A 57,501-nucleotide genomic window follows, 5' to 3' on the forward strand; every position below is an offset into this window, starting at 1 on the left:
AGTCGATGGCGGTCGGCGGTCGGGCCATGGTCGACGTGCTCCGTGGCGACCTCGCGACCGCGTCGACCCGGCTCGACGCGTGGGACGGGACGGGCCTGCCCAATCAGTTCGGATTCCCGGTGCCCGCCCACGCCCGGGCCCTGCTGCACGAGGCGAACCGGAAGCTGCGCGCGGCCGCGACGACGGCCGGTGCCGCCTGGGATGACGGCCGCCGTCTGAACCTCTGTTCCTGGCTGCCCACCGTCGCGCTGGGAACCGCGCGGATCGGCGTCCGCGCCGGCGACACCGCGCTGCTCGGGAGTGTTCTCGACGGTCTCGACGACATCCCGATCCCACCCGCGTGGCCGATGTCCGGCCCCGTCGCGGTGGCCCGCGCGATGTGCGCCGTGGCGCTCCACGACGAGAACCCGCTGACGATCGTGGCCGCCGCCGACGAGCATGCCGACATCCTGCAGACCGTCGGAGACCGGCAATCCGAAGCATGCGTGTGGGAGGAGGCCGCCTGTGCGGCGGCGATGGCGGGAGATCGGGACCGCGGCCGCGACCTCGCCCGACGTGCGATGCGCCTGACGCGCGCGATGGGCGCCGCCACCAGCTCGACGCGCGTGGCATCCCGGTTGCGGCCGTTGGGGATTCGGCTCGACCCCGCCGCACGGGACCGGCCGACGCACGGCTGGGAGAGTCTCACCAAGACCGAGACGACCGTTGCCGAGCTGGTCGCGACCGGTATGAGCGGAGGCGAGATCGCCGACCGTCTGTTCATCTCGACCCGCACGGTGCAGACCCACGTCTCGCACGCCCTGGCCAAGCTCGGCCTGCGCACCCGCGTCGAACTCGCCGCGTTCGTCGTGGGTCGGCAGCAGAACTGATCGAACTCCGCACGGTTGGCGGCGATTTCTCCGTCATGACGCAGATGTACGCGTCATCGGCGCGGCGGACAGTAGGTGTACCCCAACGAGGACCCACCTCGGCCGTACCGAAGGAGAACACACCGTGAACGCCAAGTCGATGATCCTGGGACTCGCCCCGTGGTTCGTATTCGCCTGGTCGGCCGAACGCCTGGGCGCCGACCACGTCACGCTCGCCGCGCTCGCCGCGTGCGCACTGGCCCTGGCCGTCACCATCTACGAGGCGGTCCGCACGGGTGGTGGATGGAAGATCATCGACGTCGCCGGGGTCGTCCTGTTCGGTGTCATCGCGCTCATCGGCGTCTTCGGCGACCACGGGGTCGACGAGGCACTCGTGTTCTTCGGGCGTGGCGGTTCGGCGTTCGTCCTCGCCGCGGTCATGGCGGTGTCCGCGTTCACGGTCCCGTTCACCGAGCAATATGCCCGGGAGTCCGTCGACCCCGCGCTGTGGCACTCGCCCGTGTTCCGTGCCAAGAACCGCCAGATCAGCCTCCTGTGGGCCGGTGCGATCGCACTCATGGGTTGCTCGCACATCGTCGCCGGGTTCCTGGCGTCGTCGGCGTCGGTATCAGGCAGCCACCCCGGCAACATCCTGCTCAACTGGGTCGTCCCGATCGCGCTGATCGTGTTCGCGGTCAAGCGGACCCGGGCCATCGCCGACGCAGCGCCCAGCGCGCCCGCCGACTCCACCGCACCGGCCGCCGGCTGAACCGCCGCGACGCAACCAATTTCGACCAGCCCAGAGGAACTCCGATGACCATCGCAACGCCCCCCACCCCCGCTCCCGTCGACATGGCCCACCACGCCCACCTCACCGGTGTCTTCGCGCCGCAGCGCGACGAGGTCGATGTCGCCGATCTGCCCGTCTCCGGCGAGATCCCGGCGGGCCTACACGGCAGCTACCTACGCAACGGGCCCAACCCTCGCTTCGATCCGATCGGCTCGTTCGTCTATCCCCTCGACGGCGACGGCATGGTGCATCGGATCAGCATCTCCGACGGTCGCGTCGGGTACACCAACCGGTTCGTCCGGACCCCGATGGTGATCGCGGAAGAGGCTGCCGGACATGCTCTCTGGTCGGGACTCACCGACGGATACACGCCGCCGGCAAGCGTGGTGGGTGACGAACTGGCCGGCACATACCGCGAACTGCCCGACATCAATATCGTCCGGCACGGCGGACGACTGATGGCGATGGCCGAATCCGACCAGCCCTACCTGCTCGAGCCGTCGTCGCTGGCCACCCTGGCCAAGACCGACTGCTCCGGGGCGATGCGGGTGGGTAGTACCGCCCACCCGAAGATCGACCCGGCGACCGGCGAGATGGTCTTGTTCAACTACGGCCTCGAGGCGCCATACCTGACGTGGTCGGTGGTGTCCGCGGACGGGACGACGACCACCGGCCCCACCCCGGTCGACGGACTCGACAAGCCGGTGATGATCCACGACATGGCCTTGACATCCCGATACCTCGTTCTCTTCGTGTGCCCGTTGATCTTCGACCTCGAAGGCGTGATGACCGGCGGGTCGCTGCTGTCCTGGCAACCCGACGACGGCACGCGCATCGCGCTCATCCCGCGCGACGGCGGTCCGGTGCGCTGGGTGCACACCGACCCGTTCTGGGTGTGGCACTTCGCCAACGCCTTCGACGGCCCGGGACCAGACGACGGCGTCATCGTCGACTACGTCGAATGGAGCTACCCGGGAGGGTTCGCCGACGAACCGCGGCCGGCGACGTCGGCACTCACCCGGGCGATCATCCGCCCGGACGGCTCGATCACGCGGAACACGATCAGCGACAACGCCTTCAACATGGAGTTCCCGCGGGTCGACGACCGACTGCTCACCCGGGATCACCATCGGGTCGCGACGGTGGCCAAGGGGCCGAGGGACAGTGGCGCCACCGACAGCCTCTGGTTCCACGACCTCGCCGCCGGAACAGAGACCTACTGGAGTCCCGGGACCGCCATCGGCGAGCCGATCTACATCCCGGGCGCAGACGGCGATCACTGGGGCGCGATCGGCACCGACCCCGCCGACATGCGTTCGTATTTCTACCTTCTCGCCGCCGACGAGCCGACGGCCGGACCGGTCGCCACCGTCGAACTCCCGATCCGCGTCCCGGCCGGACTCCATGGAGCCTGGCTCGCGGACCCGGCCTGACGACAAACCCACCCTGTTTCCGTGAACTCACCCCGTCCGCGCGTGGTGGGTTTGCGGAAAAGGGGTGGGTGTGCGGGTGCGGGGCTACTGACGGTCCGGGGCCGTCACCTCGATGAACCGGGCCGCGATGTCGATGGCCGAACGCGCTTCGGCCGACAAGCGGGGGATCAGTTGGAAGACGTGGCCCTGATCCGGCCATGCCTGGATCACCGAAACCCCGCCGGCGCCGGTGATCTCGTCGTGCGTGGCGCGGGCGTCGGCGCCCATCACCTCGCGTGCGCCGTACTGGATGAGCGTGTTGGGCAGGGCCATGTCCGGGGTGAGCCGAACCCGCATCCGGGGATGATCGGGCGCCGCGGTCCGGGTGTAGAGCCGCAGGATCTTCCGGGCGGGCACCGCGTCGATGATCGGATCGCGGACTCCGGTCCGTTGATTGCGCACGGCCAGTTCGAAAGTGGGGTCGTAGAGCGGTGAGAACAGCACCATCGAACCCGGCTGCGGGGTGCCCGTCGCGTGGTTGACGGCGAGCAGGTCGAGCGCGAGGTGGCCACCGGCGGAGTCGCCCGCGATCACGATGTCCTCGGCGCGATACCCCTGAGACAGCAGCCAGCGATAGCCGCGGATGGTGTCGTTGCCCGCGCACGGCCAGGCGTGTTCCGGGGCGAGTCGGTAGTCCAGGCTGAACGCCGGCAGGCCGGTCCGGTTGCCGAGCCGTCCGACGAGGCCCCGGTGCGTCCGCGGCGAACACACGACATACCCGCTTCCGTGCAGGTAGTAGATGATCCGAGAGCCGGGAGACGGGGCGCTCGCGTGCCGGCCGGTCACCCATTCGCCGCGGACCTGGCCGCCGCGGAAGCCCTCGCGCACGATCTCCACCCGGGTGTTGGCCGGAGGCGGGTTGAGGCGCTCGATCGTCCGATTGAGGGCCGGGCGGGTCCGCTGGATCATCTGCGCCGTCACCCGTGGATGACTGACCCCGGCCGCCGCCATCATCGGCCAGGTGACGCGGGCCAGGTAGGCGTTGACCGCGCGGGAGCGCCGCGAACCATGTGGATCGACGCCGAGGCGGCCGAACGGATGCTCGACGAGGACCGGGTCTGCGACGGGTTCGCCCGCGGGCACAGCGACACTCATCACCTGACGGTAGATGCCCGACGCCATCCGGGTGGGTGATCGTCCAGGGTGAGATCGGGCCGCAATCCGACCGCGACCGACGACGGCGTCGCAACCGACATCGACGGCTTCGCGGAGAGTCATGCGGAGGAGTCCTCGAAACGCCCGATTCCCGTCTGACGTGCACCTGCGGTGCCATTGTGGTAGCCGGATTTCTTGACTCGGCCCTTCGCGTGGAAAAATGGCTCACAATGCTCATACGGCTGCCCGGGGGCGCTCTGGCGTGCTGCGCGCGGTAGCTGCGATGAGCAGGGTGGTTCGGGCCCCGACGATGCGGCCCGAAGGGACCGTCAGCAACGGCGCTGACCGGGACTCACCGCCGCTGTGATCGTCGGCTCTGCCCAGGTCAGCCCCGATGCGGGTGGATGACGACGACGCCGGGGACATCGTGGTCCGCGGTCCGACACGGCCGGGTGTGGCCCCAGACATTGACGACGGGTAGTGCGTGCACCCCTCGTGCGCAAAGTGAGGCGAACTATGAAGCAGGCTCCGGGACCGGTGGGTCTCTACGACCCACGCAACGAGCACGACTCGTGCGGCGTGGCGTTCGTCGTGGACATGCATGGGCGGCGCAGTCGCAACATCGTCGACAAGGCGATCATGGCGTTGGTGAATCTCGAGCACCGCGGCGCCGCGGGCGCCGAGCCGAACACCGGTGACGGTGCCGGGATCATGATCCAGGTCCCGGACCGCTTCCTGCGGGAGACCGTGGACTTCGAGCTGCCCGCCGAGGGCAGCTACGCGACCGGTATCGCCTTCCTGCCCCAGGGCTCGGAGGACGCGCGCCTCGCCTGTGAGGGCGTGGAGAAGGTCATCGAGGCCGAGGGCCTGACCCTGCTCGGATGGCGCGAGGTGCCCACCAACGAGAGCTCGCTCGGAGCGCTCGCCCGCGACGCCATGCCGACCTTCCGCCAGGTGTTCGTCGGCGGGGCAGAGGGCATGGAGCTCGAGCGTCGCGCCTACGTCGTGCGCAAGCGCGTGCAGTACGAGCTCGGCAACAAGGGTGCAGGCGCCGACGGCCCGGGCCGCGAGACCGTGTACTTCCCCAGCCTGTCCGGACGCACCTTCGTCTACAAGGGCATGCTGACGACCCCGCAGCTGCGGGAGTTCTACGTCGACCTGCAGGACTCGCGCGTCGAGAGCTCGCTCGGTCTGGTGCATTCGCGCTTCTCCACCAACACCTTCCCGTCGTGGCCGCTGGCGCATCCGTTCCGCCGCGTCGCCCACAACGGCGAGATCAACACCGTCACCGGCAACGAGAACTGGATGCGGGCCCGCGAGGCGCTCATCGACACCGAGGCCTTCGGGGCCGACGCGGCGTCGAAGATCTTCCCGATCTGCACCCCCGGTGCGTCGGACACCGCGCGCTTCGACGAGGTGCTCGAGCTGCTCCACCTCGGCGGACGCAGCCTCCCGCACGCCGTTCTCATGATGATTCCCGAGGCATGGGAGCGTCACGAGTCGATGAAGCCCGAGCATCGGGCGTTCTACCGCTACCACTCCGCGCTGATGGAGCCGTGGGACGGGCCGGCGTCGGTCTGCTTCACCGACGGCACCGTCGTGGGCGCCGTGCTCGACCGGAACGGCTTGCGCCCCAGCCGTATCTGGGTCACCAAGGACGGACTGGTCGTCATGGCCTCCGAGGTCGGCGTGCTCGACATCGACCACTCCGACGTCGTGCAGAAGATGCGTCTGCAGCCGGGCCGCATGTTCCTCGTGGACACCGCGGCCGGCCGCATCGTCGACGACGAGGAGATCAAGGACGAGCTCGCCGCCGAGCATCCCTACGGGGAGTGGCTCGAGCAGGGACTGGTCCCGGTCGACGACATCGAGGCACCGCCGCACCAGCACATGCCGCATGACCGAGTCGCGCTGCGGCAGCAGGTCTTCGGTTACACCCGTGAAGAACTCGACCTCCTGGTCGCGCCGATGGCCAAGACCGGTGCCGAGGCACTCGGCTCGATGGGCACCGACACCCCGATCGCGGTGCTCTCCAAGCGCCCGCGCATGCTGTTCGACTACTTCCAGCAGCTGTTCGCCCAGGTGACCAACCCGCCGCTCGACGCGATCCGCGAGGAGATCGTCACCAGCGTCGGCGGCACCATCGGCACCGAGGCCGACCTGCTGAATCCCGGCCCCGAGTCGTGCCGGCAGATCGAGCTGACGTCGCCGGTTCTCGACAACGACACTCTCGCCAAGCTGGTGGAGATCAACACCAACGACGCGCTGCCCGGTTTCCGCAGCGTCCACATCCACGGCCTCTACCCGGTGGCCGAGGGCGGTGCCGGACTGCGCACGGCGCTCGACGAGGTGCGTGCCAAGGTCAGTGCCGCGATCGACGACGGCGCGAACCTGGTGATCCTGTCCGACCGCGAGTCCGACGAGACCTACGCACCCGATCCCGTCGCTGCTCCTCACCGCCGCGGTGCACCACCATCTCGTGCGCGAGCGCAAGCGGACCCAGGCCGGCCTGATCGTCGAGTCCGGCGACTGCCGCGAGGTCCACCATGTCGCCGCGCTCGTCGGCTTCGGTGCCGCAGCGGTCAACCCGTACATGGCCTTCGAGTCGATCGAGGACATGATCGAGCGCGGTGTGCTCGGCAACCTCGACCTGGCCACGGCGCAGAAGAACTACATCAAGGCCGCCGGCAAGGGTGTGCTCAAGGTGATGAGCAAGATGGGCATCTCGACCCTCGCCTCCTACACCGGCGCACAGCTCTTCCAGGTGATCGGTCTGTCGCAGGAGACGGTCGACGAGTTCTTCACCGGCCTCAACAGCCAGCTCGACGGCATCGGCCTCGACGAGATCGCCGCCGACGTCGCGGTGCGGCACGCGCTGGCGTTCTCCGACCGTCCCTCCGAGCGGGCGCACCGCGAGCTCGAGGTGGGCGGCGAGTACCAGTGGCGTCGTGAGGGCGAATACCACCTGTTCAACCCGGACACGGTGTTCAAGCTCCAGCACTCCACGCGCACCGGCCAGTACAAGGTGTTCAAGGAGTACACCAAGCTGGTCGACGACCAGTCCCGCCAGATGGCCTCGCTGCGTGGCCTGTTCGACTTCAACTTCGGTGATCGCGACCCGATCCCGATCGAGAAGGTCGAGCCGGCGAGCGAGATCGTCAAGCGCTTCTCGACCGGCGCGATGAGCTTCGGCTCGATCTCCGCCGAGGCCCACGAGACCCTGGCCATCGCCATGAACCGTCTCGGCGGCCGGTCCAATTCGGGTGAGGGCGGCGAGGATCCGCGTCGCTTCCACCACGACGAGAACGGCGACTGGCGGCGCAGCGCGATCAAGCAGGTCGCGTCGGGACGCTTCGGCGTCACCTCGCACTATCTGTCGAACTGCACCGACATCCAGATCAAGATGGCGCAGGGCGCCAAGCCCGGTGAGGGCGGCCAGCTCCCGCCGCACAAGGTGTACCCGTGGGTCGCCGAGGTCCGCGGTTCGACGCCCGGCGTCGGGCTGATCTCGCCGCCGCCGCACCACGACATCTACTCGATCGAGGATCTCGCTCAGCTGATCCACGACCTGAAGAACGCCAACCCCAAGGCGCGCATCCACGTGAAGCTCGTCAGCGAGGTCGGCGTGGGCACCGTCGCGGCGGGCGTGTCGAAGGCGCACGCGGACGTGGTCCTCATCTCCGGTCACGACGGTGGCACCGGTGCCACCCCGCTGACCTCGATGAAGCACGCCGGGGCGCCCTGGGAGATCGGCCTCGCCGAGACCCAGCAGACCCTGCTGCTCAACGGATTGCGCGACCGCATCGTGGTGCAGGTCGACGGCCAGCTCAAGACCGGCCGGGACGTCGTCGTCGCCGCCCTCCTCGGTGGCGAGGAATTCGGCTTCGCGACCGCACCGCTGGTGGTCTCCGGCTGCATCATGATGCGCGTCTGCCACCTGGACACCTGCCCCGTGGGCGTGGCGACCCAGAACCCGCTCCTGCGTGAGCGTTTCGCGGGCAAGCCGGAGTTCGTCGAGAACTTCTTCCTGTTCATCGCCGAAGAGGTCCGGGAACTCCTGGCGCGCCTCGGCTTCCGCACCCTGCAGGAAGCCGTCGGTCACGTCGAGGCCCTGGACACCACCAAGGCGCTGGCGCACTGGAAGTCCGAGAAGGCCGGCAAGCTCGACCTGTCGTCGATCCTGACGATGCCGGAATCGCCCTTCATGAACCAGGATCTGTACTGCTCGGGCGTGCAGGACCATGCACTGGACAAGGCGCTCGATCAGCAGCTGATCGCACAGAGTCGTGAGGCGATCGACCACGGGACCCGGGTGTCCTTCACCTCGAAGATCACCAACGTGAACCGCACCGTCGGCACGATGCTGGGCCACGAGGTCACCAAGGCCTATGGTGCACAGGGTCTCCCCGACGGGACGATCATCGTCGACTTCACCGGTTCGGCGGGCAACAGCTTCGGCGCCTTCGTGCCGAAGGGTGTCACGCTGCGCCTCGAGGGTGACGCCAACGACTTCGTCGGCAAGGGATTGTCGGGCGGTCGTCTGGTGGTCCGTCCGGCACGCAATGCGCCGGCCGACTTCGTCGCCGAGCACAACATCATCGCCGGCAACGTGATCGGGTTCGGTGCCACCGCGGGCAAGATCTTCCTGCGCGGCATCGTGGGCGAACGCTTCTGCGTCCGCAACTCGGGTGTCACGGCGGTCGTCGAGGGCGTGGGTGACCACGGTTGCGAGTACATGACCGGCGGGCGCGTCGTCGTCCTCGGTGAGACCGGCCGCAACTTCGCGGCGGGCATGTCCGGCGGTATGGCCTTCGTCTACGACCCCGAGGGCAAGCTGGCCGACAATCTCAACACCGAGCTCGTCGACCTCGAGCCGCTCGTCGACGAGGACATCGAGTTCCTCGCCGCGATCATCGACGAACACCGTGCCGAGACCGATTCCCCGGTTGCCGCCGCACTTCTCGGCGACTGGGACACCGCCCAGACCAAGTTCGCCAAGGTCATGCCGCGCGATTTCAAGCGTGTGTTGCTGGCCATCTCCGACGCGGAGAAGTCCGGGCGAGACGTGAACGAAGCGATCATGGAGGCCGCACGTGGCTGACCCCAGAGGATTCCTCAAGCACCCCGAGCGGGAGCTGCCCGACCGCCGTCCGGTGGAACTGCGTCTGCTGGACTGGAAAGAGGTCTACACCGACTTCGACAAGGGCCACCTGAAGACGCAGGCGAGCCGCTGCATGGACTGCGGTATCCCGTTCTGCCACAACGGCTGCCCGCTGGGGAACCTCATCCCCGAGTGGAACGACCTGGTCTACAAGGACCAGTGGCGCGACGGTATCGAGCGTCTGCACGCGACGAACAACTTCCCGGAGTTCACCGGCCGTCTGTGCCCGGCTCCGTGCGAGGCGTCGTGCGTGTTGGGGATCAACCAGCCGCCGGTCACCATCAAGCAGGTCGAGGTCGAGATCATCGACAACGCCTTCGACAACGGCTGGGTCACCCCGGTCCTGCCGTCGGAGAAGACCGGCAAGTCGGTGGCCGTCGTGGGCTCCGGCCCCGCGGGACTGGCTGCGGCGCAGCAGCTCACGCGTGCCGGGCACGACGTGACCCTGTTCGAGCGGGCCGATCGCATCGGCGGTCTGCTCCGCTACGGAATCCCCGAGTTCAAGATGGAGAAGCGCCACATCGACCGCCGTCTGGCGCAGATGGAGGCCGAGGGCACCGTCTTCCGCACCGGCGTCAACGTGGGCGTCGACGTCACGGTCGAGCAGCTCCGCGCCGACTTCGACGCGGTGATCCTCGCCAACGGTTCGACCATCGGCCGTGACCTGCCGATCCCCGGGCGTGAGCTCGACGGCATCCATCAGGCGATGGAGTTCCTGCCGCAGGCCAACCGGGTGCAGCTCGGCGACGACGTCGAGGGCCAGATCTCGGCGAAGGGCAAGAAGGTCATCATCATCGGTGGTGGCGACACCGGTGCCGACTGCCTGGGCACCTCGCTGCGCCAGGGCGCCGAGATCGTCCACCAGTTCGAGATCATGCCGAAGCCGCCGATCGAGCGTGCCGAGTCGACCCCGTGGCCGACCTACCCGCTGATGTACCGCGTGTCGTCGGCTCACGAAGAGGGCGGCGAGCGCGTCTTCTCGGTCAACACCGAGCAGTTCACCGGCGAGGACGGCAAGGTCACCGGGCTCAAGGCGCACGAGGTTCAGATGCGCGACGGTCGCTTCGAGAAGGTCGAGGGTTCGGACTTCGAACTCGAGGCCGATCTGGTGCTGCTCGCCATGGGCTTCGTCGGTCCCGAGCGCGAGGATCTCCTCGACAAGATGGGCGTCGAATACGATCCCCGCGGGAACGTGAAGCGCGACAACAGCTTCGCTGCTGTCGGACAGCCGGGTGTCTTCGTTGCCGGCGACGCCGGCCGCGGGCAGTCGCTCATCGTGTGGGCAATCGCCGAGGGCCGGTCGGCCGCCGCGGCCGCCGACAAGTTCCTCACCGGGGCGTCGGACCTGCCGGCACCGATCGTGCCCACGCAGGTCGCGCAGCGCTGATCGCGCGGTCGCACAGAACCCCACCGAACTCCCGCTCACCCGCTTGAGGGTGGGCGGGAGTTCTGCGTGTAGGGGACAGGCGTGTCGGGTAGGTGTCTCCCGGCCCTGCGACCGGGGCGGGGTCAGCGTTCCTCGGGTGTTCCGCGGGCCGCAACGCATCGGCGGGTCGCCGGTCCTACACTCGCCTCATCGCTGTCGGCCGGCCCTCACCGGCCAGTACGAAGGGAACGGACCATGCGTCGGATCGTCGCGACCGTGTGCGCGCTGCTGTGCGCCGTCTTGGCCGGAGGTGGCCTCGCCCTTCCGAAAGCCGACGCCGCGCCGCGCGGGTGCCCGGAGATCTATGTGCTCGCCGTGCCCGGCACCTGGTCCAACGGTGCCAATCCGGGCCTTCTCGCCGAGGTCACCGCGGGGCTCGGACCGGAGACCCGTGTGCAGTACGTCGGATACGACGCCACGGCGTTCCCCTGGGAGAAGGCGATCTACGGGAAGTCGAAGGCACAGGCCGTGGCGAACACCACCGGACTGGCCCTGCAGATGCTGCGCCGATGCCCTGGCACCCGGATCGCGCTGGTGGGTTACAGCCAGGGCGCCGACGCCGCCGGCGACCTCGCCTCCGAGATCGGCACCGGACGCGCAGCCATCAAGCCGGGTCAGGTGGCCGGCGTCGTGCTGATCGCCGACCCGCGCCGGTCCAAGCGCGACAACCTGGTCGGCCCGCCGCTACGCGGCGAAGGCAGCGGCGGACCGCGCCTCGACAGCATGGGTTGGGTACTGCCGAGGGCGTTCACGATCTGCGAACCCACCGACGTCTACTGCAACGTGCCCCGCGACTACTACGTGACTCGGATCGTCGGTTACCTCGCGGAGACCAGTGACCCGACGCCGAGCCAGATCGGCCAGTACCAGGCGGAGGCGGGGGCGATCCTCGCCGAACTGCTCACCCTCGGTGGTCCCGGGGAGATCGTGCAGGAACTCGGCGACGAGCGGGCCCGCGAACAGATCAGGTCGTTCAACCGCTTCCTGCAGTCCGGATCCCACGGCACCTATCGCGACTTCGAGGTCCGTCCCGGGGTGACGGCGGTGCAGTGGGCCAATCGCTTCCTCGCCGGCCTCGCGTGAGGGATGCCGGTCGGCTGACCTGTGCCGAAACCGGATGAATCGGACGCCCGGCTAGAGTGGCGGCCGAGGCGGTCACCGATGCCGGAGACCAGCCACCCGCCCGCCCTCGGACAGACGGACTCAATCCTTGTCAACGCAGCTCGCCGCCGTACTCGCCCAGACCGACCCGTCCCAGGGTCACAGCGGTTTCATCGGCTGGATCCTCGACCTGATGGACACGCTCGGGGAGCTGGGCGTCGGGGTGGCGATCCTGCTCGAGACCTTCCTGCCGCCCATCCCGTCCGAAGCGGTCCTTCCCGGCGCCGGGTTCCTCGCCTACGAGGGCCGCATGAACGTCTGGCTCGCCTGGGCGGCCGCGACCGTCGGTTCGCTCGTCGGCGCCTGGCTCTGGTACTGGATCGGTGCCGCTCTGGGGCGCGATCGCACCCGACGTCTCGTCGGACGGCTCCCGCTGTTGGACTACGACGACTTCGACAAGGCGGAGGAGTACTTCGTCCGCTGGGGCGGGCTGGCGGTTCTGCTCGGGCGGTGCGTACCGCTCGTGCGATCGTTCGTCTCGATACCCGCCGGCATCGAGAAGATGCCGTTCTGGCGCTTCACCGCCTATACGACGCTGGGTTCGGGGGTGTGGAACGCGCTGTGGATCGGGATCGGTTTCGGGTTCGGCCCGGCCATCGCTCCGGCGCTGGAACGCTGGAGCGGCGTGCTGTCGAACATCGTGATCGTCGTACTGGTCCTCATGATCGCCTGGTTCGTCGTGAAGCGGATCCGCCGCCGACGGGTGAGCTCCGCGGGATGAGAAGGGCGTCGGGAACGCCTCCCGGTGCCGGCCCCGATGAGGCCACGGACGACGCCTGGGTCATTCATGCAGGTGAGGGGCGCGTCGCTCCCCGCGCGGTAACGCTTCGCGTGCGACGATCGATCTAGCCGTCGTGTGCGGCACTCGCCACTCCGAGACCCGGACGAGCGAGATCCACACGTGTCGGTGGTCGGGGGGACGTGGCGAAAGCCACGCGAAAGTCCGGCGACATGATCCGGATCAGCCGCTACAGTAGAACAAAGTTTGAGTCCGTTGTAACGAATGTGAAGTATCAGGAAGTGATTGGTCATGAAGTTGGCTGACACCTTTCATGCACCCCGCCGGGGCTCCCTGCTGAACTCGCTCACCGGTGGGCGACTCGGGGGCCGCCCCTCCACGCCGGTGTTCCCCGCTGAAGCGGAACGCCTCATCACCCCCGCCGAACTCAGACGGTTCGGCGTTCGGACCTAGTCAGGGGGCGGGCTGCTCGTCGCTCTCCGAGGCGACTCGTACGCTCATCCCGCCGACGGACACCACGTCGCCGATCGCCAGCTGCCGGCCCCGCCGGGTCTCCACCTCGTCGTTGACGGTGACCAGGCCGTCGGCGATCACCTCCTTGGCCTCGGCCCCGGACTCGATCAGGTTCGCGAGCTTGAGGAACTGGCCGAGGCGGATGGACTCGTCGCGGATCGTCACGTCGTACACGGCTTCGATCATGCCGGTACCGGGCGTGCGCGGCCACCCCGGTCGGAGCTGCGACGACATGCGCCGAGGCGAGACGATCTGAGCCGGACATGGCCGAACCGCGTGGAGTGCCGGGACAGATCCCCGTTCCCGACTACCGTTTACGCATGGCCACCGACACCCCCCTCGCGCCGGTCGACCCCGAGAACCCCGACGAGCACCACATCGGTACCTCGCGCGCACCCACCGCGGCCGATCGTCGTTCCCTGGCGCTCCTCGACAAGATCAGGCGCCCCACGGGGTTCGGGACCCGCGCACCGCACGTCGCGGGCACCGTCGTCGGTGTCCTCGCCGCTATCGCGTTGTTGTCCAGTCTCTTTCCCGCGATCCGGCATCTGATACACGACCCGCGACGCTACGTCGACGACTACATCATCACCCTGCCCGACACCAGTTTCGCCTGGGCGTTCGTCCTCGCGCTCCTCGCGGTCGCCCTGTCGGCGCGCAAGCGGATCGCCTGGTGGATCAGCGTCGTCTATCTCGTGCTGTTCATGACGGCCAACGTCCTGTATCTGATACCGGCGCTCGAGGACGACCTCGGAGTCACGGCATGGGACCGCACCAACATCTACCTCGGCCTGTTCATCGACGCCCTCGCGTTGATGTTCCTGCTCTCCACCTATCGCCAGTTCTACACGCGGGTCCGCAAGGGGGCGATCCCCGCGGCGTTCGGCACCCTCATCGCCGGACTGGTCATCGCGACGCTGCTGGGCTGGGCGCTGGTATGGGCGTTCCCGCACACGCTGACCCGGGGCGACCGGTTGCCCTACGCGTTCAACCGGGTTGTCGCCTTCGGTGCCATCGACCAGGACGCGTCGTTCGACGGCCGGCACACGCACCTCTTCGTCAACGGGTTGCTCGGGTTGTTCGGTGCGCTGGCGCTGATCGCGGCGGCGATCGTGCTGTTCCGGTCGCAGCGGCTGCGCTGGCTCATCACCGCCGAGGACGAAGCACTCATCCGCGCACTGATCGCGCGGTTCAACGACGACGACTCGCTGGCGTACTTCTCGACCCGGCGCGACAAGGCCGTGGTGTTCTCACCCGACGGCCGCGCGGCCATCACCTACCGCGTGGAGGTCGGCGTCGGACTCGCGGGCGGTGACCCGATCGGCGACCCGGAGTCGTGGCCCGACGCCATCGCCGAATTCCTCACGCTCTGCGAGAAGTACGGGTGGCACCCGGCGTCGATGGGGTCGAGCCCGCGCGGGGCGGCCGCCTTCGACGCCGCCGGCTTCGTCTCGCTCAACATCGGCGACGAGGCCATCCTGCACACGCGCGAGTTCAGCCTCAGCGGGTCGGCGATGAAGGCGGTGCGCCAGGCCGTGACCCGCACCCGCCGTGCCGGGGTCGGCGTCCGCATCCGACGGCACAACGAGATCGGCGACACCGAGATGGCGCAGATCGTCGCGCGCGCCGACGACTGGCGCGACACCGACGAGGAACGCGGCTTCGCGATGGCGCTCTCGCGCATCGGTGACCCCGCGGACGGCGACTGCCTGCTGGTCGAGGCCGTGCTGGACGAAGGCGAACCCGGCGAACGGGTCGTCGGCATGCTGTCGTTCGTTCCGTGGGGGCGTCGTGGCGTCTCACTCGACCTGATGCGTCGTGACCGGCACGGACCGAATGGTGTCGTGGAGACGATGGTCGCCGAATTGTGCCGTGACTCAGAGCAGTTGGGCATCACCGAGGTGTCGCTCAACTTCGCCGCGTTCCGCGCGTTCTTCGAACAGGGACCCCAGATCGGTGCCGGACCGGTGATGCGGATGGGCTATTCGGTGCTGATGTTCGGCTCGCGGTTCTTCCAGATGGAGTCGCTGTACAAGTCGAACGCGAAATACCTGCCGGACTGGCAGTCGCGCTACCTGTGCTTCGAGGACAGTCGGATTCTGCCCCGGGTGGGCCTGGCCGCCATCGTGACCGAGGGTTTCATCACGTTGCCCCGGTTCGGCCGGGCCAAGCACTACACGCAGGGGCCGCCGTCGATCCCGCCCGGTGTCGACGCCCCCGCCCTCATCGCCGAGCTCGAAGCCGAGACGGCCACCCCCGAGGGTGCGGTCGTCCATCGACCGGAACAGGTCCGTGTCCGGCTCGAGAAGATGGACCGGCTCGTCGAGCGGGGTTTCGATCCGTACCCGCCGGCAGATCAGCCCACCCACACGATCGCGCAGGCCAAGGCCGAGCCCGAGGGAACGGTCGTCACCGTCGCCGGCCGCGTGACGCGGCTCCGCGACTTCGGCAAGGTCGTGTTCGCCGACGTCCACGACTGGTCCGGCGAGGTCCAGGTGCTGGTCGAGGACTCTCGGGTGATCCCGGGAACCCCCGATTTCGGCACAGACGTCGACCTCGGCGACCTCATCCAGGCGCGTGGCGTCGTGGGCACCAGCCGCAAGGGTGAACTGTCGATCCTGATCGACGCCTGGCGGATCAACGGCAAGTGCCTGCGTCCGCTACCCGACAAATGGGCCGGCCTCACCGATCCGGAAGCGCGTGTCCGCCAGCGCTATGTCGACCTGGCGATCAACGAGCAGACGCGAGCATCGCTCGCCACCCGCAGCCTCGTCGTGAAGTCGCTGCGCGACTTCCTCTCCGCGCGTGGCTACCTGGAGGTGGAGACGCCGATCCTGCAACAGATCCACGGCGGCGCCAACGCGACCCCGTTCCAGACGCACATCAACGCCTACAACCTCGACCTGTATCTGCGCATCGCTCCCGAGCTCTACCTCAAGAGACTCTGCGTCGGTGGCGTCGAGAAGGTCTTCGAGATCGGTCGCAACTTCCGCAACGAGGGCGTGGACTTCAGTCACAACCCGGAGTTCACGAGCCTGGAAGCGTATGAGGCGCACAGTGATTACCTCAAGATGCTCGACCTCACCCGCGAGATGATCCAGCACGCGGCGACGGCGGCCTACGGGGAGCCGGTGATCGTGCGCACCGACGCCGACGGAAACGAAGAGCGTGTGGACATCTCGGGGGAGTGGCCGGTCAAGACCGTCCACCAGGTGGTGTCGGAAGGTGCGGAGCAGGAGATCACGCCGGAGACCTCCGTCGAGGAGTTGCGCGCGGTGTGCGATCGCCTCGAGATCAACCACCGGCCGGATTGGGATGCGGGGCAGATCGTGCTGGAGCTCTACGAGCATCTCGGCGAGGACCGGACCACGTTCCCGACCTTCTACACCGACTTCCCGACGTCGACATCGCCGCTCACGCGCGCACACCGGACCAAGCCGGGCGTCGCGGAGCGATGGGACCTCGTCGCCTGGGGCGTCGAACTCGGCACGGCCTACACCGAACTCACCGACCCGGTCGAACAGCGCAAACGTCTCACCGAACAGTCGATCCTGGCGGCCGACGGGGACCCCGAGGCCATGGAGCTCGACGAGGACTTCCTGCAGGCGCTCGAATACGCGATGCCGCCCACCGGTGGTCTCGGCGTCGGCGTCGACCGGGTGGTCATGCTCATCACCGGGCAATCCATCCGAGAGTCGCTGGCGTTCCCGCTCGCGAAGCCGCAGGACGCCTGAGTCGAGGACCCCGACGCTTTCCGGGGTGTGCCCGGCGAGGTCGACGATCGTCACCGAGCCGTCGCCGAACAGGTCGTGGCTCGACGTGAACGTCGACACCGGTGGGCCGTCGAGGTCGGGGGTCCGGCGCAACGGCCGCAGCTCGAGACCCTCGGCCGTGCTGATCGTCGAGCGGGGCGGGGTGATCAACGGGCGCAGAACCGTCGGGAGCTCGGGTAGCGCCCGGAGATGAGCGTCCCGGCAGAAGCCCGGATCGACCAGAAACGTCGCCTCGGGGTGTTCGACCACGAAGGTCGTCATCGCGGAGGGCGGGCGACGTACCCCGACGGCCAGGTGTGCGCGCCGATTCCGGGCATGTGGATGTCACATGCAGTTCACCGGGGGGAGGTTTTGGGTAGCACTCCGCCGTCGTTGAATGGTCCTGGCTCTCCGAAGGGCTGCTGTCGTCACAACGGGCTACAACAGATCACAATGTGTAACGACGGGCTAGGGTCGAACGACCTACTTCACGACCCCCGCCGTCTGACGAGAGGTGCCCCGGATGATCCTCCAAGAGCCCGTACAGCAGGACCCTCGGGCGGGCCGTCGTTGACATGCACCCGGGTCAAATTCCGTTCACGGCGACGGTTCTCGCGGAGCCTCTGAGTCGGCACGTGCCTCGACCTCGAGCCGGCAGCCGCTGAACCCGTGGCGCCGAGGGAGAGCGACGCGACCGCGGATGCGGATCATGGGGGCGGGGGCGAATCGCAGGTGCTCAGCGACCTGCTGGCTCTGGTGGCCGACGGGGATCGCGCGGCGTTCACACGCCTCTACGATCTGACCAGTTCCCGGATCTACGGCCTGGCCGTCCGGGTGGTCCGTGACCGGCACTACGCCGAAGAGGTGGTCCAGGAGGCCTACCTGCAGTACTGGCAACAGGCCGTCGACTACGAACCCGCACGTGGGTCGGTGATCACCTGGATGATGACCATCGCGCACCGTCGCGCCGTCGACCGGGTCCGCACCGAGAACATGCAGACCGAGAGAATGTCGGAGTACGGGGTCAGGAGCGTGGAACCCGAAGCGACGCAGAATCTTCCGTTGGAGGCCGTGGTCCGCACGGCGGAGGTGAACGCGGTGCGCACCTGCCTCGGACACCTCACCGATCTGCAGCGCGGAAGCCTCGAGATGTCGTACTTCGGGGGACTCTCGTACCCGGAGGTGGCCGCACGCATGGACACGCCCCTGCCCACCACGAAGTCGCGGATCAGGGACGGCCTGCGAAAGCTGCGCACCTGCCTGGACTCTCATGAGGACGGCTGATCACTCACCGCACTGAGCCCGGTCGCGTCGTCCGACGACGCCGTCCGCCTCACCCGGGCACACTGAACGCGTGCACGAGACGACACGCGACAACGATCTGAGGTCACCCGGTGAGTTCGTGACGGTCGGGGAGCATCGTCTCCACGTGCTCGACGAGGGTTCGGGTCCGCCGCTGCTGCTCATGGCGGCGCTCGGGAGCAACTGGTTCGATCTCGATCCGCTGGTCGCGCGACTCTCCTCGTCGTGGCGGGTCCTGCGGTACGACCGTCCGGGCTACGGATTGTCCGATCCCATCGGCCGGGGCCACCATCCGTCGCTGCTCGGCGAGGTGGAGCGGATGGCCGCCGTGCTCGACGCGCGTGGCGTCGACGAACCGGTTGTCGTCGTGGGTCATTCGCTGGCGTCGTTGTACGTGGAGGCGTTCGCTCGGCGGTATCCGGAGCGGACCGCTGGCGTGGTCGTGCTCGACGGGTCGTTCGTGTTGTTGCCGTGGCGGATCGTCCCGCTGTCGTTCCGTGTCGGCAACGCGCATCGGCTGGTCGGCGCGGCGCGCGCGGTGACCAGTCGCGTCGGCATTCGCCGCTGGCCGAGTTTCCAGGTGTGGAGCCGTGTGGTGCCGGCTCCCCCCGAGGGTCGCGGAGAGCAGCAGCAGCGGTGGAGCACCCACGTCTTCGGGCAGCCGCCCTATCTGCTCGCCCTGCTCGTCGAGAACGCCGCGTTCGGGTCGATGAACCAGACGTTGCGCAGTCTGCGCCGGTCCGCGCCGATGCCCGGTGTCCCCACGATCGTCGTCGTGGCGTCGTCGAGGCTGCCCGGATGGCGTCACTTCTGGGAGTGGAAGCAGCGGCGATACGCCGAGGTGCTCGACGCCGGTGGGATCGCCGTTCTGCCGCGGGCGAGACACTTCCTCGTCTCCGAACGGCCCGACGACGTCGCCGAGATCATCGATGGCGTCCGATCGCTCCCTACCCGCGAGTAACCAGCTACTTGCGGTTACACCTAAACTGTTCGGCATGAGCGAGCTCACCTTCACCCCGACGGCCGATCTCGTCGACGAGATCGGTGCCGATGTCCGCAGCTGTGACACCCAGTTCACCCAGTTCGGCGGCACCCGGGAGTTCGTCGGACGGGTGTCGACGGTCCGATGCTTCCAGGACAACGCCCTGCTGAAGTCGGTCCTCGGTGAGTCCAACCCCGGCGGGGTGCTCGTCGTCGACGGCGACGCATCGGTCCACACCGCGCTGGTGGGAGACCTGATCGCCGAACTCGGCCGGTCCAACGGCTGGGTCGGGATCATCGTCAACGGCGCCATCCGCGACGCCAAGACCATCGGTGGGATGGAGATCGGGGTCAAGGCCCTGGGCACCAACCCGCGCAAGTCGACCAAGACCGGCGCCGGTGAGCGCGACGTCCCGCTGACCATCGGCGGCGAGACGTTCACCCCCGGCGACGTCGTCTACTCCGACGACGACGGCATCGTGCTCGTCGCGGCGGAGCCACGGTAGAGGCCGACCCCAGCAAGCCCCCGGTCGCCGAGACCGACGATCGTCATCGAACAGAACACCGGATATCCGACAGCGCTGAGGAGCACCGCCATGCCGAAGCCCACCGCCGACCATTTCGCTCGCCTGGGTGCGCTCGTCGCCATCGACGACGCCGCGAGTCGTCCGACGCGCCCCGTTCTGGAGGCGTTCAGCGGGACCGAGATGGCCACCATCCCGGTCGCCACCGCGGACGATCTCGAGGTGGCGGTCGCCCGTGCCCGCCAGGCGCAGCAGGGGTGGGCGGCTCGCACGCCGGCCGACCGCGCCGCGATCATCGACCGTTTCTCCGAGCTTGTCCACCGCAACGCGGCATCGCTGATGGACATCGCCCAGGCCGAGACCGGCAAGGCGCGCATCTACGCGCAAGAAGAGGTCATCGACGTCTCGATCACCGCGCGGCACTACGCGACCAACGGACCCAAGCTGTTGGCCGACCGCAAGGTCAAGGGCATGCTGCCGGGCGCGACGAGCGTACGCGTGCGGTATCTGCCCAAGGGCGTGGTGGGCGTCATCAGCCCGTGGAACTACCCGCTCACGCTGGCGGTGTCCGACGCGGTGGCGGCGCTGATCGCCGGCAACGCCGTGGTCATCAAGCCCGACAGCCAGACTCCGTACTGCGCACTGGCCCTGGCCGAGTTGCTCTACGAGGCAGGTCTCCCGCGCGAGCTCTACGCCGTGGTGCCCGGGCCGGGAGGCGTTGTCGGACAGGCCATCATGGCCTCCACCGACTACGTGATGTTCACCGGTTCCTCGGAAACCGGGGCTACCCTCGCCGAGCAGGCCGGGCGCAGGCTCATCGGATTCTCGGCAGAGCTCGGCGGCAAGAACCCGATGGTGGTCACCGCGAGCGCCGACATCGCCAACGCCGTCCGGGGCGCGGCGCGGGCGGCGTACTCCAACTCCGGGCAGCTGTGCATCTCGATCGAACGGATCTACGTCGACAAGAAGATCGCCGACGACTTCGCCGAGCGGTTCGCCGCGTACGTCTCGACGATGAAGCTGTCGGCCTCCTACGATTTCACCGCCGACATGGGGTCCCTGGCCTCGGCCGCCCAGATCGACACCGCCGAGGCGCACGTGGAGGATGCGGTCGCCAAGGGTGCCAAGGTACTGGCCGGCGGCAAGCGACGCGCCGATCTGGGGCCGTTCTTCTTCGAGCCGACGGTCCTCACCGACGTCACCGACGACATGGTGTGCTTCGCGAACGAGACCTTCGGACCCGTCGTCTCGATCTACCCGGTGGACTCCACCGACGAGGCGATCAAGCTCGCCAACGACACCGACTACGGTCTGAACGCCAGTGTCTTCGCCGGGAGCAGTGCCGAGGCGCAGCAGGTCGCCGAGCAGCTCCGGGCCGGGACGGTCAACATCAACGAGGGTTACGCGGCGGCGTGGGCGTCGACGGCGGCTCCGATGGGCGGCATGGGCATCTCCGGAGTGGGACGCCGCCACGGCGACGAGGGTCTGCTGAAGTACACCGAGCCCCAGACCATCGCCGAGCAGCGCTTCATCGGCATCGACCGCATGCCGGTGGTCCCGACGAGCATCTACCGCGCCATCACCCCGACCGCCGTCCGCGCGCTGAAGTACCTGCCGGGGCGCTGAGAACCCCTCGTCCGAAGGAACCCGTTGTGCTCGGAGCGAGCCCGACCACTGCTCCTGAGGAGGCCGGAGCTTGCGGAGGCCGTCACGAAGGGTCCTGGTGAGATGCGTCGCCAAACCCTTCGTGGCTCGTCGCTTGCGCTCCTCGCACCTCAGGGAGCAATGGTTGTGTCGTTCTTCCGGATCAGAGAGCACGAGTCACGCGGCGAGACGCCGGATGTCCTGCCCGATCGGTGTGAGCGTGGTTACGGTAGCCCTGTGACCCGGAGCCCCCGCATGCGCAGAGACCCCGTAACCCGATCCCGCCGGACGCGTCTGGGGGTGCTGACCGCGGCCGTCTCGGCTGCCCTCGTCGGCGCCCTGGTGTCCGCGCCCGCCGCCGACGCGGCACCCGCACTGCGGGTGACCACCGTCGCCGACGGACTGAGCATCCCGTGGGGCGTCGTGGTGGCCCCGGACGGAACGGTGCTGACCGGAGAGCGGTCGGGACGGTTCGTCGCAGTCCGCCCGGGCGGGCAGCGGGTGAACGTCCGTGCCGACCTGTCGCGCATCTTCGCGCAGGGCGAGTCCGGGCTGATGGGTCTCGCGATCGATCCGCGATTCGAACAGACCCGCCGCGTGTACTCGTGCCAGGCGGAGGCAACCGTGCCGGGTGCGCCGGGGGCGCCCGGTTCGCTGTCGAACATCCCGATCGAGTTCCCGCAGACCGGTCAGACCATCCAGGTCGTGTCCTGGCGGGTCGGCGCCGACTGGACCCAGATGGCCCGTGAACGCACTGTGCTGAGCGGGGTCCCGGTCAACTCGTCGGGGCGGCACGGCGGTTGTGGTCTCGCGGCCACCGGGGACAGCCTCTGGGTCGGAACCGGCGACAACGCCACCCCGTGGATTCCGCAGTCCCGGACCTCGCTGGGCGGCAAGGTGTTGCACATCAAGCTCGACGGGACGCCCGCTCCGGGAAATCCGAACCCCCGCAGTCCGATCTACAGTCTCGGGCATCGCAACGTGCAGGGTGTGGCGGTCCAACCCGGTACGGGTCGCGTGTACGCCATCGAGCAGGGCACGACCCGCGACGACGAACTCAACCGGATCGTCGCCGGCGGCAACTACGGATACAAGCCCGACCGTCTGCCGGTGATCTACGACGAGTCGGTGCCGATGACCGATCCCGTCCGTGTCCCGGGTGCGATCGGTCCGGTGTGGAGTTCGGGCGACCAGACGATCGCCCTCCCGGGTATCGCCTTCCTGCCCGACACCGGGTGGGGCGAGTACAGCGGCGGTCTCGTGCTCACGGCACTGAAGGGCAAACGACTGGTGTTCCTGAAGCTCTCCGATGACGGGCGACGCGTGGTGTCGGAGACCGAGGCCTTGAAGGGCGCGCACGGCCGTCTGCGCGGGGTGGCCGTCGCCCCCGACGGCTCTCTGGTCCTGACGACCAGCGACGGTGAGGGTTCGGATCGCATCCTGCGCGTGCGCTGGAACGGCTGAGCCGTGTGCGACGACGCGATCGTCGGACATGCCCACGACGAAGCCCGTCGGATGTCTCGTCGAACCGCGCTGACGGTGGCTGCCGGTGTGGCGACCGGGATCTCGGCGTCGATGGCGGCCGGAACCGGCCTGGCTGCCCCCTCTCGAGGCGCGCCGGGCGGCGCGGCAGCCGGCCGGGTCGTCGACCTCACCCACACGCTGTCGCCGTCGTTCCCGGTGTGGCCGGGCAATCCGCCCATGGTCTCGGTCCCGACGTCCCGTGTGCGGGGCAGAGATTCGGGCTTCTCGACCAACTGGGTCTCGTTCGCCGAGCACACCGGTACCCACGTCGACGCCCCTGCCCACAAGATCGGGCGCGGGATCACCGTCGACCGCATCGACCCGGCCGACCTCGTGGCACCTCTGGTGGTGATCAGCATCGAGACGAGGGCACGTCGTGACCGGCGGGCCCAGTTGACCGAACGTGATGTCGCGGAATGGGAATCGACTCACGGGCCGATCCCTCGCGGCGCGCTGGTCGCGTTGCACACCGGGTGGCGACCACGCAACGGCGGTGCGGATGCCGCCGGGTTCTCGCCGGCCGCGGTCGGCATGCTCGTGACCGAGCGGGGGGCCGTGGCCATCGGGACCGATACGCTCAGCGTCGACATCCGCGGCGCCACCGGTGCCCACACCGCGATCCTCGGCAGCGGACGATACGCCGTCGAGGCGATGGCGAACCTGGAAGCCGTTCCGGCGCAGGGTTCGACGGTGGTCGTCGGCGCGCCGAGGTTCGCCGGCGGCACCGGTGGTCCGGCGCGAGTACTCGCGCTGGTGTGAACCGACAGGAAGGTCATCGATGACCACACGCCTCACCCGATTCGGTCGCGGACCGTACACCTTCGATGTCATCGACGACGGACCGGCAGACGGAGAACCGATCGTGCTGCTGCACGGTTTCCCCCAGCGGGCCTCGTGCTGGGAGCTCGTTGCACCGATATTGCACGACAAGGGATTCCGGACACTCGCGCCGGACCAGCGCGGCTATTCGCCCGGCGCGCGGCCCACGCGGCGACGGGATTACTCACAGGGGGAGCTGGTGTCCGATGTGCTCGCCCTGCTCGACTCTGCCGACATCGAGCGAGCGCACCTCGTCGGCCACGACTGGGGTGCGATCGTCGGGTGGACGGCGGCGGCGCATCATCCCGACCGGGTCGAGACGCTCACTGCCTTGTCCGTCCCGCACGCCGGGGCGTTCATGCGTGCCATGCCCCGGGGCCAGATTCTCCGGTCCTGGTACATGGCCGCCTTTCAGATTCCGGTGCTGCCGGACAAGCTCCTCGGCCGGGCGATGCGGACACAACCGGATTTCGGGGAGCGGATGGGACTCCCGCAGCCGTTCGCATCGCGGGTGGCAACCGAGATCGGTGACCACGGTGCATTGCCCGGCGCGCTGGGGTGGTATCGCGCGATGTTCTTGCCGGACAGGCGGTCCGCGCCACGACCGGTCCGCGTGCCGACCACTTTCGTGTGGGGTGACGCCGATGTCGCGATCAGTGGCGCCGCGGCCCGGCTGTGTTCGGGCTGGGTGGAGGCGAACTACGAGTTCATCGCTCTTCCGGGCGCGGATCACTGGCTACCGGAGGCGCACCCCGACGAGGTCGCGGCCGCGATCCTCGCCCGAGTCAACCGCCCGTACACCGGTTCCGGCGCAACGGGTCCGGTGCGGTCACACGGACCGGGTGCGGCCTCGGCCGACGAGACGTCAGCGCAGGATACGGCGTAACACGACAAAGACGATCAGCGCGACCGCGGCCGCCAGCCCGGCGAATGCGGGCGTCAGGTTGGTGGTCGGGGCCTCGGTCGGGGAGCCCGAGCGCAACTGCGCGAAAGTCGCTCGGGCAGCATCCGATTCGGCGACCACATCGACCGGCGGATGTGCCGGCGGAGCCGAGGGTGTGGGCGGGGTGGCGGGGCTGGGGGTGGACGCCGGCTCCGGAGAACGGGTCACCGGCGGGGCCGGAGTAGACGCCGGGGTCGGGGCAGGCACCTGGGGCGCTTCGGGTTCGGGTGCCGGAGCCTGCGATTCCGGCACGGGCGGCGCCGACTTGGCCGGTGCCTTCTTCGGCGGCGCCTTCTTGGCGGCCGACTTCTTCGCCGGTGCGACGCCCGCTGCCTTCTTCGCCGGACTCTTCTTGGCCGGCGCCTTCGCCGGGGGTGTCTTCTTGGCGGCCTTCTTCGGCGGGAGCTGGTCGCCGCCGGACTCCGCGGCCGCCGTCTCCGGTGTGGTCTTCTTCGCAGGCGCCTTCTTGGCCGGCTTCTTCGCTACCGGCTGCTCGGGTGCGGGCGCCGGAGCGTCGGGTGAGCTGCTGGACCCGGGATCGCCCGGTGCGGCGATCGGGAACAGTGCCTGCTCGTCGCGGTTCGGGTCACCGTCGGACGGCGTGACGTTCGGATCCGGCTCGGTCATTCGGCGCTCCCTCGCAAGTGTCCGGCACGCGCTCGGAAACCACTCCGCGGCGCGACCCGTTTGGGGCCATCTTAGTCGTTGTGTTCCCTGGGATTCGTGTCAGGAACGGACGCCGAGCCGGGCCAGGATGTCGGCGTCGACGGCCTCGAGCTCGTCGGCGATGGCCTTGTGGGCGGTGCGACGCTGACCGGCCGACATCGTCTCGGCGGTCTGTACCGCGATGTCGAGGTTGTCGAGACGCCTGGTCATCGCGGCGACGAAGTCCTTGGCATCGGCACTGGTGTCCTGGCCCACGACCTTCTCCAGGGCCGTGCGGGTGGTGACGATGCGCGCGGACAGGGCGGCGCCGTGACCGCTGAACTGGCGCAACACTTCCGGCGAGACCCCGGCACGACTCGCCTGTAGCGTCGAGAGCTGCTCGCGACCGGCGACCGCGGCCCGGTAGACGACGGGTACGGCGATCGGAGCCACGAGTCGCGCGATGGTGAGGTAGCGCTTCACACTGGCCGGGCTGAGCGCCTTCGCGTCGGCAGCCGCCTGTGCCTCGACGGCGAACTTCTTCGCCTCGGCCTTGCTCACCTTCGTCTGGGACTTGGCGAGCTGCTTGGCGGTCTTGCGCTCGGCCTTCATCTCCTTCTGGAAGTACTTGTGCTCGTTCTTGCGTCGAGCCTTGTGTTCCTTGCGCCGCGACTTGGCGTCGAACTTCGCCTCCAGCTTGGCTTTGGCCTTGAGGGCCTTGGCCTCTGCCTTGCGCTGCGCTCGAGTCGTACCGTCGGACGAGAACAATCCCATCGAATGCCCTTTCGCTGGTGGCGAGAAGACCGCAGTCGACCCCCGGCCCGCTCTCGTTCCGCTCCCGGCGCCGGTCGACCGGCTCGCTGCCCGCGTCCGGCGCCGCACTTCCGTGGCCCCGCTCGCATCGCTCCCGGCGTCAGGTGCGCGTGATAACAAGTACAAGCATGACATGTGGTTGTATCCGACCACGTGTCTCCTCTGCCCGAGCCAGGAAGGGATGGCGTGGCCCCTGTCGTGTTGTCGCCGCGCGACCTCGCCGGTTGCGAGCACCGCGTGGCCCTCGACTTCGCCCACGCCCGGCGTCCCGCCGACGAGCCCGACCCGCCCGGTGTGCAGCGCCGGAAGGAAGCTGCCGCCGATCACCGCGCTGCGATCCGCGAACTGCTCCGAGGCGTGCACAGCGATCAGCCCGGGGTCTTCGTGGTCGTCGACCCCGACGCGAGCGCATCGGACCGCGTTGCGGCGACGCTGCGAGCCTGCGATGACGGCGCCGGATGGATCTGGAACGCGACGCTGCCCATCGACGAGGCGCACGGGCGGCGCGCCCACTCGGAGTTGCTGGTCCGGGTGGGTGACGGATACATCCCGGTCATCGTCGTGAACCACCGGGTCAGCCAACCCGCGAAGTCGGCGCCCGACCCGGACCGACGCCCGACCGGCCTGGTGACGAGTCCGTTCTGGACGTGGGCGCCGAGCCCCGATCCCTACCGGACCGGCCGGCCCAACCGCCGGGACAACCTCCGCCTGGCCCAACTCACCGCCATGCTCGTCGAGATCGGCCGGGCGTCGTCGACCGACACCGCGGATCTCCGCGGTGGGATCATCGGTGTGGACGCCGACTGCATCGTCGTCCTGGACACCGGTGCGATGCTCGACGACTATTCCGCCGTTCTCGAGCGCCGACTGGCGGTCGCCGCGGGCACAGTCCCGACCGAGCCCCGGCGGATCAGCGAATGCCGATCCTGCCCGTGGTGGGTGCGCTGCGGACCCGAGCTGGAGGAGAAGCGCGACGTCAGTCTGGTGGCGTCCGGCAATCAGGGAACGGTGCTGATCGACGCCGGGATCACGACGATCGATCAGCTCGCCGCCCAGCGCGGGTCACCCCCGGAGGGGTGGCCGGGTGGCGTGCGGTTCGGCGACGCGGTCGTCAACGCGATCGCGTGGCTGACCGGCACCGAACTCGTACGCCGTGTCGACTCGCCCCGGGTCCACCGCGCCGACATCGAGATCGACGTCGACATGGAGAGCTACGGCGAGCACGGGGCGTATCTGTGGGGAACGCTTCGCACCGACACCACCGATCCGTCGGTGCCCGTGGAGTACCGCCCGTTCGTCACCTGGGATCCGCTGCCCACCCGCGACGAGGCGCGGTCCTTCGCCGAGTTCTGGGGATGGCTGATGGCCGAACGGGCTGCGGCGCGGAACGCCGGAAAGACTTTCGCGGCCTACTGCTACTCGCAGCAGGCGGAGAATCGGTGGCTTCTGGGTTCCGCGGACCGTTTTCCGGAAGCGCCGGGCATGCCGACCCGTGCCGAGGTCCAGGCCTTCATCGGGTCGTCGGAGTGGGTGGACATCTACGAGGCCGTGGGCGAGAACTTCATCTGTCCGCGTGGCAAGGGACTGAAACGGGTGGCGCCGGTCGCGGGTTTCTCGTGGCGCGATGAGGATGCGAGCGGCGAGGCGTCGATGGAGTGGTACCGGGCGGCCGTGGCGCTCGGCGGCGGGCGCCCCGACGCCGGTCAGCGCCGGCGCCTCCTCGAGTACAACGAGGACGACGTCCGGGCCACAAAGGTCTTGCGCGAGTGGATGTCCGACGGCGCGGCCACGCAGGTACCGCATGAGCGCGAGCTGCTCGAGCGGTTCCGGGACGGGAACAACTCAGGGGCGCATGGACCGCAACGAGTCGAGGAACGACCCGCTGCCGAACAGGGCGACGGCGCCCAGCAGGAGTAGCGCACCGGGCGCCACCCCGAGCACGAATTTCCGCATCGACGTCAGTGTCGAGTCGTCGGGCGCCCCCGACGGCGCCTGAGGCGGGCCCGCCGGTGGCAGCGGGGCACCTGCGACCGTTTGCGACTCGGTGTCGTCGGATGAGTCGTCGGGGTCGGCCTCGGCTTCCGGTCGGCCGGCAGCCGACTCGCCCGCCGAGCCGGCGGACGGGGTCGATCCGGACGTCCCTGCGGAACCGCCGCCGCTCGGCGGGGCGACCGACGGTACGTCGCCGATCGCCGGCCCGGTGCCGGACGGAACACCTGCAGGATCAGACCCGCCCGCTCCGCCGTCCGGCGTCGACGTGGCGGCCTCCGGCATGCGGCGGCCGCGGATGATGACGCCGTCCTCGCCGTCGTCTGCGGATGACGTCTGGGGTTCGGTGGTCGTCGGGTCCGGATCATCGGACGTCGTTGTCGTCGTTGTCGTCGTGTCGGTGGTGTCCGTGGTCTCGGTGGTGGTCGGGTCCGATGTCTCGGTCGTGGGGGTCGACGGTCCGCATCCACAGGGATGGAACGGCGACGAGGGCCCGTCCGTGGTCTCCGGATCCGTGGTCTCCGGATCGGTGGTCTCGGGATCGGTGGTGCCGCCGTCGGTCGAGTCCGAGTCGGAGGTCTCGGACTCATCGGTCGCCGAGGCCCCGGATTCGTCGGAGTCGGTGCCGGTGCCGCTGCCGTCATCGTCGTCGTCGGTGGCGTCGAGGACCGAGTCCGAATCCGTGCCCGTCGAATCCGCCGAGTCGGACCCCGACGAGCCCGGGGCCGACGGCGCGGGCGATGCGACCCCGGGCGCCAGGACGATGAACGCGATCGCGGCGATCGCGGCGATCACGACGACGAGGACGGCGAGTCCGCGCGGCCTGGGACGGGCGCCGGGGTCAGACGGGAGACGGTGGGTCATTCTTCGTCAGGCGTACAGTCGGTGGGGAGAGACAACGCCGCTGAACCCGCGCAGCACACCGCCACACGCCCCGCGCCGGAGCCGAATGTTCACCTGCCGGATCCGTGTCGGCAACCGATAACCCCCAAGAATGTGAAGAACGCCACACTAACGATCGTTACACCATCTTCACAGGTGATACGCGCCGAGCGCGGCAGTCCGGTACTTTCTGAGCGTACCGATCGTTGCGACGGCCGTGTGCAGCGGGCTTTAATGCTTGCAAATTCAAATTTTGCGTTTCGGAGAAGATTGTCATGACTTCAGGAGGGGCGGAGAAGCCTATGGGCGACACCGGACGCACCGACTCCGATCGTTCGAGGACGACGGACACGGATGCTCTCGACCCCGGGCTGTTCGCCCGGCGGCTCGAGGAACTGTTCCGGACTGTTCCTGGTCCGAACGGTAGGGCGTACAGCGCGAAAGCGATCGCGGCTCGATCGACCGAGCGGGGGTTCCGGCTCGGCGAGTCGTATCTGAGCCAGCTGCGATCGGGGAAGGCCAAGTCCCCGTCGTTCCGCACGGTGGAGGGCATCGCGGCCGCTTTCGGGGTCGATGTGCATTATTTCCTCGAGGACCGGGCGGCGCAGCGCACTCGCGACGAGATCGATCTGATGCGGTTGCAGGCCGACACGAACGTCCAACTGGCGGCATTCCGGCTGGCCGGACTCTCGAGCGATTCCGTCACGGTGGTCAACGAGTTGATCAAGGTGCTCCGGGAGCAGCAGGGTCTGCCCAAGGATCCGCCGGACGTCATCGCGGCCGGACTCGGTGACAGCAAGCCGTCGGCCGATTCACGTCTGCGGGTCGTCGGGGACAACAGCGACGACTGACCGTAGCCGGGGCGCTCACAGAGCCTGATCGTCCGGACCGAGGGGTGTCGGCCCGGACAGGCCAGTGACGTTGATCGCTGCGGGCGGATCGCGGCGTCGTGAGTGCTCGTGATTCGATGAGGCCATGCGTCGATCAGAGCGCGCATTGCGTACGTTGTGCCGGACCACGTTGAAGGGGCTCGATCTCGATCTGCCCCTCGACGTCACTCAGCTGTGCGAACGGTACGGCGATCGCCGCGGTCGGCCCATCCGGCTGATCGCGCATCCGCTGCCCGCGGGTGTCCCCAACGGCATCTGGTTGGCCGCCACCGATGCGGATTACTTCTTCCACCAGGCCGAGACGTCACGGCTGCACCGCGATCAGATCGTCATCCACGAGTTCGGCCATCTGATCGCCGGCCACCAGGTTCTGGGTGAGGCCTCGGCACAGGGCATCGCCGCCCTCACGCAGGACGAGTCCACGGCTGCGCTCCGGCGTACGTGCTATTCCGACGACGCCGAGTGGGAAGCCGAGATGCTGGCCTCGCTGATCCTCGGCTGGGCAGAGGACGCCAGTACCGGCGTCGGGAGCACCGCCTCGCACGACGAACTGCGCGGGTTGCAACGGCTCCTCGGTGGACATCGTGGGTGGTTGTGACGTGCCCGCCGGTTGCGACCGCGCTGAGAATGTGAGTCCCTGTTGGGCGTGATCACTGTCGCGGGCGGGGGCCCGACGGTCAACCTGTCGTCCGGGGTCGACGTCGGCATCGGCGCGGTCAACGCGGCCGCCGCCGTCGTCTTCGCCTTCGCCTTCTGCTGGCGCCTCGATCAGATCCGGCGCGGCGGGTGGGGGCTGCAACCGCTCGCGATGATGGTTGCCGTCGCGGCGCTGACCCTTGCGTTCGTCGTCGTCGACGAGTCGGTCGCCGACGTGCTGAACGAAGTGGGCTTTGCCGGTCTGTCCCGGATGGCGTTCTACGCCCTCCTGGCCATCGGGGTGGCGGCGCTCGTGGTGGTGTTCTTCTTCCCCGGGCAGGTCACGCGGGAACGCCGGGCCGGCTGGGAGGCGCTGCCACTGGTGATGGCACTCGTCGGGCTGCAGGTGACCATGCTGGTCATCCCGGTCGAGATCCGCACCGCGACCATCGACGAATGGACCGTCCAGAACTGGGGTTTCGCACTCTTCATGCTCATCGCGAGCGGGTACCTGACGTACGGCTTCATCGCATGCGTCAACAGTGTCCGCAAGTTCTATGCCACCGCGGACGGCTATCTCCGTGTGTCCCTTGGTCTTCTGATGACCGGCCTGACGTGCTTGGCGATCGGCGCCGTCTGTCAGATCGTCTTCGTGGTCGTCTCCGCGACGAATGTCGTTCGGTCACCGTGGCTTCTGACGACGAACCGGGTCGTCGCCGTCGTCGGTGCCGTCGCATTCCTGATGGGGATCAGTTATCCGATGATCTACGCGCGGATTCAGTCGGTCGCCGCGAACCGGCGTCGCCGACGCCTCGACACCGAACTCCTACCCCTGTGGCGGCTGGTGACCGACGCCGTGCCGGAGGTGGTCCTGCCCGACGCCGGGCGTCTGGCGCCGACCACACGTCTGCATCGGCGCGTCGTCGAGACCCGAGACGCGCTGACCCAGTTGAGTCCTCGGATTCCCGCGGTGTTCGGTTATGCCGAACCCGCGGTGCAGGCGAGGTTGCTGCGGGCCGCCGTCGCCGAGCATGATCCGAGTGACGGAACGGGCGGCACCGTCCGGGATCTGGCCCCGGCCGAGGGGGACGGACTGGAGGCCGACGCCGCACCGCTGATCCGGCTGGCCCGTGCGCTGGTGACGCCACAGGCCGTCGAGGAGCCGGCCGGTCGATGATCGGCCGGCCGGCTCTCACGCGACGGAGTCGCATGGATCAGCCGCGACGGAGTCGCATGGATCAGCGCGGCGCCATGCGGATCGCACCGTCCATGCGGATGGTCTCACCGTTGAGATAGTTGTGCGCGACGATGAACTCGGCGAGCTGTGCGTACTCGTCGGGTTCGCCGAGACGCTGTGGGAACGGGATGCCCTCGGCGAGGGTCTTCTGGAACTCGGGGGTGACGCCCGCCAGCATCGGGGTGCTGATGGTTCCGGGGGCGATGGTGCACACGCGCACGCCGACCCGCGCGAGGTCGCGCGCTGCGGAGATGGTCATCGCGTGCACGCCGCCCTTCGACGCCGCGTACGCGATCTGCCCGATCTGGCCTTCGAAGGCAGCCACCGACGCGGTGTTGATGATGACGCCGCGCTGGCCGTCGCCGTCGATCGTGGATTCCTCCTGCATACGGTTGGCGGCCAGTCGCATGACGTTGAAGGTGCCGACCAGGTTGATGTCGATGACCTTGCGGAAGAGGTCGAGTTCGTGCGGGCCGTTCTTGCCGAGGATTCGCGCAGCCCAGCCGACGCCCGCGCAGTTGACCGCGACGCGCAGCGGCGCACCGGATTCGGCGATGGTGTCGATGGCGGCCTGGACCTGGGTCTCGTCGGTGACATCGGCGGCGACCAGCGTGACTCCGTCGGTGGGCGCGGCCTTGTCGATCGAGGCCTGCAGGTCGAGACCGAAGACCTGGGCGCCGGCTGCGGCGAAACGCCGTGTGGTGGCTGCGCCGAGGCCCGAAGCCCCGCCGGTGACCAGTACGGAAGCGCCTGAAACGTCCATGTGTGAAGTGATCCTTTCGCGGTTCCCGACCCGTTCTCCTGCCGGCCGCGCCGCCGTCGTCGGCGACGCCGCTCCGGCTCGTGCAGCAGTTTCACGATAGTCAGGTGCCGGAAACGGTCTCCGATCCGCCCTCTGTTTTACCGAACGAGCGCTCGGGCGCTGTCCTGAGTGCGGAGTCGGGTCTCGCGGCGGATCAAGACGACGCCGACGCCGGTGATGACCACGACCGCGCTGAGGGTGCCGGCGATCACGGGTACCGATGCACCGATCAGACCGTCGGCGATGAGCCAGGCCGCGAAGGCGAAGAACAGAACGGCCGCCCCGATGGCGATGACCCGCTCGGGGAGGTGACGGCCCAGCAGCACGCCCACGCCGATGGCGAGCGCGTCGGCGGCGACCATGCCGAGCGTGGACCCGATCCAGACCCCGAGCCAGTCGTTGTCCGTGGCGAGCGTGATGGTCGCGAGCATGGTCTTGTCGCCGAGTTCGGCAAGGAAGAACGCCGACATGACCGCGAAGAACACCGAGGCGCCCACGCGAGTCGCCCGGCTGGACTCCTCGTCGTCGAGCCGGTCGCCGCGGAGGGTCCACAGACCGAAGACCAGCATCGCCAGCCCGGCGAGGATGGTCAGGAGTGCGGTGGGTATGGACAGCCCGAGGAAGTGGCCGAAGAAGACGGAGACGGCGTGGACAGCGGTGGTGGCCACGGTGATCGCGAGGAGGATGACCCACCAGCGGTAGCGCAGGGCATAGGTCATCGCCATCAGCTGTGACTTGTCACCGAGCTCGGCAACGAAGATCACGCCGAAGCTCAGGAGCAGGGCGGCAATCACGGACGCCAGGTTAGTCAGGGCTAACTCGCGGGCGCAACTCGTCGAATGGCCGTATTTTCGCAGGTAGGGCCAGCAAAAACAGATGTTCGGGTGGCCGTGATCCGGTGCCCCGGGAGCCCGTCGGAACGGCTTCGGGGAGCCGCCCCGCCCTACGCTGCGAGAAGCATCGCGAGCACCGCGGTGTCGGGGTCGGCGTTGGGGTCGATGCCCACCTGGTTGCGGAGGTTGACCACCGTTCCGTCGGCCTCCGCCTCGGCCCAACCCGCCCGATGCTCGAGTCCGAGTTCGGGGAGACCGGGCAGCAGTACACACCCGGAGGCGACCTGCGAGCACTCGGGCAGTGACGGTCGCGTCTGCGAGGGCGGGTGCAGCATGACCAGCGCCGGCGGGTTGTTCAGGAACCGGCCCGCCTCGACGAAACTGTCGTCGACGACGTTGCCGATCGCGACCATCATGCCGACGGTGTCCGCCTCACCCTGTTCGGGACGCTGCTCGACCACGCCGAAGATCGTCGTCGTGGGTAGGAAGCCCGGCCGGCAGGCGATGCGGACCGATGCGACGAGTGTCTGCGTCCACTCGAGCGTCGACTCCGGCCACCGGCCGGAGATGAGAATCCCGTTCAGGGTGCCGTCGTGCTGGAACGGGGTGAGGCCGATCGGAATCGATTGCATCTTGTCCTCCTCCGACCCGGGTGAGACCTCGCCGCCGACCCACGGACTGGGGATCGGCGACCGAGCCGGGTGAGAAGACCATCCACCCGCCGCGCGACGTCGACAACTCGAATCACCGTGTTGTGATGGATCTTTAACATGCGAACGACCGACAGCCGCGGTCCGGGGACGCTGCGCCCGCCGGTGGGGAGCGCGGCACCAGGCACACTGGACCGGTGAAGAACTCGCCCCCGCTGCGACCCATGGAGTTCGCGTCCGTCGCGATCTTCGGCGGACTGACCGTCGCGGCGGTGGTCATCGCGTCGGTCATCCCGCTGGCCCAGGCGGCCGGACTGCTCGCCCCGGTGCCGCTCGCCCTCATCGCGGCGCGCACCAGGCCGCGGGCCCTGCTCACCGCCACGGTGGCCACCACCGCCGTGGCGTTCGCGATGGCGGGGACCGGCGCGATGGCAACCGTCCTGGGTTCCGCGTTGGTCGGTGGGCTCGTCGGTGACATCAAGCGTCGTGGCCGGGGGATCGGCGTGCTCGGGGCGGCCACCCTGGTGGCGTCGCCGCTGCTGGGCGGGATCTCCGTGCTGATCCTCCTCGTGCTGGTGCCCCTTCGTGAACTGACGATCGAGGCGATGACCAACTCCATCCACGGTGTCGCGAAATGGTTGCACGGATGGGGCCCGACCGGGGGCGTCGCCGACGGGCTCGACGCCATGAGCCGGAGCATCGCCGACCACTGGTGGGCGTGGGTCTGGGTGTCCGGGACCGTCGGCACCGCGATCTCGCTTCTCGTCGCGTGGTGGATTCTCGGTTCCGTCATCAGCCGGTTGCGTGATGTGCCGAGCGAGGACACGCTCGACGCCGCCACGTCGGGATTCGCGGCGGCCACTGCTGCCGGCGTACCCCGTGATGCGGGCATCGCGCCACTTCCCGTGGTCTTCGAACGTGTCGGATTCGCTTACGCGCCCGAGGCCCGCCCGGTACTCCACGAGATCGACCTGCGGATCGACCCGGGTGAATTCGTCGCGGTCGTCGGCGCCAACGGCTCGGGGAAGTCGACGCTGGCGAAGATCCTGGCCGGTCGCCACCCGTCGACGGGCACGGTCCGTCGGCCGGGTCTGCCGGGGCTGGGCGCGCGCGGGGGGACCGCTCTCGTCCTGCAGCGGCCGGAGATCCAGATGTTGGGCTCGCGTGTCGCCGACGACGTCGTGTGGGGTCTGCCGCCCGGTGTCGACGTGGACGTCGAGGCGCTGCTCGCCGAGGTCGGACTCGACGGCCTCGGCGACCGGGAGACCACGGACCTGTCGGGCGGTCAGCAGCAACGGCTGGCGATCGCCGGGGCGCTCGCCCGTGACCCGCAACTCCTGATCGCCGACGAGGTGACCTCGATGGTCGACCCGGAGGGTCGGGGACAACTGCTGGCCCTGCTCGCGGCTCTACCGGCGCGCCGGGGAATCGCCGTCGTGCTGGTCACCCACCGCGGCAGTGAGGCGGCCGCGGCCGATCGGGTGATCCACCTGGCCGCGGGTCGACTGGTGCCGCACGCGCCGGACTGGATGCCGAGTCCCGACGCCGACCTGGCGGCGCCGGCGCAGACACGTCCCTCGACGCCTTCGGCGCCGACCTCGCGGATCGGCGGGCCGCTTCTCGTTCTCGACCAGGTGGGCTACGCCCACCTCCCCGGTTCCCCGTGGGAGGTCGTCGCGCTGCATGACATCTCGCTGACGGTCTACCGCGGCGAGGGGCTCCTCATCGTCGGCGGCAACGGATCGGGCAAGACCACTCTCGCGTGGATCATGGCGGGGTTGCTCACGCCCGGGACCGGAACGTGCCGTCTGCTGGAGATCCACGAGAAGATCAACCCCGGAGCCGGTTTCGACGCCGGCACACCGATGACCGACCGTGTCGGTGCGGTGGGGCTGGGATTCCAGCATGCGCGCCTGCAATTGCAGAAGGTCACCGTCGCCGACGAGATCATGGCCGCGGGTGGCGAAAAGGTGGGCACCGCGGAGGTCGCGCGCGTCCTCGAACTCGTGGGGCTGCCCCGCCAGATGGCGGCGACCAAGGTCGATGCGCTGTCGGGTGGGCAGATGCGCCGCGTCGTGCTGGCCGGTCTCATCGCGCGCCGCCCCGACCTGCTCGTCCTCGACGAACCGCTGGCCGGTCTCGATCCACCCGCTCGCGAGGAGATCGTCGCGCTTCTCGCCCGACTGCGCGCCGACGGGATGACCATCGTGATCATCTCCCACGACTTCGAATCGCTCGACTCGGTGTGTACGCGCCGGGTCCGACTGGTGGACGGCCGTCTGCTGCCCGATTCGCACCTCATGATCGACCAGGCTCCCGGCTGGGATGGAGAAACCCGATGACGATGCGTACCGTCCCGCTGCGGCAGGTGCCGGGCGACTCGTTCGTGCACCGCCTGTGGGCGGGTACCAAGCTCGTGATCGTCCTCATCCTCGGGATCATGACCTGGGTGCTGCCGTCGTGGCCCGCGCTCGGGATGGTCGCCGCGGTGGTCGTGATCACCGCGCTCGTCGCGGGAATCCCGTTGGGCGCCATACCTCGTCCGCCGTGGTGGTTCTGGGGACTGATCGGCATCGGTGTCGCGTTCAACGTGTCGTTCGCCGGAATTCCCGGTGCCCTGGTGTTCCTGCGCGCGATCACTCTCGCACTCGTCCTCGTCGCGAGTTCGATCCTCGTCATCTGGACCACGCCCATGGCGGATGTGGCGCCCGCGCTGGCGCGGCTGATGCGCCCACTGCGGTGGTTCCGGCTGCCCGTCGACGAGTGGGCGGTCGCGATCGCGTTGTGCCTCAGGGGTCTTCCGCTGCTGATCGAAGAGTTGCGCATGCTGCGGGCGGCACATCGACTGCGTCCGACGGCCAAGGGACGTAGCGACCACCCGTCGGCGGAGATGGGGATCATGGATCTGATCACCGCGGCGATGTCGTCGGCGCTCCGACGCAGCGCCGAGATGTCCGAGGCGATCACCGCCCGCGGCGGTACCGGCCGCCTCACCGCCCATCAGGCCGGCCCGGGTCGCGCAGATGTGGTGGCGCTCATCGTCATCGGCTTGGCCTGCGCGGTCGCCATCACGGTCACGCTCGTACTGTGAGGGCGGGGACACACACGGCGCCAGCCACCCGAAGGTGACCGGCGCCGTTGATGTTTCGGCGAACCGGGGTCAGGCCGGGACGACCAGTCCGCTGCCCTGGCTCTTCGCGCGGGCGAGACGCTCGTTGGCGTCGGCCCAGTTCACGACGTTCCACCACGCCTTGACGTAGTCCGGCTTGACGTTCTGGTAGTCCAGGTAGAAGGCGTGCTCCCACATGTCCAGCATGACGACCGGGATGATGGCGGCGGGGATGTTGCCGCTCTGGTCGGTCAGCTGCAGGATGACGAGCTTGCCGCCGATGGTGTCGTAACCCAGGATCGCCCAGCCCGACCCCTGGAGGGTGGTGGCTGCGGCGGTGAAGTGGGCCTTGAACTTGTCGAAGCCACCGAACTGCTCGGTGAGGGCGGCCGCGAGGTCGCCGTCGGGCTCGCCACCGCCGTTGGGCGACAGGTTCTTCCAGAAGATGGAGTGGTTGGTGTGACCGCCCAGGTGGAACGACAACGTGGCGGAGAGTCCGTAGACCTTGCCGGCGATGCTGTCGTCGTCGCGGGCCGCGGCCAGCTTCTCCAGGGTGTCGTTGGCGCCCTTGACGTAGGTGGCGTGGTGCTTGCTGTGATGGAGCTCCATGATCCTGCCGGAGATGTGCGGTTCCAGTGCCGCGTAGTCGTAATCGAGATCCGGCAAGGTGTATTCAGCCACGATGTTCCTCTCTGAGGTGCTACTCGTTTTCCCTGTCCACGCGTGGCGCCGACCACTCGGTCGGGAGCCACACGAACGCTTCCAGCCTTCCCCAGTGCACTAGTGATTGCAACAATCCCGCGCAAGAAACATCAAGCGCGGTTGAGCTTTCAACGACGCCGGACCTCTGCGTCGGGCGGTGGGAACAGCGGCGTCAGCGCTGCGTCGAGTGTGTGGTGCTCAGATCACGATGAGCAGAACGAACACGATGACGAGAGCGAGGATGGTGAGGGCGCTTGTGCGGCAACTCCTCGCCACGTCGTAGGTGGCCCGCGGGGCGGTTCGGCCGACCCCGGGGGCGCGTCGGAGATCTCCGCTCGCGTGCGTCGCCATCGTCGCCCTTCGTCGGTGGACCGGCTGCACATCCCCTCGTCGAACAGACCGAGATGACATCGAAGTGATCGGTATCACACTGCGGTGGATGTGACCGCCATCATAAACAGACTCGAGCGATGACCTCAACTCGTCGTCTCCGGGGTCCGGCGTCTGCCGCGCGTAGACTTGGTCCATGTCTTGGCTCGACCAGCTCTTCGCCGCCGGATCACGCAAGCAGGACCTCGTCGCCGCCGACGCCGCCCTGCCCGGCCGCACGTCCGAGATCACGGTCCCGGGCGACCACCTGATCCTCGGAACGCCGATGCGCGGCCGGCCCGAATCGGACGGGACATACGAGCACGGGATCGGCGGGTTCGACGACGGTCTCGCCTCGATCGTGCTGGCCGGTGGCTGTTTCTGGGGAATCGAGGAGATCTTCTGGCAGGTTCCCGGCGTGTACACCACGGCCGTCGGTTTTGCGGGCGGGTACACGCCGAACCCGACCTATGAGGAGACGTGCACCGCGCGCACCGGGCACACCGAGGCGACGCTGGTGGTCTTCGATCCGGCCGTGATCGATCTCGAGGGCCTGCTGAAGATCTTCTGGGAGTCGCACGACCCGACCCAGGAGATGCGCCAGGGCAACGACATCGGAACCCAGTACCGGTCTGCGGTGTACGCCCTGACCGATGCGGATCTGGCCACCGTCCAGGCCACCGCCGCGACCTTCCAGACCGCGCTCGACGCCGCCGGTGAGGGTGCGATCGCCACCGAGATCAAGCCGCTCGCCGAAGCGGGCGACGGACGGTTCTACTACGCCGAGGATCACCACCAGCAGTACCTCGCGAAGAATCCGCACGGGTATCGCTGCCACGCCGCGACCGGCGTCGTCTACCCGGGCTGACGCCGCGGTGCCGGGCCGAGACGACCGCCCTTCATCTCGACGAGACCTGCGGTGACCGAACGGATCTCGCTGCGGCAATGGAACCGCACCCTCTTGCAGCGCCAGCACCTGCTCACTCGTGTGGCCGAGGATGCGATCGAGGTACTCGACCGCTGCGTCGGGCTGCAGTCCCAGGACCCGCGTGCCGCTTTCTTCGGACTGTGGTCGCGCATCGAGGATTTCGACCCGCTCGAGCTGGAAGATCTGCTCACCGACCGCGAGGTCGTGCGGATGGCGTTGCTGCGGTCGACGATCTTCCTGATCGACGCCGAGGACGCACGCTGGATTCGTCCGCTCGCCGATCCGACGCTGCACCGCGAGCTGACCGACATCCACGCGCGGAAACTGGCCGGGGCCGATCCGGCGCAGGTTCTGGCGTCGGCCGCGGAGATCCTCGCGGGCCGCGAACTCGCCGGCGCCGAACTCGGGAGAGAACTGGCCGCCCGCCACCCCGCCGAGAACCCGTCGACACTCACCACGATCGCCCGGTGCGGTCTGCCGCTGGTCCAGGTTCCGCCGCGCGGCCTGTGGCGGGGCCGGGGCGGGCCCACCTACCGCCTGTTCGACGAGTGGGTGGGTCCCGGCGAACCGGCCGTCGTGGACGACGACGCCCGCGCCGACCTGATCAGGCTGTATCTACGCGGGTTCGGTCCGGCGACCGTCAAGGCCATTCAGACCTGGTCCGGGCTCACCAGGTTGCGCCCCATCGTCGAGAAGCTCGAAGCCGATTGGGAGCTCGTCCGACTCGCCGGACCGAACGGCGAGGTGCTCTACGACCTCGACGGCCTCGCGCTCGCCGACGCGGATGCGCCGGCACCGGTCCGGCTGATCGCCCCGTTCGATCATGTGATCGGCGCGCAGGCCGACCGGATTCGGATCGCCGAGCCGGAGATGTTCCGCCGCACGGTGACCGCCAACGGCCGGTCGCCCGGATTCGTGCTCATCGACGGATTTTTGGCCGGCACATGGTCTCTCGACGCCGAGGAGCTCCCGGTGGTGGACTTCCTGCGCCCGGTGTCCGCCGCCGAACGACGCGACGTCGACGCCGAGGTCGACCGGCTCCGCGAGTTCACGACCGGCACCTGAGGGTCAAGCGGTGCGCGCCGGCAGTTCCGGTTCGCGACTCAATCTCCGGTGCGGGGGTTCCGCGAGGTGATGCAGTAGGTGCGGCCGACCGGATCCGCCATCGTCGTCCACTGCGGATACTTCTCGATCGCGCGGGCGCCCCAGTCCTCGTGCCGAGCCACCTCGTCGGCGACCGAGTTGGTGGCGATGTCGAGATGGGCGGTCGCCGGTCCGCTGTCCGACGACCCTTCTTGCTTGCGTTGCAACAGGATTCCGAGGGTCACCGCCGGGTCGCGATGCAGCGCGATCAGCTCGGGCCGGCTCCGCGGTGTGGTGGCCCAGCCGGTGAGCCGTGTCCAGAACCCGACCTCGGCGTCGAAGGCGTCGGCGGGGATGTCGATGCACAGCTGGTCGATGATGCTGATCGCGTCACCGGGCCACCGAATGGGGCGCGATCGTTTCGACTCGCCCTCCCAGGGCACGAGGCAGAACACGAACCCGGCCGGCGATCGGAGCGTGAGGTGGGTGCCGGCGTCGCGGACGAGGGTGGCCCCTAGCGCGAGTGCCTCCGCGGTGGCGGTGTGCGGGTCGTCGGTGTGGATGTCGAGGTGGACTCCGCCCGGACCGTCATCGATGCGCTGGACCCGTAGGTGCGGGTCGCCGTAGAACGGTTCCAGCGACGCGAACTCACGATGCTCGCCCCGTGGCGGGGAGACAGTACTGCCCGAGATCGCGCGCCAGAAGGTCACCTCACTGCCGAACACGTCGGCGGGGAAATCGAGGAATGCGCTGAGCCACCGCACCTGCACCCGGCAGATTCTACGGTGCGTCCGACGGCGCCGGGTGCCCCGGCGCATGCGAACGGGAGACGGACGCTGTCCGTACACGTCGCTACACTCGGGCAGATGACTGTCGGACCGCTGGGGGCGGTGGGGAAGAAGTTCTCGAAGGCGCGGACCGAGCAGGTCGCTGTGGTTCGTCTCGACGGCCCGATCGGCATCACCGGGATGGGCAAGCACGGCGTCAACACCGAGTCCGTCGAACCGGTCCTCAAGAAGGCCTTCGCCACGGAGCGTCTGCGGGCCGTCGTGGTGGTCGTCAATTCGCCCGGCGGTTCGCCGGCACAGTCGGAGTACATCGCCGAACGCATCCGCCAGCTCTCCGCGGAGAAGGGGGTGCCGGTCCTCGCGTTCTGTGAGGACGTCGCGGCCTCCGGCGGCTACTGGATCGCGTGCGCGGCCGACGAGATCTTCGCCGCCCACACCTCCATCGTGGGCTCGATCGGCGTCGTGTCGTCGGGGTTCGGTTTCTCGGCCGTGCTCGACCGGTTCGGGGTCCAACGCCGGCTCTACACGACGGGTGAGAACAAGGCGCGGCTCGACACGTTCTCTCCCGAGCAGGCCGAGGACGTCGAATGGCTCAAGGGTCTGCAGGGGCAGTTGCACGAGGCGTTCATCGCGTGGGTCCGTCAGCGGCGCGGCAAGAAGCTGACGGCGTCCGACGACGAACTGTTCAACGGTGACGTCTGGATCGGGAGCCGGGCCGCGGAGCTCGGTGTCGTGGACGGTATCGGCGTGATGCGGTCGGTTGTGGCCGAGCGATATCCGGATGCCGAGATCACCGTCGTCGAGACACCGAAGCCGCTGTTGATGCGACTGGTCGGGAGTCAGACCTCGGTCGCCGGGTTTGCGGAGAGTGTGACGACCGGAGTCCTGGCGGCATTCGATCGTGCTCCGTCGTTGCGGACGTCGCTCATGCACCGGGACTGAAACCCGTCGGCGGGGGCCATCGCACTGTTCTTCTTGTGCATTGTCCCCAAGTTATCCACAGGTGTTGTTCACTGAAGTGGAATTTCAGGTCGCCTCGGGCCATTCACTGACGTGAATTTCCTACGCGCACATTCGATCAATCAAGTGACCGCTGTCACAAGTAGATCCGCTGTGGCCTGCGTTTTTCCACAATTCCACAGTCTCATCCCCAACTAGACGGTCAGTCTGTGAGCGGGGGACAAACGTCCAGAACACGCATGTGGATAGAATTATGCAGGTCGACATAACGGCAGTTCGACGCGTGCCGGAGGCTGACGGAGGCGCCGCGCAGGCCTCGTCGTGGACAGGTGACGTCGCGCCCGGCCGTCTCTGTGCCACCATGGAAAACGTGACCATGGGCGACATCACTCAGGTGCCGGTGACCGAACTTCCGGACGACTTCACCGGGCGGGCCGACGCGGTCATGCTCGATGTCCGTGAGGACGACGAATGGGCCTCCGGCCACATCCGAGGAGCTGTGCACATCCCGCTGGCCGAGGTCCCGGGCCGACTCGACGAACTCGACCCCGATCACGATCTGTACGTGGTCTGCCATTCCAGCGGCCGGTCCATGCGTGTCCTGCAGTATCTCGCCCAGGTCGGCTACGACGGAATCTGCGTCCGCGGCGGCATGCTCGCCTGGCAAGAACACGGCAAGCCCGTGGAGATCGGCGACCCGCGACCCGAGGGCGACGCCGGCCGATGATCGACCTCTGCCCGCGGTGCCGAATCCAGGCGCCGCATCGTCCCGGACGCGAACGCTGTCCCCGGTGTGGCGGTCCGCTGAGCGTCGTCGACGACGCCGCGCGTGCCCTGGCGGCGCGACGAGAGTCCTCGGTGCGTCCCTCGGGCCCCGGACACCCGGGCCCCCGGCATCCGGGCCCGACTTCGGCGCCCGCCGGGCGTCTGTACCGCAGTCGCAACGTGCGATGGGTGGCCCGCCGCCCACCCGAGGCCGTACCGGCCCGCCGCGGCCCCGTAGGCCGGCGTGGTCCGCGACTCATCCCTCGCTACGTCTATGTACCCACGTGGGGTCTGCACGACGAACCGACGACAGCCGACGCCGCGCACCAGAAGCTCGACGATTCCCGCTCCCGACTGGGGCTCGCGCTGGTGCTCGCGGGTTCTGCGCTGACCGCGTCCGCGCTCGTCCATCTCGTCCGCTACATCCTGCTGGTCGTCAACCGCGACCGTCCGCTGCCCGAGTTCCTCATCATCGCCTCGGACTGGCTCACCGTCTTCGTCGGGGTCGTCGCCTTCCTCGGATTCGTGTTGGCGACACTCGCTTTCATGCGGTGGGTGCTGGAGCTGCGCGCCGACACCTATGCGTCGGCGGGCCTGCTCGACCCGCGCCGGCCCGGTTGGGTCGCGGCATTGTCCGGGCTGCCACTGGTCAACCTGATCGGCGCCCCGCTGGTGCTGCAGGAGGTCGCCGCGCACCGTGTCGGCCAGGACCCGTCACTCGACGCCGACCTCGTGGGCCGCCGACTCCGCAAGTTGTGGGTCGCCTGGATTCTGGTCAACGTGGCGGCCGGGGCGGCGATCGTCGCCCGGCTCATCGCCTGGCGCTCGGACTCGCTGCAGACCGGGGCGAACGCGCTGGCGATGGTCATCGTCAGCACGGCGATCTCTGCAGCGTTCGCCTTCTGGATGGCGCGCCGGGTGCGGACACTGTTCGGAGCCGCCGCGGCGGCCCCGGTCCCGACGAGACGGTGGGTGGCGGTCGGATGAACTCAGGGGTGAACGTGGGCGCGGCCGAGAAGGTCTCGCGTTCGGGAAAGCCGGCGGTGGTGGCGCACCGCGGGGCGTCGGGTGACTGCCCGGAGCACACCCTCGCCGCCTACGAACTCGCCCTCGCACAGGGCGCGGACGGACTCGAATGCGACGTCCGGCTGACCGCCGACCACGAACTCGTCTGCGTGCACGACCGAACTGTCGACCGCACGTCCGACGGCTCGGGCATCGTCAGCGAGATGACCCTCGCCGAACTGCGCGAACTCGACTTCGGCAGCTGGCACGCGTCGGGTGGGCCGGCATCGATCCTGACACTGCGGGAGCTGCTGACGCTCACCCTGGACTGGCGTCGTCCCGTCCGGTTGTTCATCGAGACCAAGCACCCGGTTCGTTTCGGCAGTCTCGTCGAGCAGAAACTCCTCGAGATGCTGCACGAGTTCGGGGTGGCGACTCCGCCGTCGGCCGATCACAGCCGCGCCGTGGTCATCTCGTTCTCCTCGGCGGGGGTCTGGCGGATACGACGCCACGCACCCATGCTGCCGACGATCCTGCTCGGCGACACCGCTCGGGTTCTCGGCGGCGGCGCCGCCACAGCGGTGGGAGCGACCGGCATCGGGCCGTCGGTGATGACCTTGCGGCAGTATCCCGAGATCGTCGACCGCGCCGCGGCAGCCGGTCGGGTCACCTATTGCTGGACCGTCGACGAGCTGGTCGACGTCCAGCTCTGCGCCGACCTCGGTGTGCGGTGGCTGGCCACCAACCATCCGGCGAAGGTCCGCGATTGGCTGGTCACCGTCGACTGACCGCTGCGCGTACGACGCTGTCGGGCGTCGCGGTGGGGGCGTGAGAGAGTGGACCGATGGGCAAGAAGAGCAAACGGGGCAGTGGACCACGTCCGGGAAGCAATCGAGCCGAGCGCGTGGCGGCACGGAAGGCACGGCAGGCGGCAGCTCTGGCGCCGCCGCCCCGGCCGTTCGCCGGGTTCGCGTCCGAGTGCGACTTCGTCGCGCTGCGGACCTTCGTCGCCTCGGCGACCGCGCGACTGGAACTCAACGAACCGGCCGGATCGCGCAACGACGTCTCCATCGTGACGATCCTGCCCGGCGCGGTGCCCGCTCTCGCGCGCGAGGTCGACGGTGCCACAGAGGGATTCGTGGGTCTGCAGACCGACCCGGACCGGACGGCGCTGGCCGTCGAACTGGCTGCGGCCATCGCATGGTCCGCGCATGCCGAGGCCGGCAGTGAATTCGACCTCGACGCCGCCGACGAGGCCCCGACGCTCGACGAGGTCGTGAACACCGACGCCGTCCTGGACATCACGGTCCACCAGGACTTCGGCTGGTGGTTCGTGGAGGGCACCGACGTCCCCGCCGAGATCACGGCGATGTTCGAGCGCGCCAACGACTCCGTGCTGCCGACGGCGCGACTGGTGGTCGACAGCGGCGCGAGTGCGCCCTGGTGGGTCGACGCCGGAGAGCGTGCCCACCTGCGCTGGATTCGGCCCGAGCCGGAAGATGATCTGATGTCGGCGATGGCGCGGCTCCACGCCGCCGGACGGCTGACGATCGGCGAGGGGTCGCGCTTCGCCGGGTCGTTCCGCACCCATGGGCTGCTCGTCCCGGTCTTCGACCTCGACAACGAGATGCACCACGAGGAGTGGTACGCCGGTCTGAATCAGTTCGACCAGTGGCTCGGCGAGGCGCTCGCCGACACGTCGCCGCTCACGATAGAACAGCGCAGCTCGCGGGACGGCATCCGCGGCCGACAGGTGACCCTGCGCTGATCGCCGCGCCCCCTGCTAGCTGATCCGAGAGAACCACACAAGCTCCGGTCCCTGAGGTGTGGGGAGAGTAAGCGTCGGCCACTCCTGCTCCCCGAGGTGCGAGGAGAGCAAGCGGCCGGCCACCCCCTGCTCCCTGAGGTGCGAGGAGCGATAGCGACGAGCCACGAAGGGCATGGTGAGGCAGCCACCATACCCTCGTGGCTCGCTTCGCTCGCATCTCAGGGAGCCAGAACGCTTCGGCGTCAGATGTTCCCGCCGGCCGCAGGGGGTGCGGTGGCGTCGGAGGTCTTGTCGCCGTTGAACTCTCGTTCGACGAAGTTCTCGAGGTCGAAGAGGTTGCCGTTGCAGCGCTCGGCGATGGTCTGCAGGGTCGTCATGGTCGCGACCTCTTCGACCTGCTCCTTGAGGAACCACTGCACGAACTGCTCACCCAGGTAGTCGCCGGTGTCCCGGGCCGACTTGGCGAGGTCGACGACCTGCTGGGTGACCGTCTTCTCTTGTGCGAGAGCGAGATCGATGGGCGCGCGGTAGTCCTCGAAGCGGTTGTTGGGCGCCGGGATGCCGGGGATCTCGACCTCCATGTCCCGGTCGAGGAAGTACTGCACGATCATCATCGCGTGATTGCGCTCCTCGACTGCCTGGCGGTAGAAGAGCTTCGCGAGCTGCGGCATGTCGTGGTTGTCGAAGTAGGTGGCGACCGCGATGTACTGCTGAGAAGCGTAGAACTCGTTGCTGATCTGGTCGTGCAGCAGTTGGTGGAATTTCGTGTGTTCGGTCATGTGGCCCATCGTAGGGCCGAAAAATGGCTCTCACCAGCAAGTTCAGGCTAACTAAGGCAAGTCTCGCCTGCGTTTGGGAACCCTTCTACGACGGCCCGCCGGCGTCGACGAGAAGGTCGTCGGGGATGGGTTGACCTGCACGGAGGAGTGCGAAGAACTCCTCGGTCTGTTCGTTGACCGGTAGTGCGAGTCCCTCATCGGTGAAGGTGCTCTCGCCGGCGGGTGTGGTCGTGGTGATGGGGTCCCGAAGAGCGAACATGAGCGACGCGAGGTTCCAGATGTGATCTCGCTCATCGACTGTGAGCGCATCGATGGCGCCGCCGATGAAGCCGAAGAGCCGGAACGGATTCAGCAGCACCGTCGGACTGGTGGCGCGAGAGACCAGTGCCGCGAGGAACTTCCGCTGATTGACGACTCGCTCGAGGTCGGCGCGGGGGAATGCACGGGTGCGCACCAGGCCCAGTGCCTGGCGGCCGTCGAGGCGGTGGCAGCCCTTCGCAAGGCGCAGTCCGGCTTTCGGGTCGTTGAGCGGCTGGTCGATACACATGTCGACGCCGCCGACCGCGTCGACCAGGGTGTCGAACCCGCCGAAGCCGATCTCGGCGTAGTGGTCGATGTGGATTCCGGTGAGGTTCTCCACGGTCTGCACGAGCAGCGCCGGACCGCCGATGCTGAACGAGGCGTTGATCTTCAGACTGCCCTGGCCCGGGACCTCCACGTACAGGTCGCGCGGGATGCTCACCACGATCGCCTTGCCGCCGCCGGGTGGGTTGTGGACGAGCATGATCGTGTCGGTGCGGGATCCGTCGGCGTCACCGGTCGCGAGTGCCCGGCGTTGTTCCTCGGTGAGATCGGAGCGCGAGTCGGTGCCGACGATGAGCCAGTTGGTGCCGGGGGTGTCCGACGGGCGTCCGGCATAGGCCCGCAGCGCGTCGATGCGGTCGAGTCTGGAGTCGTAGTAGAACAGCAGTCCGACAGACCCGAGGACGACGACGAGCAGCAGGATCAGCAAGACCTTGCCGATGCGGACCGCGCGACGGCCGCCGCGTCGAGGACGGGGCGGCGTGGTCGGGCGCGGGGGCGCGGGTGGGGGACCGGCGGATCGGTCACGGCTTCGACGGTCCGCGGGTGACGACCGACGGCCGCGGGAGCGATCGTCCGGGATCGGCTCGGGTTTCTGGGTGGGGGCATACCCGCCCGGACCGGGTTGCCCCGACGGGGAGGGCCGGTCGGCCGGGGCGGGATGTGGCGGACGGCCGCCGGCACCGGCCGCCGGGGCGCGGCGCGGGTCGGGTCCGCGTGCGGGGATCCGCGGCATGGCCTGCGGATGAGCGGACGGGCCGACGGCGCCGGGAGGTGGGCGATGGCCCTGGCCGGGCGGTGGTCCCGGGCGCAGCGGCGGGCCCGCTGGCCGCCCGGGCGGCATCGGTGGCCCGGGGCGACCTCGCCGGAGGATCGGCGGGTCCTGCTCGTTCATCCCATCAAATGTACGCATGGGCGGCCGTGAGGGATGTCGGTCGGTTGGTGTGTGAGGTGGCGTCGACGCCTTCGAGGAGTGATTCGTCACCGAGGTCTCGATCCGGCCCGAACGGGGTACAGGACTCGCCATGACCGACAAACATGTCGCCGAAGCGGGCGACTCCGAGGAGACCGGGACCGGCGCCGGGGCCGACGGTGGGCACACCCCGCTGCGGCGGGCCATCACCGGCAAGTTGCTGTTCCTGTTCATCCTGGGCGATGTCCTCGGCGCGGGTATCTACGCGCTCGTGGGCGAGGTCGCCGGTGAGGTCGGCGGCGCGATCTGGGTCCCGCTGGCGCTGGCCCTGGCGCTGGCGATGCTGACCGCGGCGTCGTATGCCGAACTCGTCACCAAGTACCCGCGGGCCGGCGGGGCCGCGGTGTTCGCGCGGCATGCCTACCGCCATCCGCTCGTCTCGTTCCTGGTCGGCTTCTGCATGCTGGCCGCCGGGGTGACGAGTGCCGCCGGACTCGCGCTCGCCTTCGCGGGCGACTACCTGCAGGTCTTCCTCGACGTTCCGACCACCGTGGCGGCTCTGGTGTTCCTGCTCGCGGTCGCGGCGCTCAACGCCCGCGGGATCAGAGAGTCCCTGAGCGCGAACGTGGTGATGACCGTCGTGGAGGTCTCCGGGCTCGTCCTCGTCGTCGTGCTGGCCGGCATCGTCCTCGGTCGTGGTGACGGAGAGCCGCAGCGGGTGCTGGAGTTCACCGACGAGACCACACCGGCGCTGGCCGTTCTCGGTGCGGCATTGCTCGCCTACTACTCGTTCGTCGGCTTCGAGACCTCGGCCAACATGGCCGAAGAGGTCCGTGACGTGCGGCGGGTGTATCCGAAGGCGCTGTTCGGTGCACTGCTCACGGCCGGCGTCGTGTACGTGCTCGTCGGCCTCGCGGTGTCGGTGGTCGCACCACCCGAGCGGCTGGTGGAGTCGTCGGGGCCGCTGCTGGAGGTCGTCTCGATCGCCGACGTCGGGATACCCGACCAGCTGTACTCCCTGATCGCGCTGATCGCTGTCGCGAACGGTGCGTTGCTCACGATGATCATGGCGTCGCGCCTGACCTTCGGCATGGCACGGGACGGGCTGCTCCCGGGTGCACTGGCAAAGGTGCTGCCCGGTCGTCGCACGCCGTGGACGGCGATCGTGGCCACGACCGCGGTCGCAATGATCCTCTCGGCGACGGGCACGGTCGCGGCGCTCGCCGAGACGGTGGTGCTCCTGCTGCTGTTCGTCTTCGTCAGCACCAACGTCGCCGTGCTCGTGCTGCGCCGCGATCGCACGGACACCGACCACTTTCGGACCCCGACGATCGTTCCGATACTCGCGGTGGTCTCCTGCATCGTGCTGATGACACAGCAGAGCGCGTCGACATGGCTGCGCGCAGGCATCCTGATCGTCGTCGGACTCGTGCTCTATCTGCTCGCGCGGGTCACCGGGTCGGGTGGACGGCCGGTCGCCGAGGATGGTCGCGATGACGCCGAGCGCCTCACCTGACGCGAATGCTGCTCGCGCGGAGGTCGTTTCGTCACCTCCGGTCGGAGGTCAGAGGTGCGGGCCCATGACCGGGGAATCCGTGTGATCTCGAGCCCGGAATCCGGGCACAACATCATCCGGATCCGGTGCCATCGGCTCCCGGGTCCCGGACCGCGTCACGACGGCGCAGCGAACGACAGCCCCGATGCGTCGATCAGCGCTCCGCGAGTGACCCGATCTCCGGTGCATCGGGGCCGAAGTGGCGGAAGAGGGCACGACGCCGTGCGCGAGCGCCGGTCCATTCCAGATAGCGCGGGCCGACCGGCGTCCGCGCGATGACCTGGTAGGTGAGCGTGTTGCGCACCCAGGCGAGACCGAAGGCCCAGGGCAGGGCCGGCCGCAGACCGAGGTCGCGCATGCCGCGTACCCCCAGGAAGCCCTGCAGCATGCTGACCAGGCGCGCTCGGGTGTAGCGCGCGGCCACGCGGGGGAACAGCCGGTAGTGCAGGCGACTCTGGGCGTCGACGATCGCGGTGGTGAGCGCCGCACCGGCGTCGGTCACGTCGTGTTGCGTCAGCAGGACCGCGTAACTCAGCTGATGCTGGTCGCGTTCGGAGTCGAAGAGCCAGTCGTCGTCGACGCCGATCAGCCAGCCGACGTACTTCCACAGGTGCATCAGGGCACGCGAGTCGTCGCGGCTCACGGGGACCCCGAGCGCACGGACGCCCATCATCAAGGCGCCGCTGAACAGGTTGAGGGTGGCGGCAAGGTCGGACTGGTTGATCGGCAGGCCCCACTGGTCGATGTCCCAGCGACCGTTGTGTTCGTACCTCTCGTTGACCAGGGCATGCATCAGGCGCACGTGGACGGTGAGCCGCCAGCCCTCGCCGTCGCGTGCCATGCCACCCGGCTCGCCGACCGCGATGGCCCAGGTCTGTGTCTCACCGAGTCGTCGGATGACGGTGTTCCCGGTGAGTCCGCCGGTCGCGACCAGCAGGTCGGCGGGTCCGCCGAAGCGGTAGCCGCCGATCAGGGAGAGCTGCAGCAGGACGTCGTTCGCGTTCTGGCCGAAGCGTCGGTAGACAGCGGCGCCGCGGTCGCAGAGGTCGGGATCGACCCAGTCGGGCGTCTTCTCGACCAGCGCGAAGAAGTCACGAAGCGCGGCCGGGGCGTCGGACGGCATGTCGCCGGCGAGCGCCTGCTCGAACTGGCGCATCGTCACCCGGCCGTCCACACCTCGGGGCAGGCGCATGGCCCGGACCAGCGTCGCGGCGGGTTCGTCCCGTGTGCGCAACCGGCGTCCGAGCTGCGCGAGCTCGTCGTCATCGGGTTCGCGAAGGTGGTTGTAGACCTTCAGGAGTTTGCCGATGCGTCGGCCGCGGGACTCGGCGGCCCGATGCCGTCGCGGGAAGGGGAGGCTCGCCGGCTCGGTGGCCGGGCCGGGCGGCACATCGACAGTCATGAGACGAATCTAGCGAATCATCTCACCGTGTTCAACGGTGCTCGGGTAGGGCGCACAGTCGACGGAAGTGGACGCACGGTCGACGAAAACGGACGCACAGTCAACGGAGATGGACGCACGGTCGACGAAAACGGGGGCACAGTCGGCGGGAAACGATGCACGGTCGACGGGTGTCGGGGGCCGCTCACCCGACCCACGACAGGTGGTCCCGGAGCAGCCCGTATCCGACGAAGGCGACCACGTCGATGACCGCATGGGCGATGACGAGAGGCCACACGCGACCGCTGACCTGATAGAAGCGGCCGTACACGAGGCCCATGACCAGGTTGCCGACGCCGGCACCGAAGCCTTGGTACAGGTGATAACCGCCGCGGAGGATCGCGCTGGCGGCGAGCGACGCGCCGTCGGACGCCCCGAGCTGACGCAGCCGGGTGATGAAGTACGCGACCACGACGATCTCCTCGGCGGCGGCATTGCCGATCGCGATCAGCACGAGAACCGGCCACTCCCACCAGGTGTCGGCCTGGCTGGGCACGAGGCTCGCGTTGAGGCCGAGGGCGCGCGCGACGGCGACGAGTGCCAGCCCGGGGAGGCCGATGATCGCGGCCAGAACCAGACCGGCGGGGACGTCGCGGCGCGGGGCCCACCGGCCGAGTCCGACTCGCGCGAGTCCGATTCCGCTGCGCCACAACAGGTACACGCCCAGGGCGGCGATGGCGAAGAGTCGGAGTCCGCTCATGACCTGCCGGACGGCGTCGATGAGGTCGAGGTCGGAGCGGCTGGGATTGAGGGCGACGGTTGTCTCGCCGATGCCGCCGGCGAGCTGTGCCTCGAGCAGGGCGAGCGCCGCGGAGAGTGCCGAGAACGCGAAGGTCAGGACGCCGACGATGACCAGTTCGACGATGATCCCGCGTCGTTCGATCCGGTCGGTGACGACCGGTATGCCGTGCGGGGACGGCTTCAGGTACTCGCGCAAGGCCATGGCGGCCAGCCTAGGGGCCGGCCGGCCTGGGGTCAGTCGGGCATCGAGTTCAGAAACGGGCAGCCCGCGAGGTTGCGGAGCGCGCGGGACAGTTCGAACACGTCGGAGACCGGGCGGGCGAAGGGGAGTCGGACGTCGGAGTCGCCGTCGCGGCCCTCGATCCGGAAGCGGATGCCGAAGCGGTCGAGGCCGAGCGGCCGCACGCGTCCGGTGCGCAGGTCGGCGGGTAGTTTGCGGACCAGCTGTCCGACGATGTCGGCGTGATCGGAGTCGAGGTGCTCGAGCCAGCTGCCCTCGTGCTCCCAGAACGGGTCGGGATCGGCGTCGGCTAGTTCGGTGGCCGGGACCGAGGCCGCTCCGTCCGAGGACGCGATGACCGCGGTGTCGACCTGCAGACGGAGCATCGACGCACCGTGCCCGATGTCGAGGAGTCCGTCGTCGGGATGCTCGGCCGCGATCTCGATGGCGAGGTCGCGCTCGAGGTCGCGCGGGACCTCGTGCAGTGTGCCGTTCAGCCAGATCACCGATCGGACGCGCTCACGCAGGTCGATGGGCGCCCAGTCGGTGACCTCCAGCATGGCGGGGACGCCCTCGGCGACGTCGACGATCCGCATCGCGTCGCCGTCGGTGGGCACGAGGACGAAGGCCTGGGACTCGAAGAGGTGCACGACGTCGATCGGGGTGGCGTCCGCGCCCTCGACGGCGAGGATGGCGGAACCGACTCGACGACAGGCCGTTTGGATCATCTCGGCATCCGTCGGGCGGTCGGTCGTCGTTCTCGTCATGACAGTCTCTCCGGTCGGCGTCGCGGGGCGCGGGTCGTATGAAAGGTAACCCTAACCTAAATTCCCCGAGCGCATGCGTCAATGGTTTCGGTACACCTGCGTCGAGGTCGGGACGCATACGCGAAACGGTCTCGACGGGCCGGCTTCCACTAGTCTCGTGTGGTGCCTGTGATCGCCTACTTCGGCCCGCCCGGAACCTTCACCGAAATGGCACTCGACGCGGTCCTCGCCGCACATCACGACGACACCGCCGGCCTCGACCTGTCCGGCGAGATCGAGCGTGTCGCCGCGTCGAGTCCCGCCGCCACCATCGCCATGATCCGCAGCGGTGATGCCGAGTACGGCTGCGTGCCGATCGAGAGCTCGCTCGAGGGTTCGGTGCCCGCGACGATGGACGCGCTGGTGCCGTCTACGAGCGACGCCGCCATCGGGCGCGTGCAGGCTTTCGCCGAGACCGTGCTGGACATCTCGTTCGCGATCGCCGCGGTCACGCCGCTGCCCCCGGACGAGGTCCGCACCATCGCCGCCTATCCCGTTGCGTCCGCGCAGGTGCGTCGTCGGGTGGGTGAGCTTTTCCCGAATGCCGAGTTCGTGATCTCGAGCTCCAATGCCGCTGCCGCGCAGGACGCCGCGGCGGGCAGGGCGGATGCCGCGGTCACGACCGGACTCGCGGCGAGCCTGTCCGGGCTGGTGGTGCTCGCCGACGGCGTCGCCGACGCGCGGGACGCGACCACAAGGTTCCTTCTGCTCGGTCGGCCCGGGGTCCCAGTGCCCCGAACCGGCGCCGACCGGACGTCGGTCATCCTCGACCTGTCGAACGAGCCGGGCAGCCTGATGGCGGCGATGAACGAATTCGCCTCGCGCGGAATCGACCTCACCCGTATCGAATCGCGCCCACAGCGCGACGAGGCACAGGGGCGCAGCATCGCCGGACGGTACCGGTTCTTCCTCGACGCCGTCGGTCACATCGACGACGCCGCCGTCGCCGAAGCGCTTGCCGCCCTGCATCGCCGGTGTGAGCGCGTGGTGTTCCTCGGGTCGTGGCCCGCGGTGCGCACCACCGGCGCCACGCCGCCCGATCACACCGAGTCGCTCGCCTGGGTCGACTCGATGCGCCGAGGAGGCAACTGATGGCGCGCCTGCACCTGGTCCGCCACGGCGAGACCACCTCGAACGTCATGCGCCGCCTCGACACCGCCCTGCCCGGTGCCGCACTCACCGATTTCGGTGCGCGGCAGGGCGTTCGGTTCGGCCTGGAGAACGCTCCGGAACACCACGCGGTGTTGCTCAGTTCGCGTGCACTCCGCGCACGCCAGACCGCCGAACTCATCGGCTCGGTGTGGGACGTGGAGACCGCGCCGATCGACGGTGTGCACGAGGTGCAGGCCGGCGATCTGGAGGATCGCACCGACCGCGAGTCCTATGAGGTCTTCCAGGACATCATGCACCGCTGGCACGACGGCGATCTCGACGCACGCATCCCGGGCGGCGAATCCCTGGCGATGGTCTACGACCGGTACCTGCCGACGGTCGAGGACCTGGCCGACATGTACCTCACCGGACCGGACCAGCGCGATGTGTTCCTGGTGAGTCACGGTGCGGCCATTCGCCTGGTCGCCGCACGGCTGGCCGGGATCGACTCCCGGTTCGCCGCGGCAACCCACCTGGGCAACACCGGTTCCATCGAACTGGAGTACTCCGACGGGCTGTGGGTGTGCCGGCGATGGGGTGCCGCGACGGCCCCGTTCGAGGTGGTCGACGAGCCGCTCGTCGACGAACCGATGGGCTGAGGGCGTCACCCCGTTCCCTGAGGAGCGAGCTTGCGAGCGTCACTCCGTTCCCTGAGGAGCGAGCTTGCGAGCGTCACCCCGTTCCCTGAGGAGCGAGCTTGCGAGCGTCTCGAAGGGCTACTTGATGATGGCGTCGACCGTCTTCTTCAGGGCCGAGGGTTGCGAGGGCCGGCGCGGAGCCTTCTCCCGGCGGCGCAGCATCTCCTCACCGATCTCGCGCAGTTCCTTGCGGCTCAATGCGTCTCGGACCTTCGGGAACCATTCGTCCTCTTCCTCCTCGATGTGGTGCTCGACGTTCTCGATGAGGACGGTGGTCTTGGCGTCGAATCGCTCGGCGTCCGGCGAGAGGGCGGCCAGCTCGACGACGAGGACGTCGGCGACGTGGTGCTCCTCGTAGGACTCGAGGATGTCGTCCTCGAGGTCGGGCACGCGCTTGCGGATCTCCGGGTACATCACCTCGTTCTCGATGTACGTGTGCACGGTGAGGGCCTCGATGATCTTGTCGACGATCTTGCCCTTGGTCTTGACGGCGTTGTCGCCCTGCGACTTGAAGTCGCGGAACAGTTTGCGGATCTCTTTGTGCTCATCCCGGAGGATGACGATGGCGTCTGAGGACATGGACGTACTCCTGAGATAGAGGGCTGCTCGATCTGCTACCCCTCGTACCTCGTTCCGTCGCAGGTCAAACATCGAACCCGGTGGACGCGGCGCCACTACCCCCAGCCGTTGGCGTGCAGCCAGTCGTCGTCGATGCCGAAGTGGTGCGCGATCTCGTGGACGACGGTGACCGCGACCTCGTGCACGACCTCCTCCCGCGAGTGACACATCGCGAGGATGGGATCGCGGTAGATGGTGATGGTGTCCGGCAAGAAACCGCCGTAGTCGCTGGTCCGCATCGTCAGTGCCACACCGTGATACAGACCGAGGATGCCCGGCTCCTCGGGGTTGGACGGCTCGACGAGGATGACCACGTTGTTCATCGCGTCGGTCAGATCGGTCGGGATGGTGTCCAGGGCATCGGAGACCAGCCCGTCGAACTCGTCGTCGGACATCGGAACGGGCATCGGCTCAGCCCGCCGGGGCCGGGGCTTCGTCGGGGTTGGGCGCGATCCCCGGTGGAAGCGGCACCGGGGTGGGTAGAGCACGCCCCGGAGGAGCCTCCGGAGGCGCGACCGGTGCCCGCCCGTTGATCAGCAGGGCGCCGCCCTTGGCGTCGCCGACGAGGGTCGCGAACCCGCCGCGCTTGTCGGGGAGGCCCAGGTAGCACACCACCTTGCGGCTGCCGGCGAGCCAGCTCGGCTCGCTGAGTACCGACCACTGGACATTGAGCGTGGTCGCGTCGAGCGGCTTGCGCCCGCCGGCGAACCGTTCGGCCTGGACCGGACAGATCGACCCGAGGTAACCGTTCTGTGCACCGGTCGGCGGCCACGGCTTGTTCGACATCCGGTCACCGAAACGGACCGACAGATCGACGATCCCGGTCGTCTGGAAGGCGTGGGGCTCAGCGCAGTTCACCGCGAAGCCGGTCGGGGCGCGGGTCTCGGTGTCGATACCGACGCACGTTCCCTCGGGCCAGACGTAGGACTGGTTCTGATCGGCCACCCGGCCGGAGAACTGGACCGGCGCACCGTCGGCGCCGTTCTCCTGGACCCCGCAGCGCAACTGTCGCGCGCCCTTGTCCCACTGCGCCTGTGACGGGTACATCATGCCGACCGCGAAGCGGCCCTGCGGGTCGAGGCGCCCGTCGAGATACTGGTCCACCATCACCGGGCACTGCTCGTCGCGGATCGCGGCGAACCGCTCGGCACCCGGCCAGAGAGCGTCCTCGCCGAACTCGGCGCCGGGGATCAAGGCGGTGTCGATGGCGCCCGCGACCTCGAAGCGGTGCTTCTGCTCGCACGGTACGTCGACCGGCTGCCCGGGGTTCCCGGCCGGCCAATCGAGGCAGTCGCCCGCCACCGACTTGGTGAAGGCGTTCTCGATGAGCCGTTCGCCTTCGCCGATGTTGCTGCCGCCGACGCTGCCGCTGTCGTCGAAGACCCCCGTCGCGAAGGCGATCCCGCCCGCCACGATCGCGCCGACGACGATCGCGCCGAGGATCACGAAGACCGGATTGCGGGCGAAGTTGCCTGGTCGGCGGGCTCCACCGGCCGGTCGGCCGGATGCGGGCGCGGTGGGCGCGTCGGCATCGGCGGGGCGGCTGCGGTCGGGGTCGGGCGCGTTCATCGGGATCCATCATGCCTAACGGACCCGACCGGGCACACCCTCGTGCTCGGATGCTCCGACGCAGCCATGCCCAGGATGGACGCCAACGCGCGGTCTGGTGCCTGTTCGGTCACCCGCGGTCGGACGCCATGTGTCGTGCGGCGAGTCCGGTGAGCTCGTTGCGGAACTCCTCGTACGCGTCGCGGAGACGATCGCCCGGCCACGGCTCCGGTAGTAGTTCGCCGGGCAGGAGCGGGTCGCGCAGGATGTGGCGCACGATGGCTGCGGCGATCTCGAAGCGGTTCGCGATGCCGGGCGCCGCCGCGAGCGCGTCGAGCAACTCATCGGCCGACGATGCCCAGGCCGACGGTGTGAACAGGCGGGAAGCCAGGTCCGTCGACGCCTCCTCGGGAGCTGCACGGAAGAGGTTCAGGCGTCGGCGCAGGTCCGGGGAGAACTCGAGGTCGAGATTGGCCGGACGCGCCCACACGCCCTCCCGGATCTCGCCGAGTCGTGCTTTCTGCAGTGTGTCGCGCAGGAGCGCACGTTCGGTCGAACTCTCGGAACCGACGGTCACGACGGCGAGATCCCACATCCCGTCCCAGTCGCGCCGCGCCGGATGCAGTGCGTGGTCCTGTCGTTGCTGTCGTTCGAGGAGCCGCGGCGAGAGCCGGCAGCGACCGTTCGTGCGTTCCAGATCTCCCGCGGCGACCAGTCGCGTGAGGGCCACGCGGACGGTCGATTCGCGCAGACCGAGGTCGGTGGCCATCGCCACGATCCCGGTGATCGACGCATCGGGCGAATCGAGTCCGAGCAGCGCACTGAGAATGACCGAACGCGCCGTGAGCTTGGGAATCTCCACGCGTCCGGGCACGCGGTCGATGCTATCGGCCGACTCGTCGCACGTCGCCACACGCGGATATTACTGAACTATAGCGAGCGCGTGAGAAGTGTAATACG

Annotated in this window: 50 protein-coding genes and 1 pseudogene (1 of these 51 running past the window's edge); 31 read left to right on the top strand and 20 right to left on the bottom strand. The window is 68.7% G+C overall.

What is annotated here, in order from left to right:
* The 3 genes from BCM27_RS26180 to BCM27_RS01115 form a co-directional block, all read left to right on the top strand.
* A protein-coding gene (locus tag BCM27_RS26180; protein WP_033204709.1) for a helix-turn-helix transcriptional regulator crosses the window boundary here: on the top strand, window positions 1-869 show its 3' portion. 1,870 nt of this gene lie to the left of the window's left edge; 869 of the gene's 2,739 nt are visible here — the last part of the coding sequence; the start codon falls outside the window, past its left edge; it ends in the stop codon at window positions 867-869.
* 124 nt (window positions 870-993) lie between these two features.
* Window positions 994-1,617 (top strand): hypothetical protein, encoded by a 624-nt coding sequence (locus tag BCM27_RS01110; RefSeq protein ID WP_004021451.1) that lies wholly within the window; start codon window positions 994-996, stop codon window positions 1,615-1,617.
* 44 nt (window positions 1,618-1,661) lie between these two features.
* Window positions 1,662-3,071 carry a carotenoid oxygenase family protein gene (locus tag BCM27_RS01115; protein WP_004021450.1) on the top strand — a complete coding sequence of 470 codons (1,410 nt, stop codon included), beginning with the start codon at window positions 1,662-1,664 and terminating at the stop codon, window positions 3,069-3,071.
* Between the two features lie 84 nt (window positions 3,072-3,155).
* Here the strand turns inward: BCM27_RS01115 and BCM27_RS01120 are convergent, their stop codons facing one another.
* Window positions 3,156-4,205 carry an alpha/beta hydrolase fold domain-containing protein gene (locus BCM27_RS01120; protein WP_033204764.1) on the bottom strand — a complete coding sequence of 350 codons (1,050 nt, stop codon included), beginning with the start codon at window positions 4,203-4,205 and terminating at the stop codon, window positions 3,156-3,158.
* A gap of 516 nt (window positions 4,206-4,721) precedes the next feature.
* Between BCM27_RS01120 and gltB the strand changes: the two are divergent.
* The 4 genes and pseudogenes from gltB (at window position 4,722) to BCM27_RS01140 (ending at window position 12,674) form a co-directional block, all read left to right on the top strand.
* Window positions 4,722-9,306: pseudogene (gene gltB / locus BCM27_RS01125) on the top strand (glutamate synthase large subunit).
* Complete coding sequence (locus BCM27_RS01130) at window positions 9,299-10,753, top strand: glutamate synthase subunit beta (RefSeq protein WP_004021447.1); 1,455 nt, start codon at window positions 9,299-9,301, stop codon at window positions 10,751-10,753. The pseudogene gltB and the gene BCM27_RS01130 overlap by 8 nt, the downstream one beginning before the upstream one ends.
* 234 nt (window positions 10,754-10,987) lie before the next feature.
* Window positions 10,988-11,875, top strand: coding sequence for a cutinase family protein (locus BCM27_RS01135; protein WP_004021446.1), 888 nt, complete (start codon window positions 10,988-10,990; stop codon window positions 11,873-11,875).
* A 127-nt stretch (window positions 11,876-12,002) separates the two neighbouring features.
* Window positions 12,003-12,674 carry a DedA family protein gene (locus BCM27_RS01140; RefSeq protein WP_004021445.1) on the top strand — a complete coding sequence of 224 codons (672 nt, stop codon included), beginning with the start codon at window positions 12,003-12,005 and terminating at the stop codon, window positions 12,672-12,674.
* Between the two features lie 471 nt (window positions 12,675-13,145).
* Here the strand turns inward: BCM27_RS01140 and BCM27_RS01145 are convergent, their stop codons facing one another.
* Window positions 13,146-13,391: an RNA-binding S4 domain-containing protein gene (locus tag BCM27_RS01145; RefSeq protein ID WP_004021444.1), complete on the bottom strand. Its 246-nt coding sequence runs from the start codon at window positions 13,389-13,391 to the stop codon at window positions 13,146-13,148.
* Between the two features lie 134 nt (window positions 13,392-13,525).
* Here BCM27_RS01145 and lysX point away from each other — a divergent pair, with 134 nt between their 5' ends.
* The 8 genes from lysX to BCM27_RS01190 all read left to right on the top strand — a co-directional run bounded on the left by lysX (window position 13,526) and on the right by BCM27_RS01190 (window position 24,637).
* Complete coding sequence (lysX, locus tag BCM27_RS01150; protein WP_033204767.1) at window positions 13,526-16,939, top strand: bifunctional lysylphosphatidylglycerol synthetase/lysine--tRNA ligase LysX; 3,414 nt, start codon at window positions 13,526-13,528, stop codon at window positions 16,937-16,939.
* Between the two features lie 687 nt (window positions 16,940-17,626).
* The gene (sigK, locus tag BCM27_RS01160) at window positions 17,627-18,241 is read left to right on the top strand and encodes an ECF RNA polymerase sigma factor SigK (protein WP_004021442.1); all 615 of its coding nucleotides are present in this window, start codon (window positions 17,627-17,629) and stop codon (window positions 18,239-18,241) included.
* Window positions 18,242-18,311: 70 nt separating this feature from the next.
* Window positions 18,312-19,220, top strand: coding sequence for an alpha/beta fold hydrolase (locus BCM27_RS01165; RefSeq protein ID WP_004021441.1), 909 nt, complete (start codon window positions 18,312-18,314; stop codon window positions 19,218-19,220).
* Window positions 19,221-19,254: 34 nt separating this feature from the next.
* Window positions 19,255-19,746 (top strand): ribonuclease E activity regulator RraA, encoded by a 492-nt coding sequence (gene rraA, locus BCM27_RS01170; RefSeq protein ID WP_033204714.1) that lies wholly within the window; start codon window positions 19,255-19,257, stop codon window positions 19,744-19,746.
* 90 nt (window positions 19,747-19,836) lie between these two features.
* Complete coding sequence (locus tag BCM27_RS01175) at window positions 19,837-21,390, top strand: succinic semialdehyde dehydrogenase (protein WP_004021439.1); 1,554 nt, start codon at window positions 19,837-19,839, stop codon at window positions 21,388-21,390.
* Window positions 21,391-21,663: 273 nt separating this feature from the next.
* Window positions 21,664-22,872: a PQQ-dependent sugar dehydrogenase gene (locus tag BCM27_RS01180; RefSeq protein ID WP_110117391.1), complete on the top strand. Its 1,209-nt coding sequence runs from the start codon at window positions 21,664-21,666 to the stop codon at window positions 22,870-22,872.
* 3 nt (window positions 22,873-22,875) lie between these two features.
* On the top strand, window positions 22,876-23,691 hold the full coding sequence (locus tag BCM27_RS01185) for a cyclase family protein (protein WP_004021437.1): 816 nt from the start codon (window positions 22,876-22,878) through the stop codon (window positions 23,689-23,691).
* Window positions 23,692-23,710: 19 nt separating this feature from the next.
* A complete protein-coding gene (locus BCM27_RS01190) occupies window positions 23,711-24,637 on the top strand; it encodes an alpha/beta fold hydrolase (protein ID WP_004021436.1) in 927 nt (308 codons plus the stop codon).
* On the opposite strand, the gene BCM27_RS01195 is transcribed toward BCM27_RS01190, so the two are convergent.
* A complete protein-coding gene (locus tag BCM27_RS01195) occupies window positions 24,617-25,321 on the bottom strand; it encodes a hypothetical protein (protein WP_004021435.1) in 705 nt (234 codons plus the stop codon). The two genes, BCM27_RS01190 and BCM27_RS01195, sit on opposite strands and share 21 nt — an antisense overlap.
* A 99-nt stretch (window positions 25,322-25,420) precedes the next feature.
* Window positions 25,421-26,113: a DUF6474 family protein gene (locus tag BCM27_RS01200; RefSeq protein WP_004021434.1), complete on the bottom strand. Its 693-nt coding sequence runs from the start codon at window positions 26,111-26,113 to the stop codon at window positions 25,421-25,423.
* A 225-nt stretch (window positions 26,114-26,338) separates the two neighbouring features.
* Here BCM27_RS01200 and BCM27_RS01205 point away from each other — a divergent pair, with 225 nt between their 5' ends.
* Window positions 26,339-28,069, top strand: a complete 1,731-nt coding sequence (locus BCM27_RS01205) for a TM0106 family RecB-like putative nuclease (RefSeq protein ID WP_004021433.1) — start codon at window positions 26,339-26,341, stop codon at window positions 28,067-28,069.
* Here the strand turns inward: BCM27_RS01205 and BCM27_RS01210 are convergent.
* Window positions 27,995-29,005: a hypothetical protein gene (locus BCM27_RS01210; RefSeq protein WP_004021432.1), complete on the bottom strand. Its 1,011-nt coding sequence runs from the start codon at window positions 29,003-29,005 to the stop codon at window positions 27,995-27,997. The two genes, BCM27_RS01205 and BCM27_RS01210, sit on opposite strands and share 75 nt — an antisense overlap.
* A 293-nt stretch (window positions 29,006-29,298) precedes the next feature.
* Here BCM27_RS01210 and BCM27_RS01215 point away from each other — a divergent pair, with 293 nt between their 5' ends.
* From BCM27_RS01215 to BCM27_RS01225, 3 genes are all read left to right on the top strand, one after another.
* The gene (locus tag BCM27_RS01215; protein WP_004021431.1) at window positions 29,299-29,874 is read left to right on the top strand and encodes a helix-turn-helix transcriptional regulator; all 576 of its coding nucleotides are present in this window, start codon (window positions 29,299-29,301) and stop codon (window positions 29,872-29,874) included.
* A 124-nt stretch (window positions 29,875-29,998) separates the two neighbouring features.
* Complete coding sequence (locus tag BCM27_RS01220; protein WP_004021430.1) at window positions 29,999-30,511, top strand: hypothetical protein; 513 nt, start codon at window positions 29,999-30,001, stop codon at window positions 30,509-30,511.
* Window positions 30,512-30,559: 48 nt separating this feature from the next.
* On the top strand, window positions 30,560-31,726 hold the full coding sequence (locus tag BCM27_RS01225) for an MAB_1171c family putative transporter (protein ID WP_239450642.1): 1,167 nt from the start codon (window positions 30,560-30,562) through the stop codon (window positions 31,724-31,726).
* A gap of 61 nt (window positions 31,727-31,787) precedes the next feature.
* On the opposite strand, the gene BCM27_RS01230 is transcribed toward BCM27_RS01225, so the two are convergent.
* The 3 genes from BCM27_RS01230 to BCM27_RS01240 all read right to left on the bottom strand — a co-directional run bounded on the left by BCM27_RS01230 (window position 31,788) and on the right by BCM27_RS01240 (window position 34,053).
* Window positions 31,788-32,549: an SDR family NAD(P)-dependent oxidoreductase gene (locus BCM27_RS01230; RefSeq protein WP_004021428.1), complete on the bottom strand. Its 762-nt coding sequence runs from the start codon at window positions 32,547-32,549 to the stop codon at window positions 31,788-31,790.
* Window positions 32,550-32,686: 137 nt separating this feature from the next.
* Complete coding sequence (locus tag BCM27_RS01235; RefSeq protein ID WP_033204719.1) at window positions 32,687-33,382, bottom strand: TMEM165/GDT1 family protein; 696 nt, start codon at window positions 33,380-33,382, stop codon at window positions 32,687-32,689.
* A 149-nt stretch (window positions 33,383-33,531) separates the two neighbouring features.
* Complete coding sequence (locus tag BCM27_RS01240; RefSeq protein WP_004021426.1) at window positions 33,532-34,053, bottom strand: hypothetical protein; 522 nt, start codon at window positions 34,051-34,053, stop codon at window positions 33,532-33,534.
* 215 nt (window positions 34,054-34,268) lie between these two features.
* Between BCM27_RS01240 and BCM27_RS01245 the strand changes: the two genes are divergently transcribed.
* Together BCM27_RS01245 and BCM27_RS01250 are read left to right on the top strand one after the other, a co-directional pair.
* Entirely contained in the window at window positions 34,269-36,413 is a 2,145-nt protein-coding gene (locus BCM27_RS01245) for an ABC transporter ATP-binding protein (RefSeq protein WP_004021425.1), read from the top strand.
* Window positions 36,410-37,162 carry an energy-coupling factor transporter transmembrane component T family protein gene (locus tag BCM27_RS01250; protein ID WP_004021424.1) on the top strand — a complete coding sequence of 251 codons (753 nt, stop codon included), beginning with the start codon at window positions 36,410-36,412 and terminating at the stop codon, window positions 37,160-37,162. The genes BCM27_RS01245 and BCM27_RS01250 overlap by 4 nt, the downstream gene beginning before the upstream one ends.
* A 69-nt stretch (window positions 37,163-37,231) precedes the next feature.
* Here the strand turns inward: BCM27_RS01250 and BCM27_RS01255 are convergent, their stop codons facing one another.
* Both BCM27_RS01255 and BCM27_RS01260 read right to left on the bottom strand, forming a co-directional pair.
* Complete coding sequence (locus BCM27_RS01255; RefSeq protein WP_004021423.1) at window positions 37,232-37,861, bottom strand: superoxide dismutase; 630 nt, start codon at window positions 37,859-37,861, stop codon at window positions 37,232-37,234.
* Between the two features lie 219 nt (window positions 37,862-38,080).
* Window positions 38,081-38,233: a hypothetical protein gene (locus tag BCM27_RS01260; RefSeq protein ID WP_231895856.1), complete on the bottom strand. Its 153-nt coding sequence runs from the start codon at window positions 38,231-38,233 to the stop codon at window positions 38,081-38,083.
* 175 nt (window positions 38,234-38,408) lie between these two features.
* On the opposite strand from BCM27_RS01260, the gene msrA reads away from it, so the two are divergent.
* A complete protein-coding gene (gene msrA / locus BCM27_RS01265) occupies window positions 38,409-39,119 on the top strand; it encodes a peptide-methionine (S)-S-oxide reductase MsrA (protein WP_004021422.1) in 711 nt (236 codons plus the stop codon).
* Window positions 39,120-39,170: 51 nt separating this feature from the next.
* A complete protein-coding gene (locus BCM27_RS01270; protein ID WP_004021421.1) occupies window positions 39,171-40,244 on the top strand; it encodes a winged helix DNA-binding domain-containing protein in 1,074 nt (357 codons plus the stop codon).
* A gap of 38 nt (window positions 40,245-40,282) precedes the next feature.
* On the opposite strand, the gene BCM27_RS01275 is transcribed toward BCM27_RS01270, so the two are convergent.
* Window positions 40,283-41,032 (bottom strand): VOC family protein, encoded by a 750-nt coding sequence (locus BCM27_RS01275; protein WP_004021420.1) that lies wholly within the window; start codon window positions 41,030-41,032, stop codon window positions 40,283-40,285.
* A 96-nt stretch (window positions 41,033-41,128) separates the two neighbouring features.
* On the opposite strand from BCM27_RS01275, the gene BCM27_RS01280 reads away from it, so the two are divergent.
* The 5 genes from BCM27_RS01280 (at window position 41,129) to BCM27_RS01300 (ending at window position 45,548) form a co-directional block, all read left to right on the top strand.
* On the top strand, window positions 41,129-41,992 hold the full coding sequence (locus BCM27_RS01280; RefSeq protein WP_004021419.1) for a S49 family peptidase: 864 nt from the start codon (window positions 41,129-41,131) through the stop codon (window positions 41,990-41,992).
* Between the two features lie 394 nt (window positions 41,993-42,386).
* Complete coding sequence (locus BCM27_RS01285) at window positions 42,387-42,737, top strand: rhodanese-like domain-containing protein (RefSeq protein ID WP_033204771.1); 351 nt, start codon at window positions 42,387-42,389, stop codon at window positions 42,735-42,737.
* Between the two features lie 227 nt (window positions 42,738-42,964).
* Entirely contained in the window at window positions 42,965-43,762 is a 798-nt protein-coding gene (locus BCM27_RS01290) for a DUF4328 domain-containing protein (protein WP_231895855.1), read from the top strand.
* Complete coding sequence (locus tag BCM27_RS01295; RefSeq protein WP_004021416.1) at window positions 43,759-44,568, top strand: glycerophosphodiester phosphodiesterase family protein; 810 nt, start codon at window positions 43,759-43,761, stop codon at window positions 44,566-44,568. Before BCM27_RS01290 ends, BCM27_RS01295 begins: the two co-directional genes overlap by 4 nt.
* Before the next feature lie 56 nt (window positions 44,569-44,624).
* Window positions 44,625-45,548, top strand: a complete 924-nt coding sequence (locus BCM27_RS01300; RefSeq protein WP_004021415.1) for a DUF5926 family protein — start codon at window positions 44,625-44,627, stop codon at window positions 45,546-45,548.
* Window positions 45,549-45,790: 242 nt separating this feature from the next.
* Here BCM27_RS01300 and BCM27_RS01305 read toward each other — a convergent pair whose 3' ends face one another.
* Window positions 45,791-46,327 carry a ferritin gene (locus tag BCM27_RS01305; protein WP_033204722.1) on the bottom strand — a complete coding sequence of 179 codons (537 nt, stop codon included), beginning with the start codon at window positions 46,325-46,327 and terminating at the stop codon, window positions 45,791-45,793.
* Window positions 46,328-46,412: 85 nt separating this feature from the next.
* Window positions 46,413-47,645 carry an LCP family protein gene (locus tag BCM27_RS01310; RefSeq protein WP_239450684.1) on the bottom strand — a complete coding sequence of 411 codons (1,233 nt, stop codon included), beginning with the start codon at window positions 47,643-47,645 and terminating at the stop codon, window positions 46,413-46,415.
* A gap of 289 nt (window positions 47,646-47,934) precedes the next feature.
* Between BCM27_RS01310 and BCM27_RS01315 the strand changes: the two genes are divergently transcribed.
* Window positions 47,935-49,338, top strand: coding sequence for an APC family permease (locus BCM27_RS01315; protein WP_004021412.1), 1,404 nt, complete (start codon window positions 47,935-47,937; stop codon window positions 49,336-49,338).
* Window positions 49,339-49,531: 193 nt separating this feature from the next.
* On the opposite strand, the gene BCM27_RS01320 is transcribed toward BCM27_RS01315, so the two are convergent.
* From BCM27_RS01320 to BCM27_RS01330, 3 genes are all read right to left on the bottom strand, one after another.
* Window positions 49,532-50,779, bottom strand: coding sequence for an oxygenase MpaB family protein (locus BCM27_RS01320; protein ID WP_004021411.1), 1,248 nt, complete (start codon window positions 50,777-50,779; stop codon window positions 49,532-49,534).
* 184 nt (window positions 50,780-50,963) lie between these two features.
* Window positions 50,964-51,761, bottom strand: a complete 798-nt coding sequence (locus BCM27_RS01325; protein ID WP_004021410.1) for a CPBP family intramembrane glutamic endopeptidase — start codon at window positions 51,759-51,761, stop codon at window positions 50,964-50,966.
* 32 nt (window positions 51,762-51,793) lie between these two features.
* Complete coding sequence (locus BCM27_RS01330) at window positions 51,794-52,546, bottom strand: DUF2470 domain-containing protein (protein WP_033204727.1); 753 nt, start codon at window positions 52,544-52,546, stop codon at window positions 51,794-51,796.
* Between the two features lie 159 nt (window positions 52,547-52,705).
* On the opposite strand from BCM27_RS01330, the gene pheA reads away from it, so the two are divergent.
* Together pheA and BCM27_RS01340 are read left to right on the top strand one after the other, a co-directional pair.
* A complete protein-coding gene (pheA, locus tag BCM27_RS01335; RefSeq protein ID WP_004021408.1) occupies window positions 52,706-53,677 on the top strand; it encodes a prephenate dehydratase in 972 nt (323 codons plus the stop codon).
* Complete coding sequence (locus BCM27_RS01340; RefSeq protein ID WP_004021407.1) at window positions 53,677-54,336, top strand: histidine phosphatase family protein; 660 nt, start codon at window positions 53,677-53,679, stop codon at window positions 54,334-54,336. The genes pheA and BCM27_RS01340 overlap by 1 nt, the downstream gene beginning before the upstream one ends.
* Window positions 54,337-54,453: 117 nt before the next feature.
* Here the strand turns inward: BCM27_RS01340 and BCM27_RS01345 are convergent, their stop codons facing one another.
* The 4 genes from BCM27_RS01345 to BCM27_RS01360 all read right to left on the bottom strand — a co-directional run bounded on the left by BCM27_RS01345 (window position 54,454) and on the right by BCM27_RS01360 (window position 57,415).
* The gene (locus tag BCM27_RS01345) at window positions 54,454-54,954 is read right to left on the bottom strand and encodes a hemerythrin domain-containing protein (RefSeq protein ID WP_004021406.1); all 501 of its coding nucleotides are present in this window, start codon (window positions 54,952-54,954) and stop codon (window positions 54,454-54,456) included.
* 95 nt (window positions 54,955-55,049) lie between these two features.
* The gene (locus BCM27_RS01350; protein ID WP_004021405.1) at window positions 55,050-55,400 is read right to left on the bottom strand and encodes a metallopeptidase family protein; all 351 of its coding nucleotides are present in this window, start codon (window positions 55,398-55,400) and stop codon (window positions 55,050-55,052) included.
* 4 nt (window positions 55,401-55,404) lie between these two features.
* Entirely contained in the window at window positions 55,405-56,562 is a 1,158-nt protein-coding gene (locus BCM27_RS01355; RefSeq protein WP_004021404.1) for a septum formation family protein, read from the bottom strand.
* 109 nt (window positions 56,563-56,671) lie between these two features.
* Entirely contained in the window at window positions 56,672-57,415 is a 744-nt protein-coding gene (locus BCM27_RS01360) for a PaaX family transcriptional regulator C-terminal domain-containing protein (RefSeq protein WP_239450643.1), read from the bottom strand.
* Between the last annotated feature and the right edge of the window lie 86 nt (window positions 57,416-57,501).

The sequence above is a fragment of the Gordonia terrae genome (genome assembly GCF_001698225.1).
In the GTDB taxonomy this organism is placed as follows: domain Bacteria; phylum Actinomycetota; class Actinomycetes; order Mycobacteriales; family Mycobacteriaceae; genus Gordonia; species Gordonia terrae.

Bases quoted from the DNA above. Each gene is read 5' to 3' on its own strand.
- lysX (WP_033204767.1), top strand. From the start codon at position 13,526: ATGGCCACCGACACCCCCCTCGCGCCGGTCGACCCCGAGAACCCCGAC.
- BCM27_RS01310 (WP_239450684.1), bottom strand. From the start codon at position 47,645: ATGCCGCGGATCCCCGCACGCGGACCCGACCCGCGCCGCGCCCCGGCG.
- BCM27_RS01190 (WP_004021436.1), top strand. From the start codon at position 23,711: ATGACCACACGCCTCACCCGATTCGGTCGCGGACCGTACACCTTCGAT.
- msrA (WP_004021422.1), top strand. From the start codon at position 38,409: ATGTCTTGGCTCGACCAGCTCTTCGCCGCCGGATCACGCAAGCAGGAC.
- BCM27_RS01350 (WP_004021405.1), bottom strand. From the start codon at position 55,400: ATGCCCGTTCCGATGTCCGACGACGAGTTCGACGGGCTGGTCTCCGAT.
- BCM27_RS01180 (WP_110117391.1), top strand. From the start codon at position 21,664: ATGCGCAGAGACCCCGTAACCCGATCCCGCCGGACGCGTCTGGGGGTG.
- BCM27_RS01330 (WP_033204727.1), bottom strand. From the start codon at position 52,546: ATGACGAGAACGACGACCGACCGCCCGACGGATGCCGAGATGATCCAA.
- BCM27_RS01120 (WP_033204764.1), bottom strand. From the start codon at position 4,205: ATGAGTGTCGCTGTGCCCGCGGGCGAACCCGTCGCAGACCCGGTCCTC.
- BCM27_RS01305 (WP_033204722.1), bottom strand. From the start codon at position 46,327: ATGACCGAACACACGAAATTCCACCAACTGCTGCACGACCAGATCAGC.
- BCM27_RS01200 (WP_004021434.1), bottom strand. From the start codon at position 26,113: ATGGGATTGTTCTCGTCCGACGGTACGACTCGAGCGCAGCGCAAGGCA.
- BCM27_RS01115 (WP_004021450.1), top strand. From the start codon at position 1,662: ATGACCATCGCAACGCCCCCCACCCCCGCTCCCGTCGACATGGCCCAC.
- BCM27_RS01295 (WP_004021416.1), top strand. From the start codon at position 43,759: ATGAACTCAGGGGTGAACGTGGGCGCGGCCGAGAAGGTCTCGCGTTCG.
- BCM27_RS01215 (WP_004021431.1), top strand. From the start codon at position 29,299: ATGACTTCAGGAGGGGCGGAGAAGCCTATGGGCGACACCGGACGCACC.
- BCM27_RS01250 (WP_004021424.1), top strand. From the start codon at position 36,410: ATGACGATGCGTACCGTCCCGCTGCGGCAGGTGCCGGGCGACTCGTTC.
- BCM27_RS01285 (WP_033204771.1), top strand. From the start codon at position 42,387: ATGGGCGACATCACTCAGGTGCCGGTGACCGAACTTCCGGACGACTTC.
- BCM27_RS01325 (WP_004021410.1), bottom strand. From the start codon at position 51,761: ATGGCCTTGCGCGAGTACCTGAAGCCGTCCCCGCACGGCATACCGGTC.
- BCM27_RS01195 (WP_004021435.1), bottom strand. From the start codon at position 25,321: ATGACCGAGCCGGATCCGAACGTCACGCCGTCCGACGGTGACCCGAAC.
- BCM27_RS01175 (WP_004021439.1), top strand. From the start codon at position 19,837: ATGCCGAAGCCCACCGCCGACCATTTCGCTCGCCTGGGTGCGCTCGTC.
- BCM27_RS01345 (WP_004021406.1), bottom strand. From the start codon at position 54,954: ATGTCCTCAGACGCCATCGTCATCCTCCGGGATGAGCACAAAGAGATC.
- BCM27_RS01340 (WP_004021407.1), top strand. From the start codon at position 53,677: ATGGCGCGCCTGCACCTGGTCCGCCACGGCGAGACCACCTCGAACGTC.
- BCM27_RS01300 (WP_004021415.1), top strand. From the start codon at position 44,625: ATGGGCAAGAAGAGCAAACGGGGCAGTGGACCACGTCCGGGAAGCAAT.
- BCM27_RS01210 (WP_004021432.1), bottom strand. From the start codon at position 29,005: ATGACCCACCGTCTCCCGTCTGACCCCGGCGCCCGTCCCAGGCCGCGC.
- BCM27_RS01145 (WP_004021444.1), bottom strand. From the start codon at position 13,391: ATGATCGAAGCCGTGTACGACGTGACGATCCGCGACGAGTCCATCCGC.
- BCM27_RS01280 (WP_004021419.1), top strand. From the start codon at position 41,129: ATGACTGTCGGACCGCTGGGGGCGGTGGGGAAGAAGTTCTCGAAGGCG.
- BCM27_RS01315 (WP_004021412.1), top strand. From the start codon at position 47,935: ATGACCGACAAACATGTCGCCGAAGCGGGCGACTCCGAGGAGACCGGG.
- BCM27_RS01320 (WP_004021411.1), bottom strand. From the start codon at position 50,779: ATGACTGTCGATGTGCCGCCCGGCCCGGCCACCGAGCCGGCGAGCCTC.
- BCM27_RS01230 (WP_004021428.1), bottom strand. From the start codon at position 32,549: ATGGACGTTTCAGGCGCTTCCGTACTGGTCACCGGCGGGGCTTCGGGC.
- BCM27_RS01135 (WP_004021446.1), top strand. From the start codon at position 10,988: ATGCGTCGGATCGTCGCGACCGTGTGCGCGCTGCTGTGCGCCGTCTTG.
- rraA (WP_033204714.1), top strand. From the start codon at position 19,255: ATGAGCGAGCTCACCTTCACCCCGACGGCCGATCTCGTCGACGAGATC.
- BCM27_RS01240 (WP_004021426.1), bottom strand. From the start codon at position 34,053: ATGCAATCGATTCCGATCGGCCTCACCCCGTTCCAGCACGACGGCACC.
- BCM27_RS01260 (WP_231895856.1), bottom strand. From the start codon at position 38,233: ATGGCGACGCACGCGAGCGGAGATCTCCGACGCGCCCCCGGGGTCGGC.
- BCM27_RS01220 (WP_004021430.1), top strand. From the start codon at position 29,999: ATGCGTCGATCAGAGCGCGCATTGCGTACGTTGTGCCGGACCACGTTG.
- BCM27_RS01355 (WP_004021404.1), bottom strand. From the start codon at position 56,562: ATGAACGCGCCCGACCCCGACCGCAGCCGCCCCGCCGATGCCGACGCG.